This is a genomic window from Paraburkholderia madseniana (assembly GCF_009690905.1).
GTDB classification, from domain to species: Bacteria; Pseudomonadota; Gammaproteobacteria; order Burkholderiales; family Burkholderiaceae; genus Paraburkholderia; species Paraburkholderia madseniana.
Genome location: NZ_VOSW01000012.1, coordinates 1 through 56945, shown reverse-complemented (window position 1 = coordinate 56945; position 56945 = coordinate 1). Strand labels below are relative to the sequence as shown.

At 63.3% G+C, this 56945-nt stretch carries 50 protein-coding genes and 1 pseudogene (1 of these 51 running past the window's edge); 19 read left to right on the top strand and 32 right to left on the bottom strand.

What is annotated here, in order from left to right:
- From FSO04_RS08640 to FSO04_RS08605, 8 genes are all read right to left on the bottom strand, one after another.
- Window positions 1-260, bottom strand: partial view of a glucose-6-phosphate isomerase gene (locus FSO04_RS08640; RefSeq protein WP_154559277.1) — the 5' end (the start) only. It extends 1201 nt beyond the left edge of the window; 260 of the gene's 1461 nt are visible here — the first part of the coding sequence; the start codon lies at window positions 258-260; its stop codon lies off the left edge, out of view.
- A 3-nt stretch (window positions 261-263) separates the two neighbouring features.
- The gene (locus FSO04_RS08635) at window positions 264-1514 is read right to left on the bottom strand and encodes a glycosyltransferase family 4 protein (protein ID WP_233464778.1); all 1251 of its coding nucleotides are present in this window, start codon (window positions 1512-1514) and stop codon (window positions 264-266) included.
- 109 nt (window positions 1515-1623) lie between these two features.
- Window positions 1624-2556: a glycosyltransferase family 2 protein gene (locus tag FSO04_RS08630; RefSeq protein ID WP_154559276.1), complete on the bottom strand. Its 933-nt coding sequence runs from the start codon at window positions 2554-2556 to the stop codon at window positions 1624-1626.
- A 61-nt stretch (window positions 2557-2617) separates the two neighbouring features.
- Entirely contained in the window at window positions 2618-4816 is a 2199-nt protein-coding gene (locus tag FSO04_RS08625) for a polysaccharide biosynthesis tyrosine autokinase (RefSeq protein WP_154559330.1), read from the bottom strand.
- A 158-nt stretch (window positions 4817-4974) separates the two neighbouring features.
- Entirely contained in the window at window positions 4975-6195 is a 1221-nt protein-coding gene (locus FSO04_RS08620) for a polysaccharide biosynthesis/export family protein (RefSeq protein ID WP_154559275.1), read from the bottom strand.
- Window positions 6189-6644 carry an arsenate reductase/protein-tyrosine-phosphatase family protein gene (locus tag FSO04_RS08615; protein ID WP_154559274.1) on the bottom strand — a complete coding sequence of 152 codons (456 nt, stop codon included), beginning with the start codon at window positions 6642-6644 and terminating at the stop codon, window positions 6189-6191. The genes FSO04_RS08620 and FSO04_RS08615 overlap by 7 nt, the downstream gene beginning before the upstream one ends.
- A gap of 49 nt (window positions 6645-6693) precedes the next feature.
- On the bottom strand, window positions 6694-8139 hold the full coding sequence (locus FSO04_RS08610; RefSeq protein WP_154559273.1) for a UDP-glucose dehydrogenase family protein: 1446 nt from the start codon (window positions 8137-8139) through the stop codon (window positions 6694-6696).
- 62 nt (window positions 8140-8201) lie between these two features.
- Window positions 8202-9599: an undecaprenyl-phosphate glucose phosphotransferase gene (locus FSO04_RS08605; RefSeq protein WP_154559272.1), complete on the bottom strand. Its 1398-nt coding sequence runs from the start codon at window positions 9597-9599 to the stop codon at window positions 8202-8204.
- Window positions 9600-9811: 212 nt separating this feature from the next.
- Here FSO04_RS08605 and FSO04_RS08600 point away from each other — a divergent pair, with 212 nt between their 5' ends.
- Entirely contained in the window at window positions 9812-10108 is a 297-nt protein-coding gene (locus FSO04_RS08600) for a hypothetical protein (protein WP_154559271.1), read from the top strand.
- A 138-nt stretch (window positions 10109-10246) separates the two neighbouring features.
- Window positions 10247-11800 carry a mannose-1-phosphate guanylyltransferase/mannose-6-phosphate isomerase gene (locus FSO04_RS08595; protein WP_154559270.1) on the top strand — a complete coding sequence of 518 codons (1554 nt, stop codon included), beginning with the start codon at window positions 10247-10249 and terminating at the stop codon, window positions 11798-11800.
- Between the two features lie 79 nt (window positions 11801-11879).
- Here FSO04_RS08595 and FSO04_RS08590 read toward each other — a convergent pair whose 3' ends face one another.
- Together FSO04_RS08590 and FSO04_RS08585 are read right to left on the bottom strand one after the other, a co-directional pair.
- Window positions 11880-13064: a transposase gene (locus FSO04_RS08590; protein ID WP_154559269.1), complete on the bottom strand. Its 1185-nt coding sequence runs from the start codon at window positions 13062-13064 to the stop codon at window positions 11880-11882.
- A gap of 584 nt (window positions 13065-13648) precedes the next feature.
- Complete coding sequence (locus FSO04_RS08585; RefSeq protein WP_154559268.1) at window positions 13649-13945, bottom strand: YciI-like protein; 297 nt, start codon at window positions 13943-13945, stop codon at window positions 13649-13651.
- A gap of 448 nt (window positions 13946-14393) precedes the next feature.
- Between FSO04_RS08585 and FSO04_RS08580 the strand changes: the two genes are divergently transcribed.
- The 3 genes from FSO04_RS08580 to FSO04_RS08570 all read left to right on the top strand — a co-directional run bounded on the left by FSO04_RS08580 (window position 14394) and on the right by FSO04_RS08570 (window position 16378).
- A complete protein-coding gene (locus tag FSO04_RS08580; protein WP_115783158.1) occupies window positions 14394-14690 on the top strand; it encodes a PsiF family protein in 297 nt (98 codons plus the stop codon).
- Between the two features lie 292 nt (window positions 14691-14982).
- Window positions 14983-15429 (top strand): hypothetical protein, encoded by a 447-nt coding sequence (locus FSO04_RS08575; protein ID WP_154559267.1) that lies wholly within the window; start codon window positions 14983-14985, stop codon window positions 15427-15429.
- Between the two features lie 361 nt (window positions 15430-15790).
- The gene (locus tag FSO04_RS08570; protein ID WP_154559266.1) at window positions 15791-16378 is read left to right on the top strand and encodes a BPSL1445 family SYLF domain-containing lipoprotein; all 588 of its coding nucleotides are present in this window, start codon (window positions 15791-15793) and stop codon (window positions 16376-16378) included.
- 140 nt (window positions 16379-16518) lie between these two features.
- On the opposite strand, the gene FSO04_RS08565 is transcribed toward FSO04_RS08570, so the two are convergent.
- The 11 genes and pseudogenes from FSO04_RS08565 to mltG all read right to left on the bottom strand — a co-directional run bounded on the left by FSO04_RS08565 (window position 16519) and on the right by mltG (window position 26880).
- Window positions 16519-17586 carry a glycosyltransferase family 4 protein gene (locus FSO04_RS08565; RefSeq protein WP_154559265.1) on the bottom strand — a complete coding sequence of 356 codons (1068 nt, stop codon included), beginning with the start codon at window positions 17584-17586 and terminating at the stop codon, window positions 16519-16521.
- Window positions 17587-17887: 301 nt separating this feature from the next.
- Window positions 17888-19057 (bottom strand): AAA family ATPase, encoded by a 1170-nt coding sequence (locus FSO04_RS08560; protein ID WP_154559264.1) that lies wholly within the window; start codon window positions 19055-19057, stop codon window positions 17888-17890.
- A gap of 67 nt (window positions 19058-19124) precedes the next feature.
- Complete coding sequence (gene otsA / locus FSO04_RS08555) at window positions 19125-20537, bottom strand: alpha,alpha-trehalose-phosphate synthase (UDP-forming) (protein ID WP_154559263.1); 1413 nt, start codon at window positions 20535-20537, stop codon at window positions 19125-19127.
- Between the two features lie 193 nt (window positions 20538-20730).
- A pseudogene (locus FSO04_RS48490) lies at window positions 20731-20921 on the bottom strand (mechanosensitive ion channel family protein); the annotation flags it as partial.
- Window positions 20922-21278: 357 nt separating this feature from the next.
- Window positions 21279-21635 (bottom strand): Rap1a/Tai family immunity protein, encoded by a 357-nt coding sequence (locus FSO04_RS08545; protein ID WP_054042704.1) that lies wholly within the window; start codon window positions 21633-21635, stop codon window positions 21279-21281.
- 214 nt (window positions 21636-21849) lie between these two features.
- Window positions 21850-22590 carry an ankyrin repeat domain-containing protein gene (locus FSO04_RS08540; protein WP_154559262.1) on the bottom strand — a complete coding sequence of 247 codons (741 nt, stop codon included), beginning with the start codon at window positions 22588-22590 and terminating at the stop codon, window positions 21850-21852.
- A 52-nt stretch (window positions 22591-22642) separates the two neighbouring features.
- Window positions 22643-23434 carry a TatD family hydrolase gene (locus FSO04_RS08535; RefSeq protein ID WP_154559261.1) on the bottom strand — a complete coding sequence of 264 codons (792 nt, stop codon included), beginning with the start codon at window positions 23432-23434 and terminating at the stop codon, window positions 22643-22645.
- A gap of 59 nt (window positions 23435-23493) precedes the next feature.
- Window positions 23494-24012 carry a GNAT family N-acetyltransferase gene (locus tag FSO04_RS08530; protein WP_093633764.1) on the bottom strand — a complete coding sequence of 173 codons (519 nt, stop codon included), beginning with the start codon at window positions 24010-24012 and terminating at the stop codon, window positions 23494-23496.
- 108 nt (window positions 24013-24120) lie between these two features.
- On the bottom strand, window positions 24121-25155 hold the full coding sequence (locus tag FSO04_RS08525) for a DNA polymerase III subunit delta' (RefSeq protein ID WP_154559260.1): 1035 nt from the start codon (window positions 25153-25155) through the stop codon (window positions 24121-24123).
- Window positions 25156-25249: 94 nt separating this feature from the next.
- The gene (gene tmk, locus FSO04_RS08520) at window positions 25250-25870 is read right to left on the bottom strand and encodes a dTMP kinase (RefSeq protein WP_154559259.1); all 621 of its coding nucleotides are present in this window, start codon (window positions 25868-25870) and stop codon (window positions 25250-25252) included.
- Window positions 25870-26880 carry an endolytic transglycosylase MltG gene (gene mltG, locus FSO04_RS08515; RefSeq protein ID WP_154559258.1) on the bottom strand — a complete coding sequence of 337 codons (1011 nt, stop codon included), beginning with the start codon at window positions 26878-26880 and terminating at the stop codon, window positions 25870-25872. Before mltG ends, tmk begins: the two co-directional genes overlap by 1 nt.
- A 78-nt stretch (window positions 26881-26958) precedes the next feature.
- On the opposite strand from mltG, the gene ygfZ reads away from it, so the two are divergent.
- Both ygfZ and FSO04_RS08505 read left to right on the top strand, forming a co-directional pair.
- Window positions 26959-28056 carry a CAF17-like 4Fe-4S cluster assembly/insertion protein YgfZ gene (gene ygfZ, locus FSO04_RS08510; RefSeq protein ID WP_154559257.1) on the top strand — a complete coding sequence of 366 codons (1098 nt, stop codon included), beginning with the start codon at window positions 26959-26961 and terminating at the stop codon, window positions 28054-28056.
- Between the two features lie 84 nt (window positions 28057-28140).
- Window positions 28141-28986 carry an NRDE family protein gene (locus FSO04_RS08505; RefSeq protein WP_154559256.1) on the top strand — a complete coding sequence of 282 codons (846 nt, stop codon included), beginning with the start codon at window positions 28141-28143 and terminating at the stop codon, window positions 28984-28986.
- Window positions 28987-29029: 43 nt separating this feature from the next.
- Here FSO04_RS08505 and FSO04_RS08500 read toward each other — a convergent pair whose 3' ends face one another.
- From FSO04_RS08500 to FSO04_RS08475, 6 genes are all read right to left on the bottom strand, one after another.
- The gene (locus tag FSO04_RS08500; RefSeq protein ID WP_154559255.1) at window positions 29030-29989 is read right to left on the bottom strand and encodes an alpha/beta hydrolase; all 960 of its coding nucleotides are present in this window, start codon (window positions 29987-29989) and stop codon (window positions 29030-29032) included.
- A gap of 60 nt (window positions 29990-30049) precedes the next feature.
- On the bottom strand, window positions 30050-30937 hold the full coding sequence (locus FSO04_RS08495; RefSeq protein WP_154559254.1) for an SDR family oxidoreductase: 888 nt from the start codon (window positions 30935-30937) through the stop codon (window positions 30050-30052).
- Between the two features lie 118 nt (window positions 30938-31055).
- Entirely contained in the window at window positions 31056-32054 is a 999-nt protein-coding gene (locus FSO04_RS08490) for an NADP-dependent oxidoreductase (protein WP_154559253.1), read from the bottom strand.
- A 114-nt stretch (window positions 32055-32168) separates the two neighbouring features.
- Window positions 32169-32654, bottom strand: coding sequence for a PaaI family thioesterase (locus FSO04_RS08485; protein ID WP_154559252.1), 486 nt, complete (start codon window positions 32652-32654; stop codon window positions 32169-32171).
- A gap of 8 nt (window positions 32655-32662) precedes the next feature.
- A complete protein-coding gene (locus FSO04_RS08480; RefSeq protein ID WP_168435614.1) occupies window positions 32663-32965 on the bottom strand; it encodes a Dabb family protein in 303 nt (100 codons plus the stop codon).
- 63 nt (window positions 32966-33028) lie between these two features.
- The gene (locus tag FSO04_RS08475) at window positions 33029-34573 is read right to left on the bottom strand and encodes an aminotransferase-like domain-containing protein (protein WP_154559251.1); all 1545 of its coding nucleotides are present in this window, start codon (window positions 34571-34573) and stop codon (window positions 33029-33031) included.
- Between the two features lie 178 nt (window positions 34574-34751).
- Here FSO04_RS08475 and FSO04_RS08470 point away from each other — a divergent pair, with 178 nt between their 5' ends.
- Window positions 34752-35129: a hypothetical protein gene (locus tag FSO04_RS08470; RefSeq protein WP_154559250.1), complete on the top strand. Its 378-nt coding sequence runs from the start codon at window positions 34752-34754 to the stop codon at window positions 35127-35129.
- 70 nt (window positions 35130-35199) lie between these two features.
- Window positions 35200-35718, top strand: a complete 519-nt coding sequence (locus tag FSO04_RS08465; RefSeq protein WP_154559328.1) for an LEA/WHy family protein — start codon at window positions 35200-35202, stop codon at window positions 35716-35718.
- A 168-nt stretch (window positions 35719-35886) separates the two neighbouring features.
- Here the strand turns inward: FSO04_RS08465 and FSO04_RS08460 are convergent, their stop codons facing one another.
- The 3 genes from FSO04_RS08460 to FSO04_RS08450 all read right to left on the bottom strand — a co-directional run bounded on the left by FSO04_RS08460 (window position 35887) and on the right by FSO04_RS08450 (window position 41171).
- Window positions 35887-37065 carry an acetyl-CoA C-acyltransferase gene (locus FSO04_RS08460; RefSeq protein ID WP_154559249.1) on the bottom strand — a complete coding sequence of 393 codons (1179 nt, stop codon included), beginning with the start codon at window positions 37063-37065 and terminating at the stop codon, window positions 35887-35889.
- A gap of 193 nt (window positions 37066-37258) precedes the next feature.
- The gene (locus tag FSO04_RS08455) at window positions 37259-39343 is read right to left on the bottom strand and encodes a 3-hydroxyacyl-CoA dehydrogenase NAD-binding domain-containing protein (RefSeq protein ID WP_154559248.1); all 2085 of its coding nucleotides are present in this window, start codon (window positions 39341-39343) and stop codon (window positions 37259-37261) included.
- Window positions 39344-39485: 142 nt separating this feature from the next.
- The gene (locus tag FSO04_RS08450) at window positions 39486-41171 is read right to left on the bottom strand and encodes a 3-(methylthio)propionyl-CoA ligase (RefSeq protein ID WP_154559247.1); all 1686 of its coding nucleotides are present in this window, start codon (window positions 41169-41171) and stop codon (window positions 39486-39488) included.
- A 259-nt stretch (window positions 41172-41430) separates the two neighbouring features.
- Here FSO04_RS08450 and FSO04_RS08445 point away from each other — a divergent pair, with 259 nt between their 5' ends.
- The 5 genes from FSO04_RS08445 to FSO04_RS08425 all read left to right on the top strand — a co-directional run bounded on the left by FSO04_RS08445 (window position 41431) and on the right by FSO04_RS08425 (window position 45350).
- The gene (locus tag FSO04_RS08445) at window positions 41431-42987 is read left to right on the top strand and encodes a protein adenylyltransferase SelO (protein ID WP_154559246.1); all 1557 of its coding nucleotides are present in this window, start codon (window positions 41431-41433) and stop codon (window positions 42985-42987) included.
- A gap of 38 nt (window positions 42988-43025) precedes the next feature.
- A complete protein-coding gene (gene msrB, locus FSO04_RS08440; RefSeq protein ID WP_154559245.1) occupies window positions 43026-43448 on the top strand; it encodes a peptide-methionine (R)-S-oxide reductase MsrB in 423 nt (140 codons plus the stop codon).
- Window positions 43449-43712: 264 nt separating this feature from the next.
- Entirely contained in the window at window positions 43713-44243 is a 531-nt protein-coding gene (locus tag FSO04_RS08435) for a septation protein A (protein ID WP_154559244.1), read from the top strand.
- Between the two features lies 1 nt (window position 44244).
- Complete coding sequence (locus tag FSO04_RS08430; protein ID WP_054042675.1) at window positions 44245-44559, top strand: BolA family protein; 315 nt, start codon at window positions 44245-44247, stop codon at window positions 44557-44559.
- 11 nt (window positions 44560-44570) lie between these two features.
- Window positions 44571-45350: a peptidylprolyl isomerase gene (locus FSO04_RS08425; protein WP_154559243.1), complete on the top strand. Its 780-nt coding sequence runs from the start codon at window positions 44571-44573 to the stop codon at window positions 45348-45350.
- A gap of 69 nt (window positions 45351-45419) precedes the next feature.
- Here FSO04_RS08425 and purL read toward each other — a convergent pair whose 3' ends face one another.
- Complete coding sequence (purL, locus tag FSO04_RS08420; RefSeq protein ID WP_154559242.1) at window positions 45420-49499, bottom strand: phosphoribosylformylglycinamidine synthase; 4080 nt, start codon at window positions 49497-49499, stop codon at window positions 45420-45422.
- Window positions 49500-49779: 280 nt separating this feature from the next.
- Between purL and FSO04_RS08415 the strand changes: the two genes are divergently transcribed.
- The 3 genes from FSO04_RS08415 (at window position 49780) to pgi (ending at window position 54739) form a co-directional block, all read left to right on the top strand.
- Window positions 49780-51078 (top strand): FAD-dependent oxidoreductase, encoded by a 1299-nt coding sequence (locus tag FSO04_RS08415; protein ID WP_154559241.1) that lies wholly within the window; start codon window positions 49780-49782, stop codon window positions 51076-51078.
- Between the two features lie 84 nt (window positions 51079-51162).
- Window positions 51163-52788: an NAD(P)H-hydrate dehydratase gene (locus FSO04_RS08410; RefSeq protein ID WP_154559240.1), complete on the top strand. Its 1626-nt coding sequence runs from the start codon at window positions 51163-51165 to the stop codon at window positions 52786-52788.
- A gap of 328 nt (window positions 52789-53116) precedes the next feature.
- Entirely contained in the window at window positions 53117-54739 is a 1623-nt protein-coding gene (gene pgi / locus FSO04_RS08405; protein WP_154559239.1) for a glucose-6-phosphate isomerase, read from the top strand.
- Between the two features lie 157 nt (window positions 54740-54896).
- Here the strand turns inward: pgi and FSO04_RS08400 are convergent, their stop codons facing one another.
- Window positions 54897-55583 carry an ABC transporter ATP-binding protein gene (locus FSO04_RS08400; RefSeq protein ID WP_154559238.1) on the bottom strand — a complete coding sequence of 229 codons (687 nt, stop codon included), beginning with the start codon at window positions 55581-55583 and terminating at the stop codon, window positions 54897-54899.
- Between FSO04_RS08400 and FSO04_RS08395 the strand changes: the two genes are divergently transcribed.
- Both FSO04_RS08395 and FSO04_RS08390 read left to right on the top strand, forming a co-directional pair.
- A complete protein-coding gene (locus FSO04_RS08395) occupies window positions 55582-56277 on the top strand; it encodes an arylesterase (protein WP_154559237.1) in 696 nt (231 codons plus the stop codon). The genes FSO04_RS08400 and FSO04_RS08395 overlap by 2 nt on opposite strands.
- Window positions 56278-56393: 116 nt before the next feature.
- A complete protein-coding gene (locus FSO04_RS08390) occupies window positions 56394-56735 on the top strand; it encodes a hypothetical protein (protein WP_168435613.1) in 342 nt (113 codons plus the stop codon).
- The last annotated feature ends 210 nt before the right edge of the window (window positions 56736-56945 follow it).

Here is a 56945-nt window from a genome sequence, read left to right as displayed (position 1 = left end):
CAGTCGGCGAGACGCCGCACCTCCGGGCTCAGGAACCACAGCCACCACATGAAGCCGATGTAGCGCGCCGGGCTCTTGAAGTAGAGCCACAGGCCCGTCAGGATCGCGAGCACCGGGAATCCAAGCGTGAGCACCGTGCCCTGATGCGCGATGATCAACATCACTGTGATCAGCCACAGTAAGGCTTCCGGCAGCCACTCCTTGCGAGCGCCGGACAGTGCCCGCTCCGCGTTATCGCCGCCTCGCGCAATCGTCGACATCGTTTAGAGGCCTCCGCGTGATTCGCGCGGGCCAGGGCGTTGGCCTTGCCCCTGGCTGCCCGCGCGAACTCGCGCCGGCTGGTTCACCGCGGCGGCGGTCGCCGCGGCACGCGGCGCCTTTGCCACGGCATCGGCGTCGGCCGCACCGGCCACAACACGTCCGCGCGACGCTGCGCGCGCCCGCAGCATCTCCTGCGTAATTCTCACGTGCTGCATCGCATAGTTCTGCGTGGTCAGATCGCGCGACAGCAAACCGGCGGCGGCCGCCTGCGCCTGGCGCAATGCATCCGCAGGAGAGGCGGCGAGCTGGTCCACCGCCTCGCGCAACGCCTGCGGATTGAACGGCGGAATGTAAGCCGCCTCGCCCGCCGGAAAATAATCCTGCAGCGCACCGACGTTGGTGACCACCATCGGCTTGCCGACCGCCGCCGCTTCCAGCATCACGGTAATGCCCGAGGCGTGCGAATTCGGCCGCAGCGGCACGACGATCACGTCGGCCCAGTCGTAGAGTTCGTGCTGCTTCTTGATACCGGAGAACAACGCGATCTCCACGTTCGGCGCGCGCAGCGAGGCGGGAATCCGTCGGCGTGTCGCGAGCTTCACCGCGTAGCGCGCATCGTTGCCGAAGGCCTTGATGAGCGTTTCCCAATCGCGGTCGCGATCGTTGCCGATCGCCGCGATGCGGATCGGCGTGTGCGGCGTCCATTCGGTCGGCGTCTTTACGGGAAAGTCCTGCGTGTTCAGGCCGTATAAGAGCGGCTTCGCGTCGCGATTGAAATAGCGCTGGCACAGTTCGGCGTTTTCGCTGGCGAGCGTAGTCAACTGGTCGGCGCGCGTCATCAGCTTGCGATACAGCCAGCGGCGCAGAATTCCATAGGAAGGCCATTTATCGAGCAGCCACACGCTTTGCGCCAACAGCAAGGGGCTGGCATCAGCGCCCGCCTTGCGGCCGCTCAGCAGCAGCATCAGCGCCGCGGACAGCCATTCCTGCTCGGTATGCGTCCAGATCACGTCCGAGCGCAGCATCTCGTCGCGGTTGCGCCACGTATGGATGAAGTCGAACCCGAACGCCGCCTTCAGCGCGCGGCGCAGCAAACGCACGGGTTTGCTTTCGCGCGCGTCCTGCGAATAGGTCAGCCTGAACGCATCGGATTCGGCATGGTGATAACCGTACAGGCAGCCGATGTCATCGCCCGGCCGGTAAAAGCGCGGGTCGGCGCCGTAAAACAGATGAACGTGAACTTTCGTACTCATGCAGACACTCCGCTCTGCCGGTGGAAAGGGGCATCGGCCTGCGCGAGCAGGCGCCAGTGCCGATGCACGAACGTGCAGGACGTTTGGGACACGTGAGCGCTCGCGGGCTTCACGCGGTCCGGGACAACGCGCGGCGCGCCTCATGTGCGCCTGTGCGCACCGCACGCCAGCGCGACAGCCTCAGGCTCGCCTGTTTCGAAACCAGAGCAAGCGCGGCGTGCGTGAGGCCCGGATAGACGCGCGTGCCCACCAGCGTCCACCACCACCACGCGGTTTCGCGGCGCAGCGGCGGCAACTGATCGCGCAGGATAAGGTGGAAGTTGAAGGCAGCATTACGCAACGCCGCCATGGTTTGCGCGTCGCGCCGGTCGTCGTCGAAACGCTCGGCCGGGAAATGGTCGACGGCCACGCGCGGGTCGTACATCAGCTTCCAGCCGGCGTTCTTGACGGCGAGGCTGAAGGCCATATCGTTGTGAACCTGAGCGCCCGCGCCACGCAGGCGCTGATCGAAACGGATCGTGCGAATCGCGTCGCGCCGATAGCTCATGTTGGCGCCCTTCAGGATGTCGACTTCGCGCGCACCACCCACACCCAGGTGGTGATTGCCGATGATCTTGCCGTGCGCCGTGACCTTGCCGACCAGCGGCCGTTCGCCATCGAGCACGCGGCCTTTTTCATGCACCCAGTCGCGGCCACCCAGCGCACCAAGGCGCGCATCGCTTTCGAACGCGGCAGCAATACGTTGGACCCAGTCGACGTGCGGCGCGGCGTCGTCGTCGGTAATCGCGATCACGTCGCCCTTGGCCGCATCCAGTCCGCGATTCAGGGCCGCGACCTGGCCGGGCACCTCCACCAGCGCGACGGATAGCGGCAACGTGCCCGGCACGGCGGGATCACGCAGGCAAGCATGGGTCGCTTCGTCGTCGGCGCGTGCGACCACCACCACTTCGTCCGGCGCGCGCGACTGCCGCTGCAGCGCGGCGAGGCAGCGCGCGAGATCGGCCGGGCGGCGGTAAGTCGGAACCAGTACCGTCACTTTCATCGTGATGTCCTTTTCTATCGTGTTTGCGCTGGCATCAGCCCACTGGGCTCAGCCTCGTGGCTCAGGTGCTTAGATATTCCTCGACCGCTGCATAGCCACGGGCATAACCGCCTCGCGAACGCGCCGGCATCCCGTTGAAGATGCCGCCCTGCACGTGCACGCCGGCTGCGCGCAGGCGCTTCAATGCCTCCGCGATCTCGCCTTCGTTGTGCACGCCCGAGCGAATCACGAAGAAAGTCGAACCGGCATACGCGCCGATGATCGACGCATCGGTCACGGCCAGCACTGGCGGCGTGTCGATCAGGATCACGTCGTAGCGCTTGGCGAGGCCGTCCAGGTATTGCGGAAGACGCGGCGACATCAGCAGTTCCGACGGATTCGGCGGACGACGGCCGCACGAGATGAAGCTCAAGCCTTCGACGTTCGAGGCGCGGATCGCTTCTTCGAGCGAGATCTGCCCGCTCAGCAATTCCGACAGACCGTTTTCCTGCGCACCGCCCACGTAACGCTCGAGCACGCCGCGGCGCATATCGCCGTCGATCATCAGCACGCGTTTGCCCGAGTTCGCGAGCAGCACCGCCAGATTGACCGTCAGGAAGCTCTTGCCGACACCGGACATGGGACCTGTCAGCATGACGATGCGGTTCTTCGCGTCCAACATCGTGAACTGCATGGACGTGCGCAGGCTGCGCAGGCTTTCGATCGTGACGTCCTTCGGCCGCGCGTTCGCCAGTACCGAGCGCAGGCGTTCGCCGCCGCGCTGGAAGCCGCTTTCGAGCACAGCCTGTTCGGCGCTCAAAGGCACGAGGCCGTACACCGGCAGATGGAACGCGCGCTCGATATGGTCGGGGTCGTCGATGCCCTTGAACATATTGCGCCGCAGGAACACGAAACCGGTGCCGCAGATCAGGCCCAGAATCACTGCCGCCGAGAGAATCAGCACCTTCTTCGGCTTGACCGGCGCGCCCGGGCGCATCGCCTGGTCGACGATATGCACGTTGCCGCCGGTACCGGCTTTCTGCACCGACAACTCCTGCACGCGGTTGAGCAGCAGCACGTAGATGTCTTCCGCCACCTTGGCGTCACGTTGCAACTGCACGGCCTTCACTTCGGTTGCCGGCAGATCGCGGAAGCGGTCAGCGTATTTGGCGCGTTGCGCCTCCAGTTCGGCCATCTGCCGACGCGCGGCAACGAGCATCGGATGGTCGTCGCCGTAACGCTCGGTCAACTGCGCCATCTGCAGACGCAAACCGGCAATCTGCTGCTCGTACTGCACGCTGCCTTCGAGGTAGACCTTCGCTTCGTCGCTCGCATTGATCGAACCGGATTGACGCTGGTAAGCGGTCAACGCGGCTTCGGCGCGTTCGAGATCGGACTTCAGGCGCGGCTCTTCGCTCTTCAGGAAGTCGAGCATCTTGCTGGCGTCGACCTGTTTGTTCGACACGTGCTGACGGACATACGACTGCGCGAGCGCATTGGCCACCAGCGCGGCGTGCTCAGGGCTCTTGTCATCCAGCGAGATCTGGATCACGCCGGTCTGCTTGCCCTGCTCCTGCACGGTGATCGCCGACTGGAACGCGCTGATCGCGTCGAGGTCGTTAAAACGCGTCACGGTGAACTCTTCGCCCGGACGGGCCACCAGCTTGTTGACGAGGATCGTCACGCCGCCGCCCTGCTCCTGCTGGCCAACCTGGCCGCGCAGCAGCAGTGTGCCGTTCTTTGCATAGAGTTCGTAGTGCTGTTCGTCGAACACCTTCATCGTCAGCTTCTCGCCTTCGAGCGCCGACACCACGTCGAGCGAATCGATCTCGGCCTCTTCACCGCCCCAGGCGTATGAAGCCAGACCCAGCCACGGCGGCGCCGGCTGGCCCGGCGTCGCCATGTGCGCGGCAATGCTGCCAAGCAGCGGAATCGTCTTCGGCACGACGCTGAAGTTCAGCTTCAGTTGCTGGACCACCGGGCCGACTACGCCGCGGCTCTTGATGATTTCGATTTCGGCGTCGGTCGGCAGCGAAGTCGAGCCGGTCGTGATGGCCGCGCCCGTTTGCGTCTGCGTGAGCGCCTGCGAGGTGTTGTCGGACTGCTCGACCCGCACGTGCGCATCGGCCGAATAGATCGGCTTGGCGAGGAAACAGTACGCCGCGGCCAGCGCGACGATCACGCCGGCGATCGCGATCAGCCACCAGATGTCGTCGAGGATCACCTGCACCAGTTGCCCGAGGACGACGTCCTCTTCTTCGGTCTTGATCGGACCGGCCATGTGTGGAGAGATTTGGTTGCTCACAATTCGATCCCGTTTCGGTTGCTTCGGCGTGGGCTTCAGCGTGTGCTCTGGCATGTGCTTGCGCGTTTGCCTCGGCGTTTGCTTCGGTCCCGCGCCCTTTGAGAGCGGCGCGGGCCTGTCGACGGCTCAGACAGTTATCTCGTCAACTGCTTCAGGTAGAACAACGTCTGTACGCTCGGCAGGACTTGCTGCAACACACGGTTGAACGTGGTCGAAGCGGCGGTGCCCACATACACGACATCCATCGGCTGCAACTGGAACTGGGACGACAACATGATCGCGTCGGGCTGCGTCATGTCGAGGCGGTACACGTCCGGCGTGGTCGGATGCTCGCGCATGCCGCGCATCACGAAGATCTGGCGCGGATTGGCGTCCGTGTCGAGAATGCCGCCCGACTGGGTGAGCGCGTCGGCGATCGTCAGGCGGCCCTTCACCATCGGCAGCTGGATCGGCGTCTTCACTTCGCCCATCACGAAGATGCGGCTGTCGTTGTGATCCGGCACGTTGATCACGTCGCCGTTTTGCAGCATGACGTTCTGCGTGGTGTCGCCCTGGTCGAGCATGCGGTTGGCGTCAAGCACGTACAGCTTGTTGTTGCGCGTGAGACGCACGCGCTGGATGTCGGCGTCGCTGTTGGTGCCGCCCGAGCGCGTGATCGCGTCGACCAGCGTGAGCGGCACGTCGCTGATGGCGAGCGGGCCCGGCGTCTTCACGTCACCGGTCACCTGCACTTTCTGGCCGCGGTACGACAGCACGCGCACGTCGACCTGCGGATTGCGGATGTAGCGCACGAGGCCGGTGCTCAACTGATCGCGCACTTCACTCACGGTCTTGCCCGCGGCCTTGATGCGGCCGACGAACGGGAAAAAGATCGTGCCGTCGGGGGCAATCGTCTGGCCGTACGGATCGGCCTGGCCCGGCAGCGCGGCGGTATACGGCTGCTGCAAGGCGCCGCCGATCGACTGCGTGGTGTTGCCGCCCGCGGACAGCGTGCTGCCCTGCGGGGTGGTCAATTCCGGGTGGTCCCACACGGTGATGCCGAGAATGTCCTGCGGCGAGAGCCGGTATACGTACTGCGACGGATCGCTATAGTGCGAAGTCGGCAGCGCCTGTTGCGCGGCAGTGGCTTGCGCCTGTGCTTGCGCCGCAACCAGCGGGCCGTCGATCAGATGCACCGGATAGGTTTCGTTAGCTTGCTGACCCTGATGCTGGCCGTCGTCTTTCAGACGGGACGTGTCGAGGTAATTGCCAGGTGCGGTAGCGCAGGCCGACAGAAAGGACGTCAGCAAAAGCGTGGCGGCGAGTTTCGAATTGACGTTCGCGAATGTGTGTGCAGTGCGTTTTTTCATCAGCATATTTTCTTCAGCCATCCCATGACCAGGTGTTCGATGAGCACGAGACTCTCCCTATAGTCGGCTTCCTTGCCGCCGTGCGGATCGGCGACGTCGGAGTCGTCTTCCCACTTGCCGAGCGGATAGACCTTGCCGCGCGAAGCCGGATCGAGCGCTTCGACAGCGCTCACCTGCGCGCGCTCGCTGACGAGCACGAGATCGGCTGCGCGCACGAGCTCGCGGTCGAGGCGCCGCGAATAGTGGATGCCGGAGGCGACGCCCTGCTCGGCGAGCAGGCGCCGCATCACCGGGTCCATGGCGTGGCCGTTGGTGGCGCGGAGACCCGCCGAATGAAACGCGATCGGCGCTGAGGACGGCCGCGACGGCGCGCGCTGCCGGGCCTTGAACAGCATCTCGGCTGCGGGCGAACGGCACACGTTGGCGTGGCAGACGATCAGAACGTTGGCGAACATGGCGGGCTCCTTAGTGAGGCTTCGGCGGCGCGGCGGCTTATTGGCCAACTTACTGGCCGGCCTCGACCGTATCGGCCGCGTCTACCGTGACCGGCAGGCCGTTCGCGCCAACCTTCGCCGGCGCATTGCGCAGCGCGTGCTGACGGCCGATCGCGTGATACTCGATACCGAGTTCGAGCAGCGCGTCCGGCTCGTACAGATTGCGGCCGTCGAAAATCAGCGGCGTGGTGAGGCTCTCCTTGAGCGAACCGAAATCCGGACTCTTGAAGACCTTCCATTCGGTCAGGATCACCAGTGCGTCGGCGCCCTCGGCCGCTTCCATCTCTTCGTTCACGAACGACAGGCGCGCATGCTGTTGCGGCACGTCCTTCAGATCGAGTGCGAACACGCGCTTCGATTCGTCGATCGCGACCGGGTCGTAGGCCTTCACCCGCGCGCCACGGCGCAGCAGTTCGGCGATCAGCGGACGGCTCGGCGCCTCGCGCATGTCGTCGGTGTTCGGTTTGAACGCAAGGCCCCACACGCCGAAGGTGCGATCCGACAGGTCCTCGCCCAGACGATCGACGATTTTCTGCGCAAGGATTTTTTTCTGCGTGTCGTTGACGGCTTCCACCGCTTCGAGAATGCGCAGATTGGCCTTATGGTCGGCCGCCGTGCGAATCAGTGCCTGCACGTCTTTCGGGAAGCACGAACCGCCGTAGCCGCAACCGGCATACAGGAAGTCGTAGCCGATCCGCGGATCGGAGCCGATGCCGCGGCGCACCGCTTCGATATCCGCGCCGACGCGGTCGGCCAGATTCGCGAGTTCGTTCATGTACGAGATACGCGTGGCGAGCATTGCGTTGGCCGCGTACTTGGTGAACTCGGCCGAACGCACGTCCATGTACAGCGTGCGTTCGCGATTGCGGTTGAACGGCGCATAGAGACGCTTCATCAGCTCGCGCGCTTTTTCGCCGGGCACGTCTTCATCGCAGCCGAGCACGATGCGGTCGGGGCGCGTGAAGTCTTCCACGGCCGCGCCTTCTTTCAGGAACTCCGGATTCGACACCACGGAGAACATGTGGCTCGCGTTGCGCGCGGCCAGTTCCTCGGCGATCACGTCGCGCACGCGCGAAGCCGTACCGACCGGCACCGTCGATTTGTCGACGATCACCTTGAAGCCCGTCATATGGCGGCCGATATTGCGCGCGGCGGCGAGCACGTATTGCAGATCCGCGGAACCGTCTTCGTCGGAGGGCGTGCCCACCGCGATGAACTGGATGTCGCCGTGCGCGACCGCGGCCTCGATGTCGGTCGAGAACTTCAGGCGGCCTGCCTTGCGATTGCGCGCGATGATTTCCTGCAGACCCGGTTCATGGATCGGCACGCCGCCGTTGTTGAGCACGTCGATCTTGCGCTGATCGACGTCGAGACAGAACACGTCGTGGCCGATGTCGGCGAGACATGCGCCCGTCACGAGGCCTACGTAGCCACTACCGATGATCGTCAGGTTCATGTATTACACCTCGGAAAATGGAGTTGATTCAGGAGAGCGGCCGCGCGTTGCGCGGCTGCGCCTCAATATGCGTTGCTGCCCACAAAACCCTTCCACAGCGTCAGCACGACGATCTTGATGTCGAGCCAGAAGGTCCAGTGCTGCATGTAGTACAGATCGAGCTTGACGCGGCCCATCATCTTTTCGATGCGATCGGTCTCGCCGCGATAGCCGTTGATCTGCGCCCACCCGGTGATGCCCGGTTTGATCCGGTAACGGTGCATGTAGCCCTTCACCAGATCCTTGTAGATATCGTCGTGTTCGAGCGCGTGCGGACGCGGACCCACGACCGACATCTCGCCGCGCAACACGTTGATGAATTGCGGCAATTCATCGAGGCTGGTGCGCCGCAGGAACGCGCCGACCGCGGTGATACGCGGATCGCGCCGGGTCGCCTGGGTGATCTTGCCGGCCTCTTCCTTGTGCATCTTCATCGAGCGAAACTTGTAGATCTCGAACTGGTTGCCGTCGATGCCCTTGCGCTTCTGGCGGAAGAACACCGGGCCTGGCGAGCTCACCTTCACCATCACCGCGATCACCAGCATCACCGGCGACAGCGCGGTCAATGCCGCCAGCGCAAACAGCCGGTCGAAGATGCGCTTGGGCAGCACGCGCAGATCGGTGATCGGCGAGGCGGCCAGGTTGATCGCCGGCACCCCGAGCAGATCCACCATCGGCTGATTGAAGAGCGTGAGGCTGCGAACGTCCGGAATGAAGCGGATGTTCACGAAGTCGTTCTTCAGGTCCATCACGAAGCGATGGATCGCCTTCTCCTTCGAGATCGGCAGTGCGAGCCACAGTTCGCGAATCGCACGCTGACGCACCAGTTGAAGCATCCGCGAGTAATCGCGCTCGACCGGCACGCCTTCGATCGCGTCGCTCGCATCCGGATCTTCATACGGGTTGATCGTGCCCTCCTCGTCGAACACCACGACGGGGCTAAAGCCCGCTTCCGGACGGCTGCGCATCTGTTCGATCAGGAAGCGCCCATACGGCGCGCCGCCGACGATCGCCACCGCGCGCTGATTGAAGCCTTCGCGGCGCAGTCCGCGCAGGATCGAGTAGACGATCACCTTGGTGACGATCAGCAGCACGATCGTGGCGATAGCCCAGTAAAGGAGCCACAGACGCGACAGGCTGTCCGAACGGTGCAGGCTGAAGCTGATCAGGATGCCGGTGATCTCCACCATCACCCAGCCGCCCGCAACGCGGCACAGCAGGTCGTAGAGCGGCTTGCCGCGCCACGACTGATAGATCCCGAGCGCAGGAAAGAACACCACCACGAGCAGGCAGTCGAACGCGAGCGACACACTTTGGACGTCGTCCAGCCACGCCAATTTCCCGCTGTGCACGGCCGTCGCGATAGCCGCGCCGAGCGCGACCATGGCGATGTCGATGATTCTCGATAGAACGCTCAGCATGCGCTGCCCCTCAGTTCGTCAGTCAAGTGCCATCCGTTGGTTGGTTGAATTCCCGTCACACTCATTACGTCCGGCCACCGGGAGCGCAACGCCGGTATTCGCGCCTGCAGATCGATGCGCGGCGCGAAACTGATTGAACCGGTGTTAATTGCCCTGCCGCTTTCCGGATTAAAAAAATTCCTGAACGGACGATCCGGAAAACAGGTGTCGAAATGAGTGAATACCCTTGTACAGGTATAGATAAAGCGGTATTAAAATTCGGACTGCAAGACAGCAAAATATCTCAAAATGTATCGGTCAAATTTTCAGCATTTTTTCCGAATTTTGTGCGGCAATTGTTACCGAATTGGCGTTTGAGAGACCCGTTTATCGCCGTTCTGGAGGCGGATCTGAGCCAAGCTGTCCGTTTTCCTACGAAGCTTACGCCTCGCCTTTCGTCCCTATTCTGCGTCATTCCGCCAGATAAAAAAATGGTCCGTGATTTTTTTCGGGTAATTTTTCTTTTTTAAAAATTATTCGGACATTTTTTCTTCACGAAACGAACAACTTTATTCGACGTTTTATATAGTTTCTATTTAACGCGCTTTTATTGATTCTTTACTTCGTGATAAAACTCGACGCATTCACCCAGCCTCGAGGAGTCCATCATGACAGCTCCGGTTACGGCCACACCTGCCGACACCCGGTCCACGCAAGCTATGCACCTGAACGTCAAACTCAAAGTTCATCCCGTGATTCTGGCGGGCGGCTCCGGTACACGGTTGTGGCCGATGTCGCGCGAGCAGCATCCGAAACAGCTGATTGGCCTGCTCGGCGACGACTCGCTGCTGCAGTCGACCACGCGCCGGCTCGACGGGCTCGAAACGGGCCATCCGCTTGCGGAGCAACTCGTCGTGGTGGCCAACGAAGAACAGCGCTTCACCACGGCCGAGCAATTGCGCACGAGCGGCAAGCCGACCCGGCTGATTCTCGAGCCCGCTGGGCGCGATACGGCGCCGGCGCTGACGGTGGCTGCCCTTTCGATCGCCGCGCAGGACGAGGACGGCATCATGGTCGTGATGCCCGCCGATCACGCGGTGACCGACAGCGCCGGTTTTCATGCAGCGGTGGCGGCCGGCGTGCAGCATGCGGCAGCCGGCCATATCGTGACGATGGGCATCGTACCGACGCGTGCGGAAACGGGTTATGGCTACATTCGCATTGGCGCGGCGCTTGGCACGCCTAATGACGCTCGCGCAACGGACACCGATGCGGCCGGCAAGGTCGGCGCGCACAAGCTGGATCGCTTCGTCGAAAAACCGCATCTGGAACTGGCGCAGCGGTATATCGAATCGCAGGAATACTGGTGGAACAGCGGCATTTTCATCATGCGCGCCTCGACCTGGCTGAAGGCGATCCGCCACTTCCAGCCGGCGATTTACGAAGCCTGCGACGCGGCCTTCGCAGGCGGCAAAGCGGACGGCGATTTCTTCCGTCTGCAACGCGACGCGTTCAGCGCCTCGCCGTCGAATTCGATCGACTACGCGGTGATGGAGCAACTGGGCAACGATCAGACCGCTGCATCCGGCGTGGTTGTGCCGCTGCAAGCGGGCTGGTCGGACGTGGGTTCGTGGGACGCGATCTGGGACATTTCGGAGAAAGACGCCGATCGGAACGTGGGGCGCGGCCACGTGATGTTCGAAGGGGCAAGCTCGACCTTCGCGCATTCGGAAGGACGCCTGATCGCCTGCGTCGGCACGCAGGATCTCGTGGTGGTCGAAACGGCGGATGCGATTCTGGTCGCGGACAAATCACGCGTGCAGGACGTCAAGAAGATCGTCGGACGGATTCGCAACGATGGCGGACTGGAAGCGACCAACCATCGCAAGGTGCATCGCCCGTGGGGCAACTACGATTCCGTCGACACCGGCGAGCGCTTCCAGGTCAAACGCATCGTCGTGAAACCCGGTGCGCGACTCTCGCTGCAAATGCATCATCACCGCGCGGAACACTGGATCGTCGTGCGCGGCACCGCACTCGTCACGCGGGGTGAAGAGCGCTTTATCGTCTCCGAAAACGAATCGGCTTATATTCCGCTGGGCGTCACCCACCGTCTCGAGAACCCGGGCAAGATGCCGCTCGAAATGATCGAGGTGCAGTCGGGCTCGTATCTCGGCGAAGACGATATCGTGCGTTTCGACGACACGTATGGACGTCAATGATTCACAACGAATGAAGCGGGAACCTGCGGCTGTTGCTCCTGACGGCCGCGGGGTATTGCTGTACTGCTAACCGCCGCGCTCACCCCGCATGGGAGATGAGTTCTGGATACGACGGATAACGATCTGATGCACTGCTTTCGGTTGCGGGTGCGGCCGGTTCGCTGGGATAACGGCGCAGCGGTCCGCGGAATGCATTGAGCGGACCGTGCAAAGGCCCACCGTGATTCACAGCGACCGGCTCCGGCACATGACGCATGGCCGGCAACGGACGCGCCACTGCCGCAGCCGCCACCGTGGCATTAACTGCAGGTGCGGCCTCGGCTGCAGCCTGCGTACGGCATTCACGGTCGATCCACTGCCGCGCCCATTCGAGCGCGTATTGCTCCGCCGCGTCGGCCTCGGCAAAGCGCGGACCGACGAGGCCGGAACGCTCGACGCGTTTGCCGTCCTTCATGATCTCCGCCCACGCGCGATACATGGCGTTGGGCACCTGCTCCGCCGCCACGTAGATCACATAGCCGCGCCGGTCGGCGACTTGCGTGCCGCGTGGCGCGAGGCTCATCGACAGCGAGCTGCGCTGCTGATCTTCAAGCTGTTGCGTGCGGCGTGCCGACGCGATAGCCGAATCCAGACCGTGCATTGCCGTGTCCACCGCCCGCGCTTCCTCCATGCCTTGCAGACCAGCGCGCATGGCAGGCCGTGCCGCGGGTGATGCAGGTGCAGGTGCCGAGGGGACCGAACGCGTACGCGACACCGGCGGCGCGTTTGTCATACCCGTCGTCATTCCGGACAACTGGCGCGTGATATCGGCGAACGGATCCGCCGAACGCCAGTTGCTCGGGCTGCTCGATACGCCGGGCGCCTGCCACGATTCGGGGCTCTTCCACGACACACCGCGCAGACCTTCGTCGCGCACGCTGGGGGTTTCGGCTACAGGTACAGCCGGTTTGGCCGCGACAGGCGGCGCCGGTTGCGGGACGTACGCGAAGGTACGCCCGGTTTGCGACAACAGCCGAACCATCTCGAGGAGGGTGCCGTTCAACTGCCATTCTTCAAAACGGCGCCGGCATGTAGGACCCGACGGATAGCGGCCCGGCAATTTCGACCAGGGTTCGCCAGTTGTCAGAATCCACAGAACGGCATTCGCCACGATGCGCGGTTCGGCGCGGGGCCGACCGCGTCGGTTCAGACGGACGGCCGGCTCATCAGAGACAAGCGCTGCCAGCAGCGCCCATTCGTCATTGCTTAGCTCATCGAAAAACATTGGGTTTTCTCCACGCAGCCTGGCCGGGCCGCGGCTTTGGGCGGCCACGGATTCAATTTTCACGATCCGTGTGCAGCCCGCGGTTGCACAAATATGTTTTGTACGTTCTGTTTGGGGGTCAATAGCGCACTGGGTTAGTGCGGTTTGTCCCTATTGCGAAGCACAAAACGTGGTCTCACTCGTGCATGGGAGAATTTGTGCACGAAGCATACCATCACCAGGGTTTGCGTGAATATCGTTGAGACAAGTGTTACGGATGGAAACAATCTTGTCCTTTTTGCTGCGTCATTTTTCGTATTGCCGTAACAGAACCACCGTCGGTTCCGGCGCCGAAAGGCGTTATTGCACAGCACAATGGCGCGGCAACGACGGCGAATTGCATTTACGAAATCGGCATTTGAGTCACAACGCATTTCGATGCATTTTGAAGGTATTTCCGCCCGGCTGCGGAATGTCTCGGCGCAGCGTTTTGACAGCACCTGAGTGACATCGGGACGCGATTGTCGTCGAAGCGAACACAGCGCTTCTTCATGCTGTTCGCATTCCTCTCGACGCCGTGCGAGCGCGGCTGTTCGCGCTAGCTTCTAGCGCACGGGGTTCGCCGCGCCCTCACCCACCACGGTCATCCATGGGCGGACGCGCCAGCGCGTTACGAGCCCTGCGAGCACGTACGGATCGGCTCTGGCAAAGGCTTCGGCGGCTTCGGGAGAGTCGCCTTTGAAGAGCAGCACGGCAGTGTCCACAGGCTCGGTCAAGGCTCCGGCCAGTTGCAATTTACCGCGCTCCGCTGCCGCCCAGGCGAGAGCCAGATGGGCGTCGCGATACGCGCCACGCCTCTCGAGGTAGTCCGGCACGAGGTCATACATCAACAGGTAGTGCATGGCGAGCCTCCTTTGGCTTGCGTGACTGAGACGACGGGCGGCGCATCGGCGCAGGAATTCCAGTCAAGACTACCCCTATGATCTTCAACGGGATTTTCTGCCGATTTCCTATTCATTTGCACCTGCAGCAATGCAAATTGGATGTTTAGAATTTGATCGTCCATATGGAATGACGCCGGCCTAATTCATTTGCATACGCCTCGCCAATTAATCCGGATTGCATAACATATTTTTGCACTGCTGCGATTCGATCGTTTTATCCCCCCGGGGGGCCGCCAACCCCGCTGCGTAGGGGAAAACCAGCGTGCTCGCCTGTCAACCGGAATGCCATTCCGTCCGTTCTGGCAGACAGCATTTGCCATAATCGACGTGCCGAGGGGTCCTGGACGCCGTTGACGCCCACGCGCATGAACGACCAAAAACGTTTTCACCACCGATGGAGTGTCACATGAAAATCCAATCCGCTATCGCTGCGCTGGTGCTGGGTACTGTCCTCGTTTCGCCGGTGTTCGCGCAGAACAGCCAGCAAACGAAAATGGCCGACTGCAACAAGCAGGCTGGCGACAAGAAAGGCGACGATCGCAAGGCCTTCATGAAGACCTGCCTGTCCGCCAAGCCGGCCGCCGCCGCACCAATGAGCCAGCAGGACAAGATGAAGGCGTGTAACACGCAAGCCGCCGGCAAGAAAGGCGACGACCGTAAGGCCTTCATGAAGACCTGCCTGTCGTCCGCGCCGGCTAACTAAACACGAGGCAATCGGCGCGGCCCACGCGCCGCGTGTCTGGCCGCGTATTGCTCGAACAGGGCCGCGCCATTTTCCGGCGCGGCCGCTGTCTTCCTTCTGTCCTGACTCCCACTCTCCGTCGCCGCTTATCTCCCGGCAGCCGCCCTCGCGCGACCTATCCCTTCGCAGTCCATCCGCGCGAACGCGCCGTTTTTCTTCTATGATGGCTGCGGAGACGGCCCACCCCCATAAACAACATTAGACGGGCCGCCATCTTGTCGTTGGTGCTGCAGAGCATCGATCGGAGGCAAGGATGGTATCGAAGCATAAAAACCGCTGGTTGAGGCGGTGGCTGGTCGTCATCATATTCTGGGCCGTGCCCGTGGCGATCGTTGCAGTCAGCGAGATCCGGGAGGAAATGGCGTATAACGCCGTCGACCTCGACCGTGCGCTGACCACCTGGAATTTCACCGACGCACAACGCGCCGCCGGCGCGCCCGCGCGCTGCCGCGGCAAGCCCGACGAGGCGCAAGCCGCCGGCTGCCCGGCCGATGTGCTGGCGGCCAATGCACCGCGCCAGCAGGACGCCCGCAACGAATACAGCGTGCGCCGCTCCACGCTTATGGGTTACCTCTGGCATGCGTTCGTCGGCTACTGGATCGTCCCGGCCGTCACGCTGTTCCTGATTGGCGTATTGATCGGCATGATTCGCCGCGTGCTGCGGCGCCCGCCGGTCAAAAGTCCGGCAAACCATGGGTGAGGACGCGGATGCAGCATCGAGGCAACACTTTCAATTCGATTTCAATGCGAATCGTGAACGCGAAAAATCGGTAAAAACCGGTCCTCCATACGGTTTCGACCCGAGCGCCGATGAGCCGGTCCCTGCGCGGTTCGATCCGTCAGAAGCCCATTCGAAGGCGCTGTCCGAGCGTCTTTCAACGCCCTCCCGCCACCGGTCAGAATTACAGCAGCGCGCCTTGCGACGGGTCGCAAACCCCCGCCCCACAAGGCTTTTCGCCGAACCACGAAGTACGCCGTCTACGCTTGCGTGTGATATAACTTAAAGGCAACCCGGCAACACCATATGAGGTTGTGCCCAGGAACCATGATGGAGAAAAACGATGCAAAGACGAAACTTCATGCTGAAGACTACCGCTGCGCTCGCTTTCGGAGGCCTTGCACTCGCTGGTTGCACGACTAACAGCGGCAACCCCAGCACACCCTCCACTGATGCCTCCAAACGCCAGTCGATCGACGCCAGCGTCGACGGCACCATGTCGCGCCTGTTCACAACCGTGAAGGGTTCGCGCGAACTCGTCTCCAAGGCGCGCGGCGTACTGGTGTTCCCGTCGGTACTGCAAGCAGGCTTCATCGTTGGCGGCCAGTATGGCGAAGGTGCGCTGCGCGTAGGCGGCGGCACGGTCGGCTACTACAGCACGGTTTCCGGCTCGCTCGGTCTGCAGGCGGGCGCGCAATCGAAGGCCATCGTCTTCCTGTTCATGACGCAGGACTCGCTCGACACATTCCGCAATGCCGATGGCTGGTCGGCGGGCGGCGACGCCTCCGTCGCGTTGGTGAAGATGGGCGCCAACGGCGCGATCGACACGACCACGGCGACGGCCCCGGTCGAAGTATTCATTTTGACCAATGCCGGCCTGATGGCCGATATCTCGCTGCAGGGCACCAAGGTAACGCGCCTGAAGATCTAGGCTCGCGGCCCCGCGCGATCCCGTGTGATCCCGCGTGATCCGGTTGCCGGCCCCAGACACAGCGGCAATAAAAAAACGGCGATGCGTAGTGCACATCGCCGTTCTTTTTCATGCCGCCGTGTGGGCCGGTTTTACGCCGCTCAACTCCCCGACGTATCGATCACCTTGAAGCGCGAACGCTTCTGCGCGCGAATCACCGACTGATACGCATCCACATACTGTTGCGCCATCCGGTGCGACGTGAAGCGCTCTTCGAAGCGTTGCCGCACGCCCGCCCGCGGCATCTTGTGCAGGCGATTGACCGCCGCCACCGCGCCGATCTCGTCTTCGACAATGAAGCCTGTCACGCCGTCGTCGAGCACTTCCGGTACCGAGCCGCGGTTAAACGCAATCACCGGCGTGCCGCACGCCATCGCTTCGATCATCACGAGGCCGAACGGCTCCGGCCAGTCAATCGGGAAGAGCAGCGCATGCGCGCCGGATAGAAACTCCGCCTTCTGGTTATCCGCGATCTCGCCGATGAACTCGACATACGGCAAGTCCAGCAACGGCCGGATTTCGCGTTCGAAGTATTCGCGATCGGCAGCGTCCACTTTCGCGGCAATGCGAATCTGCATGCCGCAGCGTCCGGCAATCCGGATCGCGGTATCGACGCGCTTTTCCGGCGAGATACGGCCAAGAAACGCGAGGTACTTCTGCTCGACCGGTTGCGGCGTGTAGAGCTGCTCCGGCAGACCGTGATAGACGGTGGTGAGCCACTTGGCCTGCGGCAACGGATGGCGCTGCGAATTCGAAATCGAGATCACGGGCGCGGTGTTGAAGGTGTCGAACACCGGCTGTTGTTCGGGCAAATCGAGGCGGCCGTGCATCGTCGTGACGAAGGGTGTCTCCTGGCGCTTGAAGACCGAAAACGAGTAATAGTCGAGGTGAAAATGCAGCACGTCGAAGTTTTCGGCCTGGCGGCGCACCAGTTCCATCAACAGCATGTGGGGCGCGATGCGGTCGCGGATACCCGGGTCCAGACGCAGCGCACGCGGCCAGACGGGTTCGAGCTTTGCACTCGTGACGGAGTCGCCGCTCGCGAACAGCGTCACGTCATGGCCGAGATCGACCAGTGCCTCGGTGATGTAGGACACGACGCGCTCCGTGCCGCCGTATAGCTTCGGCGGCACCGATTCGGTCAAAGGGGCGATCTGCGCAATCTTCATATTTTGTCTCCGTGAACTGACGGCTCGCGCCGATGGCGGTGCACGTCAGCGGCGCCGCTTATGACAGCGCCGGTCCTTCTCCATCAATGCAGTGAACGCCGGGCGTCCGCCTGCACCATCCGCATCACACCATTATTCACCAGGGCGGAACAAAAAAACCCTTGGCCTTGCAATTCCTGTGCGCTGTTACATTCGACTTACATCCGATGGCGCGCCTATTATCCGCTCAGGTATGTAGCTTAGGTACGTAGCCTGGGTACCTCGCCTGCCGATTGCCCTCAACCAGATCACGTGGCCACGGTTATCGCGCCGGCCATTTCCACGGCGGCAGGTCGCGATTGTCCGCATCGGTGATGCGCGTGGCGCCAAAGTGCTTCTCGAGCACGATCGACTGGCTGCCGTCCTCTCGTTCGAGCGCCGCGATCAACCGCGCCGCGTGCGACACCACCAGCACCTGGGAATGCGCGGAAGCCCGCGCGATCAGGCGCGCCAGCGCCGACAGCAGGTCCGGGTGCAAGCTCGTCTCCGGTTCGTTCAGCACCAGCAACGCGGGCGGACGCGGCGTGAGCAGCGCGGCCACCAGCAGCAGATAACGCAAGGTGCCGTCCGACAGTTCCGCGCCCTTCAGCGGCCGCAGCAGGCCGTGTTGCTGCATCGATACTTCGAAGCGGCCGTCCTGCGAGGAGGCGACGTCGAGGCGCGAACCGGGAAAGGCGTCGTCGATGGCGGCATCGAGCGCAACCGGGTCGCCGATCTCGCGAATGGTTTGCAAGGCCGCGGCGAGGTCCGCGCCGTCGTTGGAGAGCACCGGGGTGTGCGTGCCGATCTGCGGCAGACGCACGGCCGCTTCGGCATCGGTGCGGAAATGATCGTAAAAGCGCCACGAACGAATCTGCTCGCGCACCGTGATCATCTCGGGAGCGGTCCGTGGGTCGGAGAACTCCGTCATCATGCTGTCGAAACTCGCGACAGGTTGAGGGATGGTTTGCCACTCGCCCTGCTCGTCACGCGTACGCAGCGCTGCGCCGTGCCGGTCGACCAGCAAGGCCGACGGCCGCAGCACCGGCCCGCTCCAGATGCACTCGCGTTTGATGGTGGGGTCGAGCGGGAAGCGGGTGGCCCTGTCGAGCGGCGGCAACCCGAGATCGATCGCATAACCGAACTCATCGCCGGAAAATCCAAGCCGCAGACTCACCGGCTCTTTCCGGCGCGTGCCCTCGACTGGCAATTCTCCGGCCAGTACCGCGCGCGAGAAACGTTCAGGCCCAGCCCACAACGTGGATTGCAAACCACCCTCACGCGCAAGCGATGTAATCACCCCGCCGCGCGCCGTCTCGGCCAGCAAACGCAACGAGCGATACACGCTCGATTTGCCGCTGCCATTCGCGCCTGTGATGACATTCAACTGCCCGAGCGGCACGATCAACTCGCGCAGCGACCGATACCCCGCGATGGCCAACGTCCTCAGCATGCGGACACCTTTCGATCAAACGCGCGCTGCCGGGCGCTCAGTAAAACCATTCTGTTCAAACGCACCATCATTTATGTCCACCGCCCTTGCCCGGCGTCTGCACGGGCACACTGCGCAAATCGTTCAGGAAGCTATCGCGCCACACGCCGAGATCGTTCTTGCGCAGCGCCGCCATATTGATCTCGTGACGCCGCTGGCGTGCATCGAGCGGCATTTGCAACGCGCGCTGCAAGGCCTCGCACATGCCGATCGCATCGTGCGGATTGACCAGCAGCGCGCCAGTCAACTCCGCCGCCGCACCGGCGAAAATCGACAGCACCAGCACGCCCGGATCGTCCGGATTCTGCGCGGCGACGTATTCCTTCGCGACCAGATTCATGCCGTCGTGCAACGGTGTGACAAAGCCGATCTGCGACTCACGAAACAGCGACATCAGTTTCCAGCGGTCGTACTGCTGATTCAGGTAGCGGATCGGCGTGTAATCGAGGCCCGAATAACGGCCGTTGATGCGCCCTGCTTCGTATTCGAGATCCTGGCGGATCTTCTGATAGGTGGCGACGTCCGAACGGGTCGGCGGCGCGATCTGCACGAGCGTCACGTTGCCGCGCCATTCGGGTGAGCGTTCCAGCAGTTGCTCGAAGGCGCGAAAACGTTCAACGAGTCCCTTCGAATAATCGAGCCGGTCGACGCTCATGATCAGCTTGCGGCCCTCCAGACTCTGCTTCAGGTCGAGCACGTGCTGGCGGCTTTCGTAGCGCTCGGCCTGTTCGGCGATTTCATCGGGGAACACGCCGATCCGATAGACGCCCGTGCGCAGCTTGCGGCCGAAGGCTTCCACATGGTTGCCTCCGCTCACGGTGCCGCGCGCGTGGCGCGTCACGTAGTCGTGGAAAGCGAGTTCATCGGTTGCGGTCTGGAAGCCCAGCAGGTCGTAGCACGAGAGCGATTTCACCAACTCTTCGTGCGGCGGAATGTTGAGCAGAATCTGCGGCGCGGGAAACGGAATGTGCAGGAAGAAGCCGATGCGGTTCGTGATGCCCTCGGAGCGCAGTGCTTCGGCGAACGGGATCAGATGGTAGTCGTGAATCCAGATCACATCGTCGGGTTCGAGCAGCTTGATCAGCTTGTGCGCAAGCCATGCGTTGACGCGGCGGTAGCCGGCATACTCGTCGCGCTCGTAGCGTGCAAGGTCGTTACGGTAGTGGAAGACGGGCCAGAGCGTCGCGTTCGAGAAACCGCGGTAATACTGGTCGTAATCCTTGCGCGTGAGCCCGACGGTCGCGAAGGTCACCGCGCCGTCCTGCTCCAGCGTCGGACCGGCGTTGGCGACGGTCTCGCTCACCACGTCGCCGCTCCAGCCGAACCATACGCCGCCCGCGTCCTCCAGCGCGCCGAACACGCCGACCGCGAGGCCGCCTGCCGACCCTTTGGTTTCCGTCGGCGTTGCGACGCGATTCGACACGACGATCAGTCGGCCCATGTTGGTAGTCCTCCTTTGTTCGCACGGCACGGCGTTCGCGCTTCAGGGGCTGGTGACGCCTCGAGCGCTGCAACACTTCGATGACGTCAAGCGGCTGCAAAACGCGCGATGCCGCGCCAGGTTCGTGAGTCAGATGGACGATTCGACCGCCTGGGTGTCCGATCAGTTGCACTCATCTGCGCTGCATGCGGCGCTACACCTTTTCCTTCACCTGCTGCAACGGATCGCCCGCCTGATGACGACCGGCGCGGCTTGCCACGGGATCGGCCTCGGTGTGCGCGGCGGTGCTGCCGGCGGGCGTCTGCGTGCTGCGCGGCACCCAGTCGGCGGTTCGCCCTTGCCGGTTTCGAGTTCGGCCGACACGTCGGCGCGCAACCGTGGCATCGCGTGGAGCGGGCACTACGCGGGCGAGGCCATTGGCCGAACAGGCGGCAAAATGCCGAGGGAGCGGGCATGAGCGCGAAGGCCACGCCCCGCTGATGACACTGACGCTGACGAGCGCTGAAACAGCGGCGCGCGCCGTCCAGATTTGAGGCTTCCGGCGCGGCATGCCTGTAGACATCTTAGGCGTTCGTCCGCCAGGACCGGGGATAGGTGCTTAAGCCGGCGGCCTGTGAAAGCGGGCGGCCGGGTTTAAGCCGGCCAGAAACACGCCTCAAGGCTCAAGCCGGCTGAAACGCCCGACGTGCCCGATTCGGGCACGCGGCGCAAACGTCAGCCGCGACTCACATCAAATTCAAATCAGCTACCGCTCTTGCAAGGAAATGCCTTGCCGAGCCCGAGCGAGATCGCCGTGCTGGCGTTATAGCCCGCGACGATCGGATTCTCGGCGATGTACTTGCGTACCGCGTCGGTGAGTTGCGCCGAGCGCGCGTCCGGCGGCAGGCAGTAGTACTGGCCGACGCGCGGCCCGGTGGTGCCGCCGATCGCGTCGATCGTGTTGAAGATGCCGTCGGCAGCGCCTTCGATATACGCGGCACACGCACTACGCGATGCCACATCGGTTTTCGTGCACAGCTTGTTGAGGTCGCCTCCCGTAAACGCGGCTGCCGATAACGGTACGGCAAGCGCGCTGGCGAAAATCAAAGCCCGCAGCATGGTGTTCCTTTCCAGGGTCGTTTATCAGGCGGTCTTGCGCCGCATCGAACCGGCGCGCCTCGCAACACGCCAAGTCGTCATTCTGCACTGTTTTGCGAAGCGGCAGGCATGCCAACGGGTGCTATCTTCAGGCAAATTTGTGGCCCAGGGAACCGACAGCCGGTGTCCGTGAAGCTGGCGCCCCGGTGGCCGGTTCTCCGGCTTTTCGCGCACTTCACTTCTGTTGCATCTGCTGCAGGCGCGCGGTGAGGCCTTCGACCACGTCCGGTTCCTTATAGGTCTTCGCGAAATCCAGCGCGGTCAGGCCGATCTGGTTCTTCACCGTGAGGTCCGCGCCGTTATCGAGCAGGAGCTTCACCGTCGACACGTGACCGCCGCGCGCGGCCATCATCAGCGGCGTGGTGCCGTTCGGCGAGCCGGCGTCGACGTAGGCCGAATGGTCGAGCAGCACCTTGACGATATCGTCGTGGCCGTTCGCAGCCGCATAGTGCAGCGGCGCCCAGCCCTTCTTGTTGACTTCGGCGTCCTTCGCGATCAGCAGGTTGACGAAGTCGAGGTCGCCGCCCAGCGCGGCCATCATCATCGCGTTCTCGCCGGCTTTATCCTGGATCTCGATGTCGGTTTTCGGATTGGCAATCAGCGCCGCCCCCACCTTGTCCGACTTCTCGCGCGCGGCGATCACCAACAGCGGGATGCCCTGGTTGTCGACACTGTTCGGGTCCATGCCCTTGGCGAGCAGCTTGTTGACACCGTCGACGTCGTCGAATTTCACCGACTTGATGAGCGAGTCGATCGGCGCGGCCTGAACCGGCGAAGCGACCAGCGAAGTCAGCGCGGCGCAGGCAAACGTTGCGGCCAGCGCGAGGCGCGACACGCTGCGGCGTGCCGAACCGAGGGCAATTTGCGCCGCTGAAGTCTCTTGAATCGCCGCCGTCGAAGTCGAATAATTTGTCATGTTTTACTTTAGGAAACTTCCCTATCCATTTGATATTTATTGGCTTTACCGATCACACACCAGCCGGCGCGGGAATCTTGAAGAGCCGGAAGAAGTTTTGTGTCGTCGCGGCGGCCAGTGCCGTATCCGGCATCTCGCGCTGTTGCGCGATGAAGCGTCCGACATAACTTACGTACGCAGGTTCATTAGGCTTACCGCGATACGGCACGGGCGCGAGGTACGGCGAGTCGGTTTCGATCAGCAAACGCTCGAGCGGCACGCGGCGCGCAACGTCCTGCACGTCGGTCGCGCTCTTGAAGGTGACGATGCCCGACAGCGATATGTAAAAATTCTGCGCCAACGCCTGCTCGGCGACCGCCCACGGTTCGGTGAAGCAATGCATCACGCCGCCCGGCTCGCTCGCGCGCTCCTCGGCCATGATGCGCAGCGTGTCTTCCGACGACGACCGGGTGTGGATGATCAGCGGTTTCTTCGTGGCGTGCGCCGCGCGGATATGGGTGCGGAAGCGCTCGCGCTGCCATTCCATATCGGCAATCGTGCGGCCTTCCAGGCGGTAGTAGTCGAGGCCGGTCTCGCCGATCGCGACCACCTTCGGATGCTCGGCCAGCTCGACGAGTTCGGCGAGACTCGGCTCGCGCATGTCCTCGTGGTCGGGATGCACTCCAACCGACGCGTAGACGTTCTCGTACTGGTTGGCGATCGCCAGCACGGACGGCAGCGTCTCCAGATCGACCGATACGCACAGCGCATGCGTGACCGAATGGCTGCGCATGTTCTCGAGCACCTGCGGCAGGCGGTCGGCGAGTCCTTCAAAGTTGATATGACAGTGCGAATCGACAAACATGATGATGTCCTGCTGATAAGTAGCTGGGTGTGAATCTGGCTGTAAATCGTGGCTGTAAATCAGGCCGCGGCCGGCTCGAGCCGTTTGCCGAGAATCACCAGATCGCGTTCCACGCCGTCCAGCACCGCGACGCGCGGCAGCGACCCCCACGTGTCGAAACCGAAGCCGCGGAACAGGCGCAGGCTTGCGTCATTGTGGCCAAAGATAAAGCCCAGCACGGTGTCGATGCCGAGCGTCGGCGCCACTGCCAGCGAGGCTGCCAGTAGTTGCTTGCCGAGACCCTTGCCACGCGCGCTTTCGTCCAGATAGATGCTGACTTCGGCGGTACGCAGATAGGCCGGGCGGCCGTAGAAATCCGAGAAGCTCAACCACGCGATCACGCGGCCGGACTGCTGCGGATCTTCCACCACCCACAGCGGACGCTTGTGCGGCCCGTGCGCATGAAACCACGCCAGACGGCTTTCGACGCTCACCGGCTCGAGATCGGCGGTGACTTGCCGCGACGGCACGGTTGAGTTGTAGATGGCGACGATCGCGGGCAGATCGTCGAAGGTCGCATCGCGGTAGGAAAGGCTCATGGTGCTTTGACGTGAGATGGAAGGCGAATCGGCGGACGGATGCATGGATCATGCGTGGCGGGTTAAGGCACGCCAGCCTTGCACACACCGGCGGCCATCAAAGTTGATTTACGCAAACAGCTCGCGATAGCCGATAAACAGTTCTTCGAACACCAGCCGCGCGTTCAGCGGATGGTTCTCGACAGCGCGCTGGCGCGTCACGGTGCGCATGAAGCGCGCGAACGCGCTGGCGTCGGCTTGCGACGCACAGCGCGACAACGCCGTCGACGCCTGCGGGAAATAACGCGGCGTGCCGGCCGTGCGCTGCGCCAGCAAATCGTACATCCAGCGTTGCAGCCAGCCGAGCACGAGCGGTACCGGCAGCTTCTGCAGCGCCTCGCCGCAGGCGAAGGCGTCGCAATCAGCGCCGGCGGCCAGTTGCTTCAGGGTCCAGTCGCGCAGCGTGCGGTTCTCGTCACTCGCGAGAGCGAGGGCCGTGAGCGGCGCGCCGCCGGCTTCGGCGAGCAGCGCGGGCGCTTCGGCGACGCCTTGCGCGGCGAGCCACTTCGTGGCGACTTCCGGCGCGGGCATCGTCATCGGCCATTGGCGGCAACGGCTGATGATGGTGGGCAGCAGGCGATCGACGCGCGCCGACACCATCAAAAACACCACGCCCGCCGGCGGTTCTTCGAGCGTTTTCAGGAGCGCGTTGGCCGCGGCGATGTTCAGCCCCTCGGCCGGATACAGCACGACCACGCGCGCACCGCCACGATGCGACCCAACGCCGACGAAATCAAGCAAGCCACGAATCTGCTCGATCTTGATCTCCTTGCTGGGCGCGCGCGTCTTCTTGCCTTCGTCGCCGTCGGCCTTTTCGGCTTTTTCGTCCGCGGCGCTGGCGAGTCCGGCTTCGGCGGCCAGCGCTTCGGGCACGATGATCCGATAGTCAGGATGATTGCCCTGCGTGAACCAGTTGCAGGCGACGCAGGCGCCGCACGGCTCGCCGTTGGCCTGCTGGGCTTCGCACAAAAGCCCCTGCGCGAGGTGCTGCGCGAAGCGCAGCTTGCCGATCCCCGCCTGGCCATGCAGCAGCAAAGCGTGCGGCCAGTGTCCACGCAACTGCTGCAGGCGGTTCCAGTCATCGGCTTGCCACGGATAAATCATCGCTTCTCTTTAAAATCAATCGGTTGACGACGCTTGATGAGACACCACACGAACTTCGTCATCCGTTATAACTCGGGATTATATTCTTTTAAAATCAAAGAACTGCGATCAACTCTTCAAGTTGCTTCTGAATTCGCACGATGGTCTGCGAAGAGTCAATGATAGCGAACCGGTACGGCGCTTCTTCCGCGCGGCGCAGATATTCGGCACGGGTGCGATTGAAAAATGCCTCCGACTCGCTTTCGAACCGATCCGGATCGCGCGCGGCGCTGCGCCGTTCGCTGGCAACCTCCGGCGTCAGATCGAACAGCACCGTCAGGTCCGGCTGAAAACCGCCCTGCACCCAGCGCTCCAGCGTTTCCAGCTTGTCGCGCGGCAGGCCGCGGCCGCCGCCCTGGTACGCAAAGGTCGCGTCCGTGAAGCGGTCGGACAGCACCCAGTCGCCGCGCGCCAGCGCCGGCTCGATCACCTCGGCCAGATGCTGGCGGCGCAGCGCGAACATCAGCAATGCCTCGGTTTCGAGGTCCATCTTCTGATGCAGCACGATTTCGCGGATCTGTTCGCCGAGCGGCGTGCCGCCCGGCTCGCGCGTCATCACGACCGAGCGGCCGGTGCTCGCGACTTTCTCTTCGAGGCGTTCGCGAAACCAGCCTAGGTGGGTGGTCTTGCCGGCACCGTCGATGCCCTCAAACGTTATGAATTTGCCCCGCGCCATCATTGCCCTCGAATGTATTTGTCCACGGCCTTGTTGTGATCGCCGAGGGTGTCAGAAAAGATACTGCTGCCGTCGCCGCGCGAAACGAAATACAGCGCGGTGGACTGCGCCGGGTTCATCGCCGCCTGCAGCGATGCGACACCGGGCAGCGAGATGGGTGTTGGCGGAAGCCCCATCCGGGTGTAGGTATTGTAGGGAGTGTCGGTCTGCAGGTCTTTCTTCCTGATGCGGCCCGTGTAGCTGTCGCCCATGCCGTAGATCACGGTGGGGTCGGTTTGCAGCGGCATGCCCACGCGCAGACGGTTCGCGAACACGGCCGCCACCATCGGCCGGTCCGATTTCTTGCCGGTTTCCTTTTCGATGATCGACGCCATCGTCAGCGCATCGTACGGCGTCTTGTACGGCAGGTTCGGCGAACGCGCGGTCCACGCTTCGTCCAGACGCAACCGCATCAGCCGGTACGCGCGACGGTACACGTCCAGATCGCTGGTGTTCTTGTCGAACAGATAGGTGTCCGGGAAAAACAGCCCCTCGCCGTTGCCGAGCGACGCTTCCGGCGCGTTGATCGCGCTCATCAGATCGGTGTCGCTCATGCCGATCGTGTCGTGCTTGAGCGCCGGATTGGCGTCCAGCTCGGCGCGCATGCGCTTGAAGGTCCACCCTTCGATAATGGTCGCCACATATTCGTTGACGTCGCCGCGGGCGATTTTTTGCAGCACTTCGTACGGCGTGATGCCCGTCTTGAACTCGTAGTTGCCCGATTTCAGATCGCTTTGCAGACCGAGCAGCCGCGTCATGATGATGAACAGTTCAGGCTCGACCGGCACGCCGCCGCGGTTGAGCTGCAGCGTAACGCTGCGCAGGCTGCTGTGCGGCTTGACGGTGACATCGAGTTGCGCGGGGGTCAAATCGAGTGGGCTGGTGGCCCAGTGATATCCGCCTGCGATTGCTGCTGCGGCCAGCACAACGACGATTGAGCCGGCGACGAAACATTTCTTCAGAAGGGTCATGCGAAACTGGGCTGGGTTGGACCTCATATAATACTTGTTTGCCTTAGCTAAAGTCAGAATTGACTGTTCCCGGAATCCATGAACACACCGCTCGCTACCGCTTCAGGCACGCCTTCAGTTGCGCCCGCAGTTGCTCACACGGGCACCGCTGCGACGGCACAGGCTTCCGCACCCGTCGGACTTCCTGCTTTGCCGCGGCCCGCCGCTGAGGAATTCGACGCTGTCATCGGGCAAGGCGCCTACATGCCGCTAACGCAGTTCGGCGTGATCGACGCGACCGGCGACGACGCGGCGAGCTTCCTGCATGGCCAGTTGACCAACGACACGCAGCACCTCGACGCAGCCAATGCGCGCCTTGCGGGCTATTGTTCGGCCAAGGGTCGGCTGCTGGCGTCGTTCCTGACGTGGCGCACCGGCGAGACGATCCGCTTGCTGGTGTCGAAGGACGTGCAGGCCGCCGTGCAGAAACGGCTGTCCATGTTCGTTCTGCGCGCCAAGGCCAAGCTGGTTGATGCGAGCGGCGAACTGGCAGTGGTGGGTCTCGCGGGCGACGTGCGCAAAGCGCTTTCCGGCGTGTTCGATGCGCTGCCCGACGGCGTGCACGTCCAGGTGGACGGCACGGCGGGGTCGCTGATTCGCGTTCCGGACGCGCTGGGCCGGCTGCGCTATCTGTGGGTCGGCCCGAAGGCCGCGGTCGAGGCGCGCCTGCCCTTGCTCGACGAAAAGCTCAAGCGCGTATCGCCGGCGGTATGGGATTGGCTCGACATTCGCGCAGGCGAACCGCGCATCACGCAGCCGGTGGTCGAGCAGTTCGTGCCGCAAATGGTCAACTTCGACGTGCTCGGCGCGGTCAATTTCCGCAAAGGCTGCTATCCGGGTCAGGAAGTGGTGGCGCGCAGCCAGTATCGCGGCACGATCAAGCGGCGCACCTCGCTCGCGAACGTGACGGGTGAACTGGCGACGGTCAGGGCCGGAGCCGAACTTTTCCATTCGAACGATCCGGGCCAGCCGTGCGGGATGGTGGTGAATGCGGCGTCGGCGCCGGAGGGTGGTGTCGACGTGCTGCTGGAGATCAAGCTGGCGGCGCTCGAAGGCGGCACGGTGCATCTGGGCGCGGCGGAGGGGCCGGCGCTGACGTTCCTGGCGTTGCCGTATGGGTTGCCGACTGAGGTTTAAACGCCGAAACCCGAGCGGCGCAATCGAGCGCCGCTTTTTCATGGCATCTGTTCCTCCACTGCCCTCACCGGGAGACACCACCCGATGTGCCTGATCGTCTTCGACTGGCGGCCCGATGCGGTCGACGGACCGCTTCTCACGCTCGCCGCGAATCGCGACGAATTTTTTCGCCGTACCGCGGAGCCGATCAACTGGTGGCATGACGCGCCGACCGTATTGGCCGGCCGCGATCTGGTGGGCGGCGGCACGTGGCTGGGCATGTCGCGCGATGGCCGCTTCGCCGCGCTGACCAATTACCGCGCGCCGCATGAAATGCGCGCCGATGCGCCGACCCGCGGCACGCTTGTGAGCGACTGGCTCAGTGACCCGGCAAAAGGCTCGGACAACGGGCCGCACGAAACGCCGCTCGACTATCTGCAACACGTCGCGCAAACGGGCGACATCTACAACGGATTCAATCTGCTCGTCGGCGACTGGACGCGCCGCGAGCTCGGCTGGTACTGCAACCGGTCGAACACTGCACCCACACTGCTCGAGTCCGGCACGCACGGCATCTCGAACGCAGTGCTCGATACCGCCTGGCCGAAGCTGGTTAAAAAGCGCGCGGAACTGGGCGCCATGCTTACGCGTGATGCAATGCCGCCGCTTGAGCGCCTGATCGATCTGATGCGCGATCCGCGCCTCGCGCGCGATGACGAATTGCCGTCCACCGGTATTCCGCTCGAACGGGAGCGCGCGTTGTCGGCGGCGTTTATCGAAACGCCGGAATATGGCACGCGTGGCACGACCGCGGTGCGCGTGGTGGCGCATGGCGAGGTGATCAGCGTGGCGGCCGCCGAACGCAGCGACGATAACGGCTCGCACCGGATCGTACGGCCCGGCGACTTCGAGCGCAGCTTCGCGTTCAATGTCGAGCGCGAGATCGCCTGACGCGAGTTTGACGGCCGCCTGGCCGTTTTACACGGAACGACGATTACTCCACACCGAACGCCACCCGCAAAGCCGCGGCGGCATCCGCATGTGCCTCTGCGACGTCAGGCACGTAGCCACCCATCTTGAAGAACTCGTGAATCATGCCCGGGTAGCGTTTTAGCGCAACCCGGTTGCCCGCTGCGCGTAGTTTCTCCGCATACGCGTCGCCTTCGTCGCTTAAAGGATCGTATTCGGCGGTCGCGATCCATGCCGGTGCAAGGCCGCTGAAATCAGGCGCGCCGCGCGTCCCGTCGAGCGGCGCGAAACGCCAGTCGTCGCGGTCGCTTTTATCTCGCACGTATTGGTCGAAGAACCATTGAATCGTGTCGCCCGACAGCAGGAAGCCATCGGCGAGGCGCGAGTGCGAATCGGTTTGCTGATAGCCCGTGGCGCCCGGATAAATCAACAATTGCAGCACGAGCTTGATGCCCGCATCGCGTGCCAACACCGCGCACACCGTTGCCAGCGTGCCGCCCGCGCTATCGCCGCCCACCGCCAGCCGCTCCGCATCGATGCCGTACTCCGCGGCATGCGTGTGCAGCCAGGTCAACGCATCGAATGCGTCTTCAACGGCGGTGGGAAATTTGTACTCGGGTGCGAGCCGGTAATCGACCGACAGCACCGTGCAACGTCCGTCGCGCGCGAACATCCGGCACAACGCATCGTGCGTAGCGACGCTGCCGACCGTAAAGCCCCCGCCGTGGTAATACACCAACGCCGGCGCAGGCTCGGCCCAGCTCGGCTCGACAGGTTGATAAAGCCGCGCACGAATCGTCGCGCCGTCGCGTGTCGGCACGCGCAGGTCTTCTATCGCGAACATTGGCGCGCTCGCGATCTCCAGGATCGGCGCGCTTTTTTCGTAGGACGCGCGCGCCTGTTGCGGAGTCAACTCGTGAAGTTGCGGGCGCTTCGCGCGCGCGATCATGTCGAGCACCTGCTCGATTTTCGGGTTCAGCGGCATTGGGCGTCGAGTGGCGCGTGGTCGGCGAAGGTTAGTGGTTCAAAAGTGGGGAAACAGCACCTAGCTCGCGTTCTTCACTTCGGGCTTCAGCGACATCGGATCAGTCGGATTGCGCAACTGCTCGATGTCCTCGTGACGCAGCTTCACCGTCGCCATGATGCCCGGATGCGTGACGATGTAGAAACGCCGCGCAGCGATCGCTTCGAACGTGATGTCGGCGACGTCGGCTGCGGTCAGCTTGCCCGATTGCACCGCGCGTTGCAGTTGCTTGCCGGCGGCGATCTGCGAGCGGGTCGGCCTGCTATCGTTGCGCAAATCCGCGGGCCGCGCGCGTTCCGCGTCGGCGATGCCGGTCGGCACGAAGGCCGGACACAACAATGAACAGCCGACTGCACCGCCCTCCGTATGCCCGGCTTGCGCCAACTGCAGGTCGTGATAAAGCGTCTCCGTCAACGACACGACGGCGTGCTTCGAGGCGTTGTAGATGCCCATCGCGGGCGGCGACAACAAGCCCGCCACCGACGCCGTGTTGACGATATGCGCGGGTTCGTTCTGCCGCAGCATGATCGGCGTGAAGGCGCGCACGCCGTGCGCGACGCCCATCACGTTGACGTTGAACACCCACGCCCAGTCGTTCGCCGTGCTTTCCCAGAGGAAGCCGCCCGAGCCCACGCCCGCGTTGTTAAAGAGCAGATGGACTTTACCGAAGGCGTCGAGCGCCGCTTGCGCGAGCGCTTCGACCTGGGCGGCATCGGACACGTCGGTCGGCACGCCAATCGCCTCCGCACCGCCGGCGCGCAATGCGTCGACGGTTTGCGCGAGCGCCTCGGGATTCACGTCGGCGAGCACGAGCTTCATGCCGAGCGACGCGCCCTTCTCCGCGAACGCCCGGCCGAAACCGCTTGCCGCACCGGTGATCACCGCCACCTTGCCTTCGAATTCGAACATCCTTCCTCTCCTGAATTTAGCGGTCGGGGATTATCCGCTGGGAACCGTCTCAGCCGATATGTTTATCGGCCGAGTCTCACCGACATCTACCGCATGCGCGGCTCGACAGCTGCCGCGCTCAGATTAGCTTGACGAGTTGCTTGCCGAAGTTCTTGCCCTTCAGGAGACCGATAAACGCTTCAGGCGCGGCATCGAGCCCTTGCGCGATGGTCTCGCGATATTGCAGCTTCTTCTGCGCGACCAGCGTGCCGAGCTGCTTGAGCGCTTCAGGCCACACGTCCATATGCTCGCTGACGATGAAGCCCTGCACCAGCAACCGCTGCGTGAGCATCAGCGACGGATGCTTGAGCGGCATCGGCTGGCCGTCGTAGCCCGCGATAAACCCGCACAACGCGATGCGGCCGAACGCGTTCATGCGCGCGAGCGTCACGTCGAGCACTTCGCCGCCGACGTTCTCGAAGTAACCGTCGACACCATTCGGCGTCACAGCTTTGAGCTCCTGATACAGATTGCCGGCCTTGTAGTCGACACAGGAGTCGAAGCCGAGGGTCTCGACCACATAGCGGCACTTGTCCGCGCCGCCCGCGATGCCGACCGCGCGCGCACCGGCCAGCTTGGCCAGTTGCCCGACCACGCTGCCCACGGCTCCGCTCGCCGCACTAACCACCACCGTCTCGCCTGCTTTCGGCACGATAATTTTGTTCAGGCCGTACCAGGCCGTCACGCCGGGCATACCGACCGGGCCAAGATACGCCGACAGCGGCACATGCGTATCGTCGACTTTTTGCACGCCCGCACCGTTCGAGGTGCCGTACTCCTGCCAGCCAAACATCGCGACGACCTTATCGCCGACCGCGAACTTCGGATTCTTCGACTCCACCACTTCGCCCACCGTGCCGCCGATCATCACTTCGTTCAGCGGCTGCGGCGCTGCGTACGACTTGCTGTCGTTCATCCGGCCGCGCATGTACGGGTCGAGCGACAGGAAGTGATTGCGCACGCGGAATTCGCCATCGGCAAGCGGCGCCAGCGGCGTTTCGACAAGCTTGAAGTTATCGGGCGTAACCGCGCCTTGCGGACGCGAAGCCAGCACGAGTTGACGGTTGATTTGGGGCATGACGATCGTCTCCATGAGTTACCGATGTGATCGGCGAATAGTTCGAACCAACAGCGTCTGCAAAAGAGGGGGCAGCGCGCGCGGCACTCGACACGCACGCGATTCATCCGGTGATTAACCGTCGCTTGGACCGGGTTTCGCCGAAGGGTCGCTGCGCAGACGCTGTTGCGTCACGTCGCGGCCCACGGCGAGGCGCCGCATATATTTGAAAGTGCCGAGTGCTTTGGCGACGAAGTGGCCTTCGCTGTCGCGGATCTCGCCTTCGCAATAGGCCATGGTGGTCGAGCGGTGCAGCACGCGGCCGGTGGCGCGCAATTCGCCGCGACCCGGTTGCATGAAGTTGACCTTCATCTCGACGGTGACCACGCCGACGCCGTCGCCGGCCAGACTGCGCGCGGCCATCGCAAGCGCGACGTCGGCGAGCGTCATGGTCACGCCGCCATGCGCGACATCCCACGTATTCATGTGATCGGGTTGCAGCGGCAACACGACCTCGCTGGCGCCGTCCGCCGCCGAGACGAGTTGCGCGCCGAGCCGGTCGACGAACGGGCTTTCGGGCAGCGTCGCGCTGCTCGCTTTAGATGAGGATGAGTCGGTCATTGCGGATTTCAGATTTCGTAGTCGACACATTCACGCGATTCGCGCACCGCACCGACGAAGCCCTTCAGCGCCGTGTGCGTCGGATGGACCTGGTAGGCGTCGAGCGCGGCCTTGTCGGTGAAGTCCGACACCAGCACGATGTCGTAGGTCGATTCGAGGCCCGGTGCCGCGATGCCGACTTCGAGCTTGAGCATGCCCGGAACAATGTCGCGGCAGCCTTCGAGTTTTTCCTTCAGCTTCAGGACGTTTTCGACACGCGAGGCACCTTCTGCAGTTTCCTTGAGCTTCCACATCACAATATGACGGATCACGGGATCACCTTCTTCGATTCAGTTCGTTGGGCCGGGACTAAGCACAGCGGGAAATCATAACCGCTACGGCGTTCGCGCATGCGCTACCCTCCGCGCCGCCAGACGCCCTAACCTGCGCACCGCGTCATCGGCCTGATCGAGATCCGTACTCGGGCAACTCAGGCGAATGAAATGATCGAAGCGCCCAGCGTTCGAAAACACCGTGCCCGGCATCACGCGAATACCTTCGTCCAAAGCCGCATCGAAAAAAGCAGCCGATGACAAGTCACGCGGCAGCTCGATCCAGAAAAACATACCCCCGCCCGGCGGCGTGAAGCGCGTGCCGTCGGGAAACGATGCGGCGATTGCTGCGGCCATCCGTTCGCGCTGAATCCGCAGACGGTCGCGCAAACGCCGCAGATGCCGTTCATACACATTCGTTTCCAGAAATTCGGCGAGCACGACTTGCGACAACTGCTCGTTATGGCGCGACTGCGCGAACTTCAGCATGCCGATGCGCGGATGCCAGCGTCCGCCGTTGATCCAGCCGACCCGCATGCCCGGAGCGAGCGTTTTGTTGAACGACGTGCAATGGATCACCGTGCCGTCGGTATCCCAGGCCTTCAACGATCTGGGCGGCTGCCCGGTGTCGGCGAGTTCGCGGTAGGGATCGTCTTCGATCAGCGGAATGCCCGCTCGCGCGCAAAGTTCGACGAGCCGTGCTTTGTGCGCATCGGGCATCACGCTGCCGAGCGGGTTCTGCAGATTCGGCACGACCACGACCGCCTTGATGCCGGGATGCGTTTGCAGCGCGAACGCCAACGCTTCGATGGCAATACCGGTAGTCGGACTGGCCGGAATTTCGAGCGCGCGCAGGCCTAGGCTTTCCAGCGCCTGCAGCAAGCCGAAGAAGCACGGCGATTCCACCGCGACCGTGTCGCCCGGCTGCGTGACCGCGCGCAAGGCCAGGTTCACCGCCTCGATGCCGCCGTGGGTCATGATCACGTCGTCCGCGCCGATCTGGATGCCGGCGTCGAGCGCACGGCGCGCAATGATGGCGCGCAGTTCGGGATCGCCCTGATCGGGTCCGGCCGCGGTCAGCAAGGTCGGCCGTCGGCGCAAGGCGCGCAGCGCGGCCTTCTGCAAAGCGTCGGTGGGATAAAGATCGGGCGATGCGGTCGCGCCGCCGAGGTTCAGCGCGTCGGGATAGCGCTGGAATTTCGACACGATCGCCGAAATCGCCGAATGGATGCCGACGAACTGCGCGGCGCCGGGCACGACCGCAAGGTCGGGCTCGGTTGCCTCGGGCAGCGCTGCGGTTTGACGGGCGCGCACGAAATAACCGGCACGTGGCCGGGCGTCGATCAGCGCGGCGCGTTCCAGTGTTCGATAGCTCTCGGTCGCGGTTGCGAGGCTCACGCCGTGCCGCTGCATGAAGGCGCGCATCGACGGCATGCGATCGCCGGGACGCAGCGCACCGTTATCGATCGCGCGGCGGTATTGGTCGGCCAGTTGGCGGTAGAGGGGGCGGCCATCCGTGGGCCGGCCATCCGGGGGCCGGCCCACGGATGGCGGCGCGTCCGTGCACGTCGCCGCTTGTGCGTCGGGTATCGAGGTAGAAGTGCTCATGAGCCGATGGTGCGGATAGTTAGGGCGTAGGGACAGATACACATCCGCGAGATTCCAACCGATACAGCATGTTTAAACCCCGCCTTGTACCGGTTCACATTGTCCATTATTGCGTCTGTTTTCACCCGGACGGACTCAATAAGCTGTGTGGCATGAAAACGGTTTAAGGGAATCGGTCATGCCCATCACTCAACCTCGCACGGGTTTGCCTCACGATGCCGCCACCTCGCGCGTTGCCGCCGGTCAGATGGCCGTGCACGATTTGCGCGCACGAACCTCGATCGTGGCCGTCGAAGGCAATCTGCGACTCGACTTCCGCGATCATTCGCTGGCGTGGCTGGGAGACGCCGTTCCAGTCACGTCGATCACGCTGCATGAAGGCGAACGCTATATCACGCCACAGCGCGGCGTCGTGTCGATCAGCACAGCGCATGCGAAATCCGCCGCGTTCGTCGTCGAGCCACGGCGCGCTGAAAACGAGCGGCACCGCTTCATCAGTCAAGCCGTGCGCAAGCTGACGAACCTCGTCAAAACGCGGCTGCAGCGCGTCACCTGAAACGTCTCTGCTGCCGCGGAACACCCCGCTACAATGCATGACCCAACCCGCTTCCTTCGAGGTGCCGGTCATGTTCTTCTTTCGCGTACTGCTGTCCCGCCGGCACGCCCGTCTGGCCGCGATCCTCGCCGTCATCACGCTGACGCTCAACGGCTGCGCCGGTCTGTTCGGCGGCGACCCTTTGCGCGTGAGCGTGGCCGGCATCGAACCGGTCGACGGTCAGGGCCTGGAGATGCGCTTCAATGTCAAACTGCGCGTACAGAATCCCAATGAATCCGCTGTCAACTTCGACGGCGTGTCGCTTGCTCTCGAACTGAACGGCAAGCCGTTCGCCAGCGGTGTCAGCGATCAGAGCGGCACCGTGCCGCGCTTCGGCGAAACGGTCGTCAATGTACCGCTGACGGTGCCCGCCTTCGCCGCGGTTCGCCAGGCGTTCGCCTTCGCAGGCGCCGTGCAAGCGGACTCCGCGCAGTCGGGACAGATTCCGTACATCCTGCGCGGCAAGCTCGCCGGCGGCTTGACAGGCACGACACGCTTCGTCGATCAAGGTACGTTAAGCCTGCCGACGCTCGGTACTGCTTTGCCCTGATGCGGCTCGGTCCGTGCCGCCAGTCGATGCCGGTGATTCTTGCCCGCGGCCGAGGCGAGCCAAACCCACCCGGATAAAAAAACGGGTGCCGTGGATTCAATGCCTGCACGTCACATCGCACCGAACCACACGACACCCGCTTTTAATCAAGCCCGCTCTCGCGCCCGATCACACCACTTCGAACAGGCCCGCCGCACCCTGGCCGCCGCCGATACACATCGTCACGACGACCAGCTTCGCACCGCGCCGCTTGCCTTCGATCAGCGCATGGCCGGTCAAACGCGCGCCCGACACACCATACGGGTGACCCACCGCAATCGCGCCACCGTTCACGTTCAGGCGGTCGTGCGGAATACCGAGCTTGTCGGCGCAATACAGCACCTGCACCGCGAACGCTTCGTTCAGCTCCCACAGGTCGATGTCTTCGACTTTCAGGCCTGCCTGCTTGAGCAGCTTCGGCACCGCGAACACCGGGCCGATACCCATCTCGTCCGGCTCGCAACCGGCCACCGCAAAGCCGCGGAAAATGCCGAGCGGTTGCAGCCCTTCGCGCTCAGCGACCTTCGCGTTCATCACGACGCAAGCCGACGCGCCGTCCGAGAACTGGCTCGCATTGCCCGCGGTGATCACGCCGCCCGGCATCGCGGTACGAATCTTCGACACGCCTTCGAGCGTCGTGTCGGCACGAATGCCTTCGTCGGCGCTGACGGTCACTTCCTTCGTGAAGAGACGCCCGCTCGCTTTGTCGGCGACGCCGGCCAGCACCGTCAGCGGCACGATCTCGTCCTTGAACTTGCCGGCTTCGAGTGCAGCCGCGGCACGCTGTTGCGAGCGCACGCCGTATTCGTCCTGACGTTCCTTCGAGATCGAGTAGCGCTTCGCGACGTTCTCGGCGGTCTGCAACATCGACCAGTAGATTTCCGGCTTGTTCTTGCTGAGCCAGCCTTCGGTCAGCATGTGGTGGTTCATCTCGTTCTGCACGCACGAGATCGATTCCACGCCACCCGCGACGAACACATCGCCCTCACCGGCAATCACGCGTTGCGCGGCCAGTGCGATGGTTTGCAAACCCGACGAACAGAAACGGTTCACCGTCATGCCCGGCACGCTAACCGGCAAACCGGCGCGCAGTGCGATCTGGCGCGCGATGTTCATGCCCGTCGCGCCCTCCGGATTCGCGCAGCCCATGATCACGTCTTCGATGCGCGCCGGGTCCAGCTTCGCGCGCTCGACAGCGGCCTGTGTCGCATGGCCGCCAAGCGTCGCGCCGTGCGTCATGTTGAAACCGCCGCGCCACGATTTGGCGAGGCCCGTACGGGCGGTTGATACGATTACGGCGTCAGTCATATGTCTCTCCTATGTCGACCCGAGTTGGCGCTTTAGCTGTCGACCCGAGTTGGCGCTTTAGCGCTTACTCGGGTCCCATGCAAAGCTCTTACTCGGGTCCCATGCAAGTTGGCTGGTGATGGTGGGCGCGCTGGCGGATCGCTCAGTCGCCCCACTTCATTCATTTCACTCATTTCGCCTGAGCGGCGGCGCTTCAGCCGTTAAACCCACGGCCCTTGGCCGCGAGCTCCGCGATGCTCGGCGCCAATTGCCAGGCGTCGCCATTCGGGCGCGATGCATAGCGGCGAATCGCGCGCTCGACGTTGTAGAGGCCGACCGTATCCGCGTACAGCATCGGACCGCCGCGATAGAGCGGGAAGCCGTAGCCGGTCAGATAAACCATGTCGATGTCCGACGCCTTCGACGCAATCCCTTCCTCGAGAATCTTCGCGCCTTCGTTGACGAGCGCGAACACGAGACGCTCGACGATTTCTTCGTCGCTGATCTTGCGGCGCTCAGTGTTGGCTTCCTTCGAGAAGGTCGAGATCATCTCGTCGACCACTTTCGACGGATACGCAGTGCGGTCACCCGCTTTGTAGTCGTACCAGCCGCCACCGGTCTTCTGGCCGAAGCGCCCCGTCTCGCACAGACGATCGGCGATCTTCGAGTAGTGCATATCAGGATGTTCCTGATAGCGGCGTTTGCGGATCGCCCAGCCGATGTCGTTACCCGCCAGGTCGCTCATGCGGAACGGGCCCATCGCGAAGCCGAACTTCTCGATCGCCTTGTCCACTTGCGCGGGCAGCGCACCTTCTTCGAGCATGAAGAGCGCCTGGCGGATGTACTGCTCGATCATCCGATTGCCAATGAAACCGTCGCACACGCCCGAGACCACCGCGGTCTTCTTGATCTTCTTCGCAAGCTTCATGACGGTGGCGAGCACGTCTTTCGCCGTGTCCTTGCCGCGCACCACTTCGAGCAGCTTCATAACGTTGGCCGGGCTGAAGAAGTGCATGCCGACCACGTCCTGTGGACGCTTCGTGAAAGCGGCGATCTTGTCGACATCCAGCGTCGACGTGTTCGAGGCCAGGATTGCGCCGGGCTTCGCCACTTCGTCGAGACGCTTGAACACCTGCTCCTTGACGCCGAGTTCCTCGAACACCGCTTCGACGATCAGGTCGGCGTTTTTCAGGTCGTCGTAGGAGAGCGTCGGCGTGATCAAGGCCATGCGCTGTTCCAGCGCTTCGGGCTTCAGCTTGCCTTTCTTGACGGTGGCTTCGTAATTCTTGCGGATCGTGGCGATGCCGCGGTCAAGCGCTTCCTGCTTCGTTTCCAGCAGCGTGACCGGAATGCCCGCGTTGATGAAGTTCATCGCGATGCCGCCGCCCATCGTGCCGGCGCCGATCACGGCCACCTGCTTGATGTCGCGCGCCGGCGTGTCTGGCGGCACATCGGGAATCTTGCTCGCGGCGCGTTCGCCGAAGAACGCATGACGCAGCGCGTGGCTTTCCGGCGTCTGCACGAGCGCGATAAAGCATTCGCGTTCGAATGCAAGGCCCTTGTCGAAACCGCTCTGCACGCCCGCTTCCACGGCGTCGATGCACTTCAGCGGCGCCGGGAAATTCTTCGCCATCGCCGCGACCGTATTGCGTGTGAACTGGATGAAACCGGCGGCATTCGGATGCTCGATCTTGCGGTCGCGCACCTTCGGATGCGGGCCCGTTTTCGCGCCGACCTTGCGGGCGAACGCGAGCGCGGCTTCAGCCAGATCGCCTTCCACGACTTCGTCGAACAGGCCTGAGTCGGCGAGCTTCTCCGACATCACCGGCGCGCCGGAGACAATCATGTTGAGCGCGGCTTCAAGGCCGATTGCGCGCGGCAGACGCTGCGTGCCGCCCGCGCCCGGCAGGATGCCGAGCTTCACTTCCGGCAGCGCGATCTGCGCGCCGGGTGCGGCGATGCGGTAGTGCGCGCCGAGCGCCAGTTCCAGCCCGCCGCCCATCGCGACGCTATGAATCGCGGCGATAACCGGCTTGGCGCTGCCCTCGACGGTCTTGATAACCGTATGGAGGGTCGGCTCCTGGGTCGCCTTCGGCGTGTTGAATTCGGTGATGTCGGCGCCGCCCGAAAAGGCTTTGCCGGCGCCCGTCAGCACGATCGCCTTGATGGCCGGATCGTTCTGCGCGCGCTCGATCCCTTCGACGATACCGGCTCGAGTCGAGAGGCCGAGACCGTTTACGGGGGGATTGTTCAGCGTGATGACGGCCACGCCGTCATGAGTTGTGTAGTCCACTGCCATCTGCCTGCCTCCGTGCGATGAGGCGGCGCATGACGCGCCGCCTGTCCGGTTGATCGAGTCGGCTCATTGTCCGACTTTAGCTCCGATTTCCCCGGGGTCAGCAGGCAGAATACACAAAAAAGCACGCTCGTTCAATTTATCGTTAGACGGGGTTTCCCCTGGCAAGCGGAGTCAGGGGGCAATCCTTCTCGTCTTCGAGCGCGGACGGCAGGATGTGGTCGCGGAAAATGTCGCGCAGTTTGAGCTTCTGCAGCTTGCCGGTGGCCGTATGCGGGAGTTCGTCGACGAAGACGACGTCGTCGGGAATCCACCATCTGGCCACCTTGCCGTCGTAGAACGCGAGCAGTTCCTCGCGCGTCACGTCGAAACCCGCCCGTTTGACGATCACCAGCAATGGCCGTTCGGTCCATTTCGGATGCGCGCAGGCGATGCACGCGGCTTCGGCCACCGCCGGGTGCGCGATCGCGACGTTCTCGATGTCGATCGAACTGATCCACTCGCCGCCCGACTTGATCACGTCTTTCGAGCGATCCGTGATGTGCAGGAAGCTGTCGCGGTCGATGGTGGCGACGTCGCCGGTCGGAAACCAGCCGTCCACCAGCGGCGAATCGTCCTTGCGGAAATACCGGTCGATCACCCAAGGGCCGCGCACGTGCAGATCGCCGAACGCCACACCGTCCCACGGCAGATCGCGCCCGTCTTCGCCGACGATCTTCATATCGACGCCGTACAGCACATGGCCCTGCTTTTCGAGCAGTTTGCGCTGCTCTGCCAACGGACGCTGACTCTGTTCCCACGTCAGTTTCGACAAGGTACCGAGCGGCGACATTTCCGTCATGCCCCATGCATGGATCACCTGCACGCCGTATTCGTCCTCGAAGGCTCGCAGCATGGCCGGCGGACAGGCCGAGCCGCCAATCACCGTGCGATTCAACGAAGAGAAACGCACCTTGGCTTCGCGCAGGTAGTTGAGCAAGCCCAGCCACACGGTCGGCACGCCGGCCGAATACGTGACGCGTTCGTTTTCCATCAATTCATACAGCGATTTGCCGTCGAGATCCTTGCCGGGAAAGACCAGCTTCGCACCGGTCAGCGGCGCGGAATGCGGAATGCCCCAGGCGTTCACATGGAACATCGGCACGACCGGCAGCACGGAGTCGCGCGCGGACAGGCTCATCGCGTCGGGCAGCGATGCACCGAACGCGTGCAGGACTGTCGAGCGGTGCGAGTACAGCGCGCCTTTCGGATTGCCGGTGGTGCCGGACGTATAGCAAAGATAGGACGCCTGCCGTTCGTCGATGGCCGGCCAGTCGTAATGGCCATCCTGCGCTTCCACCAAGGTTTCGTAGCTCAGCACCGGCGTTTGCATCTTCGGCAGATGGTCTTCATCGGCCAGTGCGATCCAGCCGCGCACTTTGGGGCACTGCGGCGCCAGCGCATCGACGAGCGGTGCGAACGTGGTGTCGAAGAGCACGTAGGCGTCGTCGGCGTGGTTGACGATGTAGGCGATCTGATCGGGAAAGAGCCGCGGATTGATGGTGTGGCACACGGCGCCGAAGCCGGTCGTGCCGTAATACGCTTCCAGATGCCGGTAGCCGTTCCAGGCCAGCGTGGCCACCCGCTCGCCGGGTTCGACGCCGAGCGCGATCAGCGCCTGCGCCAGCTGCTTCGCGCGCTTTTCGCAGTCGCGGTAGGTGTAGCGATGCATGTCGCCTTCGATGCGCCGCGACACGATTTCGGTGTCGCCGAAATGCCGCGCGGCATGCGCGAGCAACGAGGACACGGTGAGCGGCACGTCCATCATCTGGCCAAGCAGCGGCGTCGTCATAAAGAGAGGTCTCCTCGCCTTGTTTGCGTCATTGGGGTTGTAGCTCGGGGGCCGCGCGGCGCGCTCCGTTTGAGTCACGTTTGAATCGCACGAAACGCTGCGGCGAGTCCGCGCGGCGTGCGCTGAAGCGGCGCCAGACGCGCTCCGGCAGAAGACGTCCGGCACGCAGGCGCGTGTCTGGCTAAACCTCGGCCTAACAGCCGGCCAGCACCTCCGCGGGCGCGGACTTACAATATCGGTTAATCCAGAGGCGCTCAACATGTCGTTTTCCCCAAGCATTGCAGGGTTATCCGGGCCTTTAGCGGCTCTTTCCGACGCACTGATCACCTCGCCCGAAAGCGCATTTGCGCGGCTCGGCAGCGTGTTTCTGACACGGCTGCCCGCGGCGCCGCTGAGTGCGCCCTACGTGGTTGGGTTCTCCGCAGAGACCGCCGCGTTGCTCGGTTTAGAGCCGGGGCTCCAGAATGATCCGGGGTTCGCCGAACTGTTCTCAGGCAACGCCACGCGTGAGTGGCCTTCCGAAGCGCTGCCGTATGCGTCGGTGTATTCGGGGCATCAGTTCGGCGTATGGGCGGGCCAGCTCGGCGACGGCCGCGCGCTCGGTCTCGGCGAAGTCGAACACAATGGTCAGCGCTTCGAGCTGCAGCTCAAAGGCGCGGGCCGCACGCCCTATTCGCGTATGGGCGACGGCCGCGCCGTGCTGCGTTCGTCGATCCGCGAATATCTGTGTTCGGAAGCGATGCATCACCTCGGCATTCCGACCACCCGCGCGCTGTGCGTGATCGGCTCCGACCAGCCAGTGCGCCGCGAGGAAGTCGAAACCGCGGCGGTCGTCACGCGCGTCGCGCCGAGTTTCGTGCGCTTCGGGCACTTCGAGCATTTCTATTCGAACGATCGCGTCGATGCACTGCGCGCGCTCGCCGATCATGTGATCGAGCGCTTCTATCCGCATTGCCGCGAAGCCGACGATCCGTATCTCGCGCTGCTGAATGAAGCCGTGAATTCGACCGCCGATCTGATGGTCGAATGGCAAGCCGTGGGCTTCTGCCACGGCGTGATGAATACCGACAACATGTCGATCCTCGGTCTCACGATCGACTACGGCCCGTTCGGTTTCATGGACGGCTTCGACGCCGGCTACATCTGCAATCACTCGGACTCGCAAGGCCGCTACGCGTACAAGATGCAGCCGCAGATTGCGTACTGGAACCTCTTTTGCCTCGCACAGGGTCTGCTGCCGCTGTTGGGTGTCAAGCATGAGGAAAGCGTGCGTGGCGACAAGGCGATCGAAGACGCGCAGCGCGTGCTCGGCGGCTTCAAGGAGCGTTTCGCGCCGGCGCTGGAGAAACGCATGCGCGCCAAGCTCGGCCTCGAAAGCGAGCGCGACGGTGACGACACCTTGATCAACCGTCTATTCGAAGTAATGCACGCCAACCGTGCGGATTTCACGCTGACCTTCCGCAATCTGGCGCGCATTTCCAAACACGATGCGAGCTGCGACGCGCCGGTACGTGACCTGTTCCTCGACCGCGCCGCATTCGACGCGTGGGTGAACGACTATCGCGCGCGACTGTCCGAAGAAACACGCGACGACGCCGCGCGCGCCATCGCAATGAACCGCGTGAACCCCAAATTCGTACTTCGTAATCATCTGGCAGAAACGGCGATCCGCCGAGCGAAAGAGAAGGACTTCTCCGAAGTGGAACGTTTGGCAGCCGTCCTGCGCCGCCCGTTCGACGAGCAGCCGGAAAGCGAGGCGTATGCGGGGCTGCCGCCGGATTGGGCCAGCTCGCTGGAAGTGAGTTGCTCTTCGTAACGAGCCCCCAAAACAATCTTGAGACAGGAACCCCGACCATGAACAAGCCCGACGACCTCAACACCGGCGCCCCCGCCGTGCAGAAAGACGACGCCGAGTGGCGCGAACAGCTCTCCGACATCGAATACCAGGTGACGCGCCACGCGGCCACCGAGCGCCCCTTCACCGGCCGCTATCACGACCACTGGGACCGCGGCATCTATGACTGCGTCTGCTGCGGCACGCCGCTGTTCGAATCGGACACCAAGTTCGACGCCGGCTGCGGCTGGCCGAGCTACTTCAAGCCGATCAACGGCGAAGTGATCGCCGAGAAAACCGACCGCACGCACGGCATGCTGCGCATCGAAGTGCAGTGCAAGAACTGCGGCGCACATCTGGGCCACGTGTTCGAAGACGGACCGGCGCCGACCGGTCTGCGTTACTGCATCAATTCGGCTGCGTTACAATTCGAGCCCAAGTAACGCAGCGCGGAGTCCGGCGCCCGTTGAACGATGTGCGGCCGGCGTCTGTCATCAGGCGCGCGCCGGTCGCGACACCCTTCATCCGGCTTGCAAACCGGTCAACCCGGCGGTCGACCCGGCGCGGCAATCATGCTTCGAATGGCGCAACGCGCCGTTCCCGGCTGCCGCGGCGGGTTTTAAGCAGCATCCCTGCCACCGGGCGCCCCGCGCCGCGTCCCCAATTCTCCGACTCTCCAACCCACTCTCCGAATTCCCGACCAGATAATGAAATTCCTGTTCGATCTGTTCCCGATCATCCTGTTCTTCGTCGCCTTCAAGATCTGGGGCATTTTCACGGCGACGGCAGTGGCGATCGTCGCCACGCTGGTGCAGATCGCGTGGGTGGCATTCCGCCACCGCAAGGTCGATCCGATGCTGTGGGTGAGCCTCGGCGTCGTCACCGTCTTCGGCGGCGCGACGCTCGTGCTGCACAACGACACGTTCATCAAATGGAAGCCAACCGTGCTGTACTGGGCGTTTTCGGTCGCGCTGATCATCTCGCAACTGGCCTTCAACAAGAACCTGATCGAAGCGATGATGGGCAAGCAGATCACGCTGCCGCACGCGATCTGGGGCAAGCTGAACATCGTCTGGGCGATTTTCTTCGTGCTGCTGGGGCTGGTGAACCTGTTCGTCGCGTACAACTACACGACCGACCAGTGGGTCAATTTCAAGCTGTTCGGCGCCACCGGGTGCCTGGTGGTATTCATCGTCGGACAGAGTTTGTGGCTGTCGAAGTATATGAAGGAAGAATGACATGACGAGCGATGTGTTCATGCACGCCACGACCGCCGAGCGCGCCGCGCTGATCGAGGCGCGCCTCACCGCGGCGCTCGCGCCGGTCGCCTCGATCCGGATCACGGATGACAGCGCGCAGCACGCGGGCCACGCGGGCGCCTCCGCCGGCGGTCATTTTTCTGTCACGATCGTGGCTGCCGCATTCGCCGGGAAAGCCCGCGTGGCGCGGCATCGCATGGTGTATGATGCGCTGGCCGATGCCATGCAGCGCGGCATTCACGCCCTTGCAATCACGGCGTATACGCCCGAAGAATTTGCTTTGTTGCCCCGCTAGGAAACCTTTCGATGACCTTGAAGAAAACCCGCCTTTGGGTATTGCTGGCTGCATTTGCGGCCGCACCTGCATTCGCACAGAACATCGCCGTCGTGAACGGCACGCCGATTCCGAAAGCACGCGCCGACGCGTTGATCGATCAACTGGTTCATCAAGGCCAGCAAAACACGCCGCAACTGCAAATGGCCGTGCGCGAAGAGCTGGTGAACCGCGAGATCCTGATGCAGGAAGCGCTGCGCCGCGGCCTGCCGAATCGTCCGGATATCAAGGCGCAAATCTCCGTTGCCCAACAAACCGTCGTGCTGCGCGCGCTGATCGAAGACTTCGTGAAGAACAACACGCCGACCGACGCCGAAGTCACCGCGCGTTACAACGCGCTGATCAAGGACGCGGGCGGCAAGGAATATCACCTGCACCACATCCTGGTCGACAACGAACAGCAAGCCAAGGATCTGATCGCCAAGATCAAGGCCGGCGCAAGCTTCGAAGACCTTGCCAAGCAATTCTCGAAGGACCCGGGATCGGGCAAGAACGGCGGCGATCTGGACTGGTCGGATCCGAAGGCCTACGTGCCTGAATTCGCGGACGCGGCCACGCATCTGCAGAAAGGCCAGATGACGGACACGCCGGTGCATACGCAATTCGGCTGGCACATCATCCGTGTCGACGACGTGCGCAACATCGCGCCGCCGCCGCTCGAGCAAGTGCGTCCGCAGATCGTGCAGCAAATCCAGCAGGAAAAGCTGCAGGCGTTCGAAGAAGGCCTGCGTAAGAACGCGAAGATTCAGTAAGCAGTTTTTGCGCTGCCGCTTCGGAATAAAAAAACCGCCCTCGGGCGGTTTTTTGTTTCTGCGTGCGCTTCAACCCAACCAGCGGCGTGCGTTCTGGAACACGCGCAGCCACGGGCTCGCGTCCGTGCTGCCCTCACCCCAACCTTCCGGATGCCAGCTCATCTGCACCGCGCGATGCACGCGCTCGGTGTGCGGCATCAGCACGCTGAAGCGGCCATCAGGCGTCGTAACCGACGTGATGCCATTTGGCGAACCGTTCGGGTTGAACGGATACTGCTCCGTTGCCTGCCCACGGTGATCGACGTAACGCATCGCCACAGCCACCTTCGACGCATCGCCTTGCTGCGAGAAGTCCGCATAACCTTCGCCGTGCGCAATCGCCACCGGAATGCGCGAGCCTTCCATGCCGGCGAAGAAGATCGACGGCGAAGCCTGCACTTCGACCAGCGAGAAGCGCGCTTCGAATTTCTCCGACTTGTTGCGCGTGAACTTCGGCCAGGCTTCGGCGCCCGGAATCATCGACGCGAGGCTGCTCATCATCTGGCAGCCGTTGCAGATGCCCAGTGCGAACGTGTCTTCGCGGCCGAAGAACGCGGCGAACATATCGGCCAGTTGCGAGTTGAAACGGATCGCCTTCGCCCAGCCTTCACCGGCGCCCAGCGTATCGCCGTATGAGAAGCCGCCGCACGCCACCGCACCGGCGAAATCCGCCAGGTTGGCGCGGCCGGCCAGCAGGTCGCTCATGTGCACGTCGTGCGCGTCGAAGCCGGCGCGGTCGAATGCATAAGCCGTTTCGAGGTGCGAGTTCACGCCCTGCTCACGCAGGATCGCGACACGCGGGCGTGCGCCCTTGCCGATGAACGGTGCGGCGACATCTTCCGAAGGATCGAACGTGAGAACCGGCGAGATGCCCGGATCGGCCGCATCGGAGAGCGCATCGTATTCAGCATCGGCACAAGCCGGGTTGTCGCGCAGACGCGAAATACGCCAGCTCACTTCGCTCCACGCGCGATGCAATTCGGTACGCGGTGCGTCGTAGATCTTCTTCGCGTCGCGATAGATTTCGATCGTATCGCGCTCGTTGGTCTTGCCGATCACGTGCGAGCATGCCGACAGACCGTGTTCGCGCAATGCGCCCAGCACCGCGTCGCGATCCGCTGCGCGCACCTGAATGACGGCGCCAAGTTCTTCGGTGAAGAGCGCGCGGATCGTGCGGTCTTCACGACGGCCACTGGTCTGCTTCGCCCAGTCTTTCGCGTCGCCGAAATCGGATTCGTGGTTCGGATCGAGTATCAGCATGTCGACGTTCAGCGACACGCCGACGTGGCCCGCAAACGCCATTTCGCAAACCGTCGCCCACAGGCCGCCGTCCGAGCGGTCGTGGTACGCGAGCAGCTTGCCGTCGCTATTGAGCGACTGGATCGCGGTGAAGAAACGCTTCAGATCTTCTGGATCGTCGACGTCCGGCACCGTGTCGCCGACCTGCTGCGTGACTTGCGCGAGAATACTGCCACCCAGACGATGCTTGGCGCGGCCAAGGTCGATCGCGATCAGCACGGAGTCGCCCACGTCGCCCGCGCTGCGCAGTTGCGGCGTGAGGTGCTTGCGTACATCTTCGACCGGCGCGAATGCCGAGATGATCAGCGAGACCGGCGCGACGACTTCCTTCGCCACGCCACGATCTTCCCACTTGGTGCGCATGGACAGCGAATCCTTGCCCACCGGTATGCTGATGCCGAGCGCCGGGCACAACTCCATGCCAATGGCCTTGACCGTGTCGTACAGCGCGGCGTCTTCGCCCGCTGCGCCGCATGCGGCCATCCAGTTTGCCGACAGCTTGAGTTTATCGAGCGACGCGATCGGCGCCGCCGCGATGTTGGTGACTGCCTCGCCGACTGCCATGCGGCCCGACGCCGGCGCGTTGATCACGGCGAGCGGCGTACGCTCGGCCATGGTCATCGCTTCGCCGCGGAAGCCCGCGTAGTCCATCGTCGTAATCGCGACGTCGGCCACCGGCACTTGCCACGGGCCGACCATCTGGTCGCGCGCGGTCGTGCCGCCCACCGAGCGGTCGCCGATCGTGATCAGGAACGACTTGCTGGCCACCGTAGGGTGACGCAGTACGCTGACCGCGACTTCCGACAACGCGATGCCCGTAACATCCACCGGCTCGAGTTTCTGCTCGACGCGTTTGACGTCGCGATGCATGCGCGGCGCCTTGCCAAGCAGCACTTCCATCGGCATGTCGACCGGCTCGTGTGCGGCGTCCTCGTTCGATTCGGAATCGAGCACCTTCAACTGACGTTCAGCCGTAGCCGTGCCGACCACCGCGAACGGGCAACGCTCGCGCTCGCACATGGCTTCGAAGGCCGGCAGATCGGCCGGCGCAATCGCGAGCACGTAGCGCTCCTGCGCCTCGTTCGACCAGATTTCGCGCGGCGACAAACCGCTCTCTTCCAGCTGGATCTTGCGCAGATCGAAGATCGCGCCCTTGCTGGCGCCGTCCACGACTTCCGGAAACGCGTTCGACAGACCGCCCGCACCCACGTCGTGAATACTCAGAATCGGGTTCTTCTCGCCGAGCTGCCAGCACGCGTTAATCACTTCCTGCGCACGGCGCTCGATTTCCGGATTGCCGCGCTGGACCGAGTCGAAGTCGAGTTCGGCCGTGTTGGTGCCCGTCGCCATCGAACTGGCGGCGCCGCCGCCCATGCCGATGCGCATACCCGGGCCGCCGATCTGGATCAGGAGCGACCCTTCCGGCAGATCGTGCTTGTGCGTGTGTTGATCCGAAATATTGCCGATGCCGCCGGCGATCATGATCGGCTTGTGATAGCCGCGCACCAGACCCGCGACGTTCTGCTCGTAAGCGCGGAAATAGCCACCCAGATTCGGCCGGCCGAATTCGTTGTTGAACGCGGCGCCGCCGAGCGGGCCGTCGATCATGATTTGCAGCGGCGATGCGATGCGGTCAGGACGGCCGTAAGCTTCGTGCTTGTCGTCCGGGTTCCGGTGGGCCAGCGGCTGCGCGGCGTCACGGGCGTTTTCCCAGGCTTCGACGCCGTCCGGCAATTCCAGATTCGACACCGTGAAGCCCGCCAGACCCGCCTTCGGACGCGCGCCGCGGCCGGTCGCGCCTTCGTCGCGGATTTCGCCGCCCGCGCCGGTCGAAGCGCCCGGGAACGGCGAGATCGCGGTCGGGTGGTTGTGCGTTTCCACCTTCATCAAGGTGTGCGTCAGTTCGACGTTGCGGCGATAGTGCTCGGGCATCGCGCCGGGTTCAGCCGGCGTGCGCGGGAACCAGCGCTCAGCCACGCCGCCCGCCATGATCGCCGAGTTGTCCGAATACGCGACGATCGTGCCTTGCGGGTTCAGCTTCTCCGTGTTGCGGATCATGTTGAACAGCGAGATGTCCTGCTTCTCGCCGTCGATCGTCCAGTCCGCGTTGAAGATCTTGTGACGGCAGTGTTCGCTGTTGGCTTGCGCGAACATCATCAGTTCCACGTCAGTCGGGTTGCGGCCGAGTTTCGTGAAGGCGTCGACGAGGTAGTCGATTTCGTCGTCGGCGAGCGCGAGGCCCAGTTCCGTGTTCGCCGCCTCCAGCGCGCCACGGCCGTTGCTCAACACGTCGACGGTTTGCAGCGGCTTGGCCGGCAGTTCGTCGAACAGATGCAGTGCGTGGTCACGCGAGGGCGACACGCTTTCGGTCATGCGGTCGTGCAGCGCCGCGGCGACGGCCGCGCGGGCTTCGTCGGAGAGCGCCTTCTTGCCGCCCAGCAGACCGCTTTTCAGCGTGACCGTGTATTCGACACCGCGCTCGATACGGCGCACCTGCGTGAGACCGCAGAGGTGAGCAATATCGGTTGCCTTGCTGGCCCACGGCGACACCGTGCCGAAGCGCGGCACCACGAGGAAGGTTTCGGCCGCGCCGCGCTCTTTGGTTTCTTCGAGCGGATCGCCATAGTGCATCAGCGCTTCGATCTTCGCGTTGTCTTCCGCGGACAGCGGGGTTTGCGCGTTGACGAAGTGCAGATATTGCCCGCGCACGCCGGTGATGTTGGCGTCGATGCGCGTAAGCGTGTCGAGCAGGCGGGTTTGACGGAAATCGGAAAGGGCCGAAGCGCCGGGGAAACACGAGAAGTGGGCCATGGACTTGACGTTGCGTCGCTAATGATGCCGATGAGTCGCGCGTGAAGGCGACGTGAGGCGGAAAGGAAGTCCGAGATTATACCCCGGGAACGGCCTTCCAACGGGCGTCGCACCAGGGTTTTGGCGGGGTCTGCGTGGCCGGTCTGACGTTTTGACTGCTATCATTCGCCCTTTCACCAGATCGGCGCAGGCAGCCTGAGCAATCCCGGGCAGTGCGCCGCATGCCACGCTTAACGGGAACGCGGCGTTTCGGCGTCCCGCCGGCAAATCGAATCAGATCATGGATGTCATCGTCATTGGCGGCGGGATTGTGGGCGTCGCCACCGCTTATCAACTGCGCGCGGCCGGTCACCGGGTATGCGTCGTCGAGCGCCACGCAACGGTCGCGCAAGGCGCGACCTATGGGCACGGCGGCACCGTGCTGCCGACCCCGCTCGACGTCTGGTTCGGCCCGACTTTCATGGCGAGCCGTCAGGGCGCCAAAAACGGCGTGATCAGCAAGACCGGCTTCAACGGGCCGGCGCGCCAGTTCATCAAGCAACTGGCCGCTTTGCAGGAGCCGGAGGCGTTCAGCCGCCAGTACGCGCGGCTGCGTCCGTTGATCGAAGCATCGCGCGAGGCGATGGCCGACGTCGAAGCGCGCTTCGGGCTGGAATTCGAGCAGGCGAGCGGCCTGCTCTATCTGGTGCGTTCCGAGCAGGAATGGCAGCAGACCCAGACCGCGCTCGAGCTGCTGCGCCAATACGAAGTCCCGCACCATGTGCTCACGCCGGCCGAATGCGCCGCGTTCGAGCATTCCGTGCGGACCGAGCCGGAATTCGCTGGCGGCGTGCTGTTCGACCACGAGCGCACGGCCAACTGCCCGCTTTTCGCGAAACTGATCAAGCAAACCCTCGATACCCAGGGCGGCGTGCAATTCATGCTGGGCTGCGAAGTCTCGGCGATTCGCCTCGAAGGTCAGCGTGCCGCGGTGGAACTGGCGCCACGGCCTGGCATGGCATCGCGTTCACGCGAAGTCGACGTGATCAACGCCGATGCGATCGTCGTCGCTGCAGGTTACGGCAGTCTGCCGCTGCTCGAACGGCTGGGGCTGCGGCTGCCGTTGCATCCGCTGCGCCTGCATAACCTGGTGGCGCCGATCGCCCATGAGGAATGCGCACCGCACGTCGCGATTGTCGACGCGGTCAAGCGGATTACGGTCAGCCGCATGAATCATCGCCTGCGGGTTGCGGGCGGCGCGGTTTTGCAAAGTGCTGGGCAGATCGACAAGCCGCTCGGCGAAGCGTTGACTAAGGAAGCGCTGGCGCTGCTGGGCCAGGCGACTCACGACTGGATTCCGGGCGCTGCCCGGATCTCCGCAGCCTTGCCGTGGGAAGGCGTAAAGCTGCTGTCGCCGGACGGAATGCCTGTGATCGGCAATGCGCTTCATCCGCGTCTGTTCGTGAACGCCGGCCACGGGCCGGCCGGTTGGGGTCTGGCATGCGGGGCAGGCAAGCTGATCGCCGACCTGATCTCGGACAAGACCCCCGACGTTCCCGCGGACACGCTGGCTGCGCTGCGCGCGGACCGATTCCAGTAAATGGCGCGGCGGGAGCATATCGGCACTACCATAGTGGCTCCCAACGCTTCCTCACCTTGCCCAAGGTGAACTCCAAGCCTCGCCATGACAGTGCCCGAATCCACGCTCCCGACATTAATCAGCCCGCACAACCGCGCGTTGCCGCTGCTCACGCTAACCGACCTGCGAATCCTTGAAACCCAGGCCGCGGCGGCACTGCCTCAGCACACCCTGATGTCTCGCGCCGGCAAAGCAGCCGCGAGCTACCTGCAAGAGCTGATCACCCGCGACACATCGATCGAAAAATCGAAGCACAAGGTATGGGTCGTAGCAGGCCCGGGCAACAACGGCGGCGACGCATTGATCGTGGCCGCGGAGCTACGCCGCGCAAGTATCGCCGTAGATCTTTGCATGCCGCTTGAAGTCAAGCCGGACGACGCCCGCTGGGCGCTCGACACCGCCCGGGCCGCAGGCGTAGCCATTACATCGACACCGCCGGCTTCGCTGGAAAGCTATACATGGCTGGTGGACGGCATGTTCGGCATCGGTCTGACCCGCCCTCTGGAGGGCGTCTTTGCTGCCATCGCCCGCCAGCTCTCACAACGCACGAAAGCAAAGTCCAGAAAAGGCGGCGTCCTGGCGCTCGATACGCCAAGCGGCCTCGACAGCGACACCGGCACGGTCGTCGGCGAAAAACAGGGGCAAGGCGGGGGGCAAGGCGAAAGCCAGAACGACAGCACCGCAGTCCACGCCACCCATACGATCACCTTCATCGGCGCAAAGCCCGGCCTCTTCACGGCGCAGGGCCGCGATCTTGCCGGCACGGTAACGGTGGCGCCGATCGGCATTGACAGCACCTCCCGCACGGCCGTGCAACTCAACGCGCCGGCGCTGTTCACCGACTTCCTGCCGCCGCGCGACTTTGCCACCAACAAGGGCACCTTCGGCAGCCTCGCCGTGGTCGGCGGCGACACCGGCATGTGCGGCGCGCCGATCCTCGCCTCGCGCGCGGCGCTCTACGCCGGTGCGGGCAAAGTACACGTTGCCTTGCTCGGCGACGGCGCCCCGCCCTACGATCCGCCGCATCCCGAACTGATGCTGCATGCGATCGACGATCTGCCGCTCGACAAAATGGACGCGCTCGCCGTCGGTTGCGGCATGGGTCTGCGCGACATCGCCACGCGTGTCATGCACGACGTGCTGACGCTCGACGTACCCAAACTGTTCGACGCCGACGCGCTCAATCTGATTTCGGCAGACTCATCGCTCGCGGCCGAAGTCACCGCGCGCGGCGTACAAGGTGATCCCTGCGTGCTCACGCCGCATCCGTTGGAAGCCGCGCGCCTGCTCGGCACCAATGCGCGAAGCGTGCAACGCGACCGCCTCGCCGCAGCGCGGGCACTAGCCGCGCGTTTTGCCGCGGTAGTCGTGCTGAAAGGCACGGGCACGGTTATCGCCGCGCCGGACGGCCGCGTCGCGATCAATCCGACCGGCAATGCCGCACTCGCGACAGGCGGCACCGGCGACGTGCTCGGCGGCATCATCGGCGCACTGCTTGCCCAGCATCTGCCGCGTTACGAAGCCGCGCTGGCAGGCGTCTACCTGCACGGCCTCGCCGCCGACACGCTCAGCGCGCAAGGCCACGGCCCAGCCGGTTTGACGGCGGGTGAACTCGCCCCGATGGTGCGAACTTTGCTCAACCGTATGTTCTATCCGGCAACGGGTGGATGATTCAGCGGGTGAATGAAGCGCCCCATGCAGCGCCTCAAACGGGGTGTCCTGAACGTGGCGCCCCATCCCACAGTTTGCATGGGACTCCCAAACCGCTGCCACCCGTCACACAACGCCGTTATACTGATTGACTGCGCCGCGCGTCGGGTTCATCGCGGGTTACGGCGAAATTTCGGTGAGCCGTTCGATTCCGGGCGGACTCGCGAAGTTTCCCCGTAACCCACCGCGAACCCCACCGCGCGGCATCGCTCTAACAGCATCGTTGCATCATCCTCGGCAGCGCTTCACGCGCGCGCCTTTCTTCGTGCCCCTTCGTTAGACGGACGCTATGACGCAGAACTCGCTCCCCTCCTGGTCCTCGCTGCAAACGCATTACGAGAAGATTCGCGATGCGCACATGCGCGACTGGTTCGCCCCCGAGAACGATCCCGCCCCTACCCGTGCTGAGCGCTTTGCGTTCACGGGCGGCGGTCTCGCGGCCGATTTTTCGAAGAACCGCATCACCGACGAAACCCTGAAACTGCTGGCGGAACTCGCGCGCGAAGCCGGCGTCGAGAAGCGCCGCGACGCGATGTTCGCGGGCGAAGTCGTCAACCCGACCGAAGGCCGCGCCGCATTGCACACCGCGCTGCGCGCCACTGATCCGAAGGCTCCATTCCATGCGGAAATCCTGGCCGAACGCGCCAGGATGGCCGCGTTCGCCGACAAGGTCCGCAGCGGCGAGTGGACCGGCTACACCGGCAAGCGGATTCGCTACGTCGTGAACATCGGCATCGGCGGCTCGGACCTCGGGCCGAAGATGGTCGTGCACGCGCTGCATCATCTGGCTACGCCCGAGATCACCACGCACTTCGTGTCGAACGTGGACGGCGCGGATCTGTACAACGTGATGCAGATGATCGATCCCGAAGAGACGCTTGCGATCATCGTCTCCAAGACCTTCACGACGCTCGAAACGATGACCAATGCGCGCTCGCTGCGCGACTGGTTCATCGAGAAAGGCTGCCCGGAGAGTGCGCTGGCGAAGCACTTCGTCGGCGTGTCGGCGAACCCGGCCGAGGTGGTCAGGTTCGGCATCGCGAAAGAGAATGTGTTCGAGATGTGGGACTGGGTCGGTGGGCGTTATTCGCTGTGGTCGGCAGTGGGTCTGTCGATCATGATCGCGATCGGGCCGAAACAGTTCGACGAACTGCTGGCCGGCGCCAACGAGATGGACCAGCATTTCCGCGACGCGCCGCTCGAGAAGAATCTGCCGGTGCTGCTCGGCATGATCGGCATCTGGTATCGCAACTTCTTCGGCTCGCAAAGCTATCTGGTCGCGCCATATTCGGAAGCGCTGCATTTCCTGCCGTCGTATCTGCAACAGCTCGAAATGGAGAGCAACGGCAAGTCGGCGCGTCTCGATGGCGCAATGGTCGACTATCCGACCGCCGCCGTGACCTGGGGCGAACCGGGCACGAACGGTCAGCATGCGTTTTTCCAGATGCTTCATCAGGGCCCGACGATCGTGCCGATCGATTTCATCGCCGTGTTGACGCCGGAGCATCCGCTCGTCAGTCATCATCCGAAGCTGCTCGCGAACTGTTTCGCGCAAAGCGAAGCACTGATGCTCGGTCGCACGCTCGAAGAAGCAAAGAAGGTTGCCGGTGCGGACAAGCCGGAACTCGCGCCGCATCTGGTGTTTCCGGGCAACCGTCCGACCAGCACGCTGCTGGTCGATGCACTCACCGCGCGTTCGCTCGGCGCATTGATCGCGCTGTACGAGCATAAGGTGCTGGTGCAGGCATCGGTATGGGACATCAACCCGTTCGATCAATGGGGCGTCGAGTTGGGCAAGATCCTCGGCAAGGTGGTCGAGGCGGATCTGACGTCGGCAAGCGTCGATGAGAAGAAGCATGACTCGTCGACGTCGGCGTTGATCGCGCGGGCGCGGGCTGCCTTGAAGCGATGAGCGTAACGGCGCGCTTGCCCGTGCCGCATGCGCTGATTGCTCACGGGCGCGTGGTTAGCGGCGTTGCGTTATCGAGTTGCATGAGATGAAAAGCAAAGCGGGCCCTTGTGGCCCACTTTGCTTTATACGACCGAGTGACGCGTGGCTGGCACGCTTCCTAGGCCAGACGTCCCGCTTCGATGGTCACCGTCGTATCGCAGCGGCGCGCCAGCTCGATGTCGTGCGTGACGAGGATCAAGGTGGCGCCGTTCGCACGGTTCATCTCGAACATCAAATCGATCACCGCGTGACCGGTGGCTGCATCGAGACTGCCGGTCGGCTCGTCGGCGAACAGAATCGCCGGATGGGTGACAAAGGCCCGCGCGAGCGCGACCCGTTGCTGTTCGCCGCCCGACAGCAGCTTCGGATAGTGCCCGGTGCGCTTGGCGAGCCCCACCTGCTCCAGCAATCCGCGCGCACGCGCCGCGGCCTCGCGCGTACCGATGCCGCCTTGCAGTTCGAGCGGAAGGGTGACGTTTTCGAGCGCCGTCAAATGCGGCATCAGTTGAAACGACTGGAACACGAAACCGACCGAACCGCTGCGCAACGCAGCACGCTCATCTTCGTCCAGTTCGGTGAGCTCGCGACCAAGCAGCCGAACCGAGCCAGAGCTCGCACTGTCCAATCCTGCGAGCAAGCCGAGCAGCGTAGACTTGCCCGACCCGGATGCACCGACGATCGCCACACTGCTGCCGGCATCGATAGCAAGATCGATGTCCTCGAGAATCGTCAGTTCGCCTGTTGCATCCTTAACCTTCTTGCACAAACCCCGCACTTCAATGACTGGATCAGTTTTGTTTAGCATGGTGAAGCGTAGGTTGAAAGTGCGCGCCGTAGCGACGGCGCTGACTACTGCATTCGGCCCGGCCGTGCTGGCCGCAACCCTGTTTTCATTGCCCTTCCCAGCCCATGCGGCCAACCCGCCCGAACAGGCCAAGCCGGTGATCGTCGTGCTCGGCGACAGCATCTCCGCCGAATACGGCTTGCCCCGCGACACTGGCTGGGTTGCCTTGATGCGCCAGCGCCTCACCGATGAGCGAATCGATTATAGCGTCGCCAATGCGAGCATCAGCGGCGACACCACGAGCGGTGGCCGGGCCCGCCTGCCGGCGCTCCTGCAACGGCTCAAGCCGAGTATCGTGATCGTCGAGCTCGGCGCCAACGATGCATTGCGCGGCGTGCCGCTCGCCACAACCGAAGACAACCTGCGCACGATCATCGAGCAGGCTCAACAAGGCCACGCGAAGGTCGTGCTGGTCGGCATGTATGTACCACCCAATTACGGCCCCGACTACACGCAAAAGTTCCACGGCCTGTACGGCGAACTCTCGAAGCAATTGCGCGTGCCGTTGGTGCCCTTCCTGCTGGCCGGCATCGCCGACAAACCGGAGATGTTTCAGGCGGATCAGATCCATCCCACGCAGCAGGCACAGCCGGTGCTACTCAACAACGTGTGGCCGGCTATCAAGCCACTCCTTCGCGCAAGTTCGCCGCACTGAAAAGCTCGCTAACAACTTGTTTCCGGTAATTGGGGAGCGCGGATCGGCAAGATCGCTCCGACTTTCGTAATCCCGCGCAACCCGGCTCGATTCTGAGCGACTTCTGAGGAGATAACGTGAAATATTTACCGTTAATCGCTTTGACCGTGGCAATTTCTGCATCCGCCGCTCAACCGCCTGTCGGCGTCCAATCCGTGGGCCAAAGCCAGCAGCCGCCGAAGGCCGTCGCTACGTGCATCGCGCACAAGTGGGCCGATAGCTCGCAACAGCAAGTCGTGTCGCAAGACATCATGGCTAACGACCAGGCAATGGATGTCTATATGCCGGGTCAGCAGCCGCCTAACGGCGCAGCAGCCGTCGTGCGGCCCTCCTACACCGGCCCGGGTTCATGGGTCGGCTTCCGCGCCAATGGCGCTGCGGGCAGCGATGCCACCAGTTCGATCAGCGCTTGCCTCTAGGCGGCTGACGGCATAACAAGCCGCGCTCCCGAGCAGAACGTTTGACGCGCTTGCACTCGTCAAATAAAAATGCCCCGCAATTGCGGTAATGCCGTTCAGTTAGCACTGAACGGCATTTTCATTTGCAGAGCAGGAAGAGGTTGTAAACGGCGCGCCGGGATGTTAACTTTTCGGCACGATGCTCTCAGCCCACCTTACCTATCTGATCGA

What these genes read in the sequence shown, in the direction of transcription:
- FSO04_RS08535 (WP_154559261.1), bottom strand. Translation starts at nt 23,434, where the DNA reads ATGTTTGTCGATTCGCACTGTCATATCAACTTTGAAGGACTCGCCGAC.
- mltG (WP_154559258.1), bottom strand. Translation starts at nt 26,880, where the DNA reads ATGACCCTTCTGAAGAAATGTTTCGTCGCCGGCTCAATCGTCGTTGTG.
- FSO04_RS08595 (WP_154559270.1), top strand. Translation starts at nt 10,247, where the DNA reads ATGACAGCTCCGGTTACGGCCACACCTGCCGACACCCGGTCCACGCAA.
- FSO04_RS08485 (WP_154559252.1), bottom strand. Translation starts at nt 32,654, where the DNA reads ATGACCGACTCATCCTCATCTAAAGCGAGCAGCGCGACGCTGCCCGAA.
- otsA (WP_154559263.1), bottom strand. Translation starts at nt 20,537, where the DNA reads ATGGGCCGACTGATCGTCGTGTCGAATCGCGTCGCAACGCCGACGGAA.
- FSO04_RS08610 (WP_154559273.1), bottom strand. Translation starts at nt 8,139, where the DNA reads ATGAACCTGACGATCATCGGTAGTGGCTACGTAGGCCTCGTGACGGGC.
- FSO04_RS08505 (WP_154559256.1), top strand. Translation starts at nt 28,141, where the DNA reads ATGTGCCTGATCGTCTTCGACTGGCGGCCCGATGCGGTCGACGGACCG.
- FSO04_RS08530 (WP_093633764.1), bottom strand. Translation starts at nt 24,012, where the DNA reads ATGAGCCTTTCCTACCGCGATGCGACCTTCGACGATCTGCCCGCGATC.
- FSO04_RS08590 (WP_154559269.1), bottom strand. Translation starts at nt 13,064, where the DNA reads ATGTTTTTCGATGAGCTAAGCAATGACGAATGGGCGCTGCTGGCAGCG.
- FSO04_RS08455 (WP_154559248.1), bottom strand. Translation starts at nt 39,343, where the DNA reads ATGGCAGTGGACTACACAACTCATGACGGCGTGGCCGTCATCACGCTG.
- FSO04_RS08575 (WP_154559267.1), top strand. Translation starts at nt 14,983, where the DNA reads ATGGTATCGAAGCATAAAAACCGCTGGTTGAGGCGGTGGCTGGTCGTC.
- FSO04_RS08565 (WP_154559265.1), bottom strand. Translation starts at nt 17,586, where the DNA reads ATGAAGATTGCGCAGATCGCCCCTTTGACCGAATCGGTGCCGCCGAAG.
- msrB (WP_154559245.1), top strand. Translation starts at nt 43,026, where the DNA reads ATGAACAAGCCCGACGACCTCAACACCGGCGCCCCCGCCGTGCAGAAA.
- FSO04_RS08400 (WP_154559238.1), bottom strand. Translation starts at nt 55,583, where the DNA reads ATGCTAAACAAAACTGATCCAGTCATTGAAGTGCGGGGTTTGTGCAAG.
- FSO04_RS08435 (WP_154559244.1), top strand. Translation starts at nt 43,713, where the DNA reads ATGAAATTCCTGTTCGATCTGTTCCCGATCATCCTGTTCTTCGTCGCC.
- FSO04_RS08580 (WP_115783158.1), top strand. Translation starts at nt 14,394, where the DNA reads ATGAAAATCCAATCCGCTATCGCTGCGCTGGTGCTGGGTACTGTCCTC.
- FSO04_RS08570 (WP_154559266.1), top strand. Translation starts at nt 15,791, where the DNA reads ATGCAAAGACGAAACTTCATGCTGAAGACTACCGCTGCGCTCGCTTTC.
- FSO04_RS08395 (WP_154559237.1), top strand. Translation starts at nt 55,582, where the DNA reads ATGGTGAAGCGTAGGTTGAAAGTGCGCGCCGTAGCGACGGCGCTGACT.
- FSO04_RS08450 (WP_154559247.1), bottom strand. Translation starts at nt 41,171, where the DNA reads ATGACGACGCCGCTGCTTGGCCAGATGATGGACGTGCCGCTCACCGTG.
- FSO04_RS08585 (WP_154559268.1), bottom strand. Translation starts at nt 13,945, where the DNA reads ATGCACTACCTGTTGATGTATGACCTCGTGCCGGACTACCTCGAGAGG.
- FSO04_RS08620 (WP_154559275.1), bottom strand. Translation starts at nt 6,195, where the DNA reads ATGCTGATGAAAAAACGCACTGCACACACATTCGCGAACGTCAATTCG.
- tmk (WP_154559259.1), bottom strand. Translation starts at nt 25,870, where the DNA reads ATGGCGCGGGGCAAATTCATAACGTTTGAGGGCATCGACGGTGCCGGC.
- FSO04_RS08495 (WP_154559254.1), bottom strand. Translation starts at nt 30,937, where the DNA reads ATGTTCGAATTCGAAGGCAAGGTGGCGGTGATCACCGGTGCGGCAAGC.
- FSO04_RS08415 (WP_154559241.1), top strand. Translation starts at nt 49,780, where the DNA reads ATGGATGTCATCGTCATTGGCGGCGGGATTGTGGGCGTCGCCACCGCT.
- FSO04_RS08425 (WP_154559243.1), top strand. Translation starts at nt 44,571, where the DNA reads ATGACCTTGAAGAAAACCCGCCTTTGGGTATTGCTGGCTGCATTTGCG.
- FSO04_RS08410 (WP_154559240.1), top strand. Translation starts at nt 51,163, where the DNA reads ATGACAGTGCCCGAATCCACGCTCCCGACATTAATCAGCCCGCACAAC.
- purL (WP_154559242.1), bottom strand. Translation starts at nt 49,499, where the DNA reads ATGGCCCACTTCTCGTGTTTCCCCGGCGCTTCGGCCCTTTCCGATTTC.
- FSO04_RS08605 (WP_154559272.1), bottom strand. Translation starts at nt 9,599, where the DNA reads ATGCTGAGCGTTCTATCGAGAATCATCGACATCGCCATGGTCGCGCTC.
- FSO04_RS08615 (WP_154559274.1), bottom strand. Translation starts at nt 6,644, where the DNA reads ATGTTCGCCAACGTTCTGATCGTCTGCCACGCCAACGTGTGCCGTTCG.
- FSO04_RS08430 (WP_054042675.1), top strand. Translation starts at nt 44,245, where the DNA reads ATGACGAGCGATGTGTTCATGCACGCCACGACCGCCGAGCGCGCCGCG.
- ygfZ (WP_154559257.1), top strand. Translation starts at nt 26,959, where the DNA reads ATGAACACACCGCTCGCTACCGCTTCAGGCACGCCTTCAGTTGCGCCC.
- FSO04_RS08465 (WP_154559328.1), top strand. Translation starts at nt 35,200, where the DNA reads ATGTTCTTCTTTCGCGTACTGCTGTCCCGCCGGCACGCCCGTCTGGCC.
- FSO04_RS08545 (WP_054042704.1), bottom strand. Translation starts at nt 21,635, where the DNA reads ATGCTGCGGGCTTTGATTTTCGCCAGCGCGCTTGCCGTACCGTTATCG.
- FSO04_RS08445 (WP_154559246.1), top strand. Translation starts at nt 41,431, where the DNA reads ATGTCGTTTTCCCCAAGCATTGCAGGGTTATCCGGGCCTTTAGCGGCT.
- FSO04_RS08500 (WP_154559255.1), bottom strand. Translation starts at nt 29,989, where the DNA reads ATGCCGCTGAACCCGAAAATCGAGCAGGTGCTCGACATGATCGCGCGC.
- pgi (WP_154559239.1), top strand. Translation starts at nt 53,117, where the DNA reads ATGACGCAGAACTCGCTCCCCTCCTGGTCCTCGCTGCAAACGCATTAC.
- FSO04_RS08460 (WP_154559249.1), bottom strand. Translation starts at nt 37,065, where the DNA reads ATGACTGACGCCGTAATCGTATCAACCGCCCGTACGGGCCTCGCCAAA.
- FSO04_RS08490 (WP_154559253.1), bottom strand. Translation starts at nt 32,054, where the DNA reads ATGCCCCAAATCAACCGTCAACTCGTGCTGGCTTCGCGTCCGCAAGGC.
- FSO04_RS08470 (WP_154559250.1), top strand. Translation starts at nt 34,752, where the DNA reads ATGCCCATCACTCAACCTCGCACGGGTTTGCCTCACGATGCCGCCACC.
- FSO04_RS08630 (WP_154559276.1), bottom strand. Translation starts at nt 2,556, where the DNA reads ATGAAAGTGACGGTACTGGTTCCGACTTACCGCCGCCCGGCCGATCTC.
- FSO04_RS08540 (WP_154559262.1), bottom strand. Translation starts at nt 22,590, where the DNA reads ATGACAAATTATTCGACTTCGACGGCGGCGATTCAAGAGACTTCAGCG.
- FSO04_RS08525 (WP_154559260.1), bottom strand. Translation starts at nt 25,155, where the DNA reads ATGATTTATCCGTGGCAAGCCGATGACTGGAACCGCCTGCAGCAGTTG.
- FSO04_RS08625 (WP_154559330.1), bottom strand. Translation starts at nt 4,816, where the DNA reads ATGGCCGGTCCGATCAAGACCGAAGAAGAGGACGTCGTCCTCGGGCAA.
- FSO04_RS08560 (WP_154559264.1), bottom strand. Translation starts at nt 19,057, where the DNA reads ATGCTGAGGACGTTGGCCATCGCGGGGTATCGGTCGCTGCGCGAGTTG.
- FSO04_RS08635 (WP_233464778.1), bottom strand. Translation starts at nt 1,514, where the DNA reads ATGAGTACGAAAGTTCACGTTCATCTGTTTTACGGCGCCGACCCGCGC.
- FSO04_RS08600 (WP_154559271.1), top strand. Translation starts at nt 9,812, where the DNA reads ATGAGTGAATACCCTTGTACAGGTATAGATAAAGCGGTATTAAAATTC.
- FSO04_RS08475 (WP_154559251.1), bottom strand. Translation starts at nt 34,573, where the DNA reads ATGAGCACTTCTACCTCGATACCCGACGCACAAGCGGCGACGTGCACG.